The organism is Xanthomonas sp. D-99, assembly GCF_017746145.1.
Taxonomy (GTDB): domain Bacteria; phylum Pseudomonadota; class Gammaproteobacteria; order Xanthomonadales; family Xanthomonadaceae; genus Xanthomonas; species Xanthomonas cissicola.
Genome location: NZ_JAGHWU010000005.1, coordinates 200,122 through 257,792, shown reverse-complemented (window position 1 = coordinate 257,792; position 57,671 = coordinate 200,122). Strand labels below are relative to the sequence as shown.

Sequence of the window (57,671 nt, the reverse complement as noted above, 5' to 3'; positions counted from 1 at the left end):
GCGCGTGTGGTTGGGTTGCCAGCGCCGGGATCTGTCATCGCTGATCGATCGGAACGCCACCTGCGTCGTCGTCCAGCCATTCCACTTCAGGATCTTTCATGTCGCCTCTCCCGCGTGCCCCGCTGCGTTGTTGTTCGCCCTCCTCGCTGTCCCTCGCCATTGCGTTGTCGCTGCTTGCCTGCGGCGCCAACGCGCAGTCACAGGACGCATCGGCGGCAGCATCGGCGCAGATCTCCCAACTCGATGCCATCAAGGTCACTAGCTCCTACCAGAAGAGCCTGATCACCGCGATGGACAACAAGCGCGACGACGTGCGCATGACCGACGGCATCTCTGCGCAGGACATCGGCAAGTTTCCTGCCGAAAACATTGCAGAGGCGATCCAGCGCATTCCCGGTGTGCAGATTTCCACTATCAACGGGCGCGGTTCCACCATCAGCGTGCGTGGCCTGGGGCCGCAGTATTCGGCCACCACCATCAACGGCCAGGTGATCAAAAGCGCCGATTTCACCGATGGCTTCCGCTACGACATCATCCAGCCAGAAGTGGCCGCCGGCATCGAGGTGATCAAGTCGCTGTCGGCGGACATGGACGCCGGTGGCCTGTCGGGCACGGTCAACATCAACACCACCAAACCCCTGGACTACCAGCAGACCAAACTGTTGCTCTCAGCAAAAACGCAGTACTCCGAGTTTGCCGGCGGTTCGCCAACGCCCAAGGGCGTGCTGACCTATATCGACCAGTTCAAGTTCGGTGCGGGCGATCTTGGCGTGTTTCTCAGCGCCGGCTATCAGAAGCTCAAGGATCGTGCCGATTATCTGTGGATCGACCGTTGGTATACGCAGGCCACCGACGCCGGCACGTTGTATATCCCACGCCGTCCGCGCTATCGCTCGATCGAGCGCGAGACCACGCGCAAGATGTTTAATGGCGGGCTGCAATGCAAGCCTGGCGACCAGCTGGAGATGAACCTCACTGCGCTGTATTCGCAGGACAGGACCGCCAACGACATGAACCAGCTGGTGTACTCGTTTGAGCGCAGTCCGCTGACAGTGCTGCAGACCAACGGGCTGACCGCCACACAGGTGTCGGCGTCGGATTACTGGCTGGAAAATAATCATCAGATCGAACAGCACAATCTGTCCACTCAGTTGCTCACCTACGACTTCAAGTGGAAGGGCGATGCCTGGACGCTGAGTGGCGCGGCCAATTACACCCGGGGCAAGACCGACGAGAACGAGCGCGCCGCGATCCTGGGACGGATTCCCTCGGCAACGCTGCTGGATACCTCCAATCCCGACGCGATCTCGCTGACCACCGATGCCGATGCCACTGACGCCAGTGCGTGGAACAAGGCCAATCTGGTGCGCAGCGAATACCCCAACGGCTCCATCCAGTCGCTCAGCAACAAGGAATGGTCGCTGCAACTGGATGCCGAACGGTATCTTGAACTGGGCGCGTTGAACGCGGTGCGCTTCGGTGCCAAATACCGTCGCGAAACCTTCGATCGCGATGTGCGCCGGCGCGACTTCTTGTATCTGCTCAGGACCGGTGCGGTGTCCGGCTTCGACATGTTCCCGGAGCTGTCCGCAGCCAGCAGTACGGTCAGCAACTTCCTTGACGGACAACTCGCCTCGCAGGACAGCTGGGTCACCCCGGACGTGGCGGCTTATGCGCGCTCGCTGGCGGCCGCGGGCATCACCGTGCCGGTGCTGTTCGCACCGCAGAGCAGCTACAGCATCGAGAACGACATTTCTTCGGCGTATGCGATGGCGCGCATCGACACCGACATCGGCAGCATGCGTCTGCGCGGCAACGTCGGCGTGCGCTACGAAAATACCAAACGCACCACCGATACCTACCTGACTCAGACGCAAGCCGCGAGCGACGATGCCAATGTCGTGGTCGGCACCGATCGCGCGCCCTACGCGTATTCCAACTGGTTGCCCAGCCTGAATCTGGTGCTGGATATGCGCGAGGACTTGTTGCTGCGCTTTGCGGCCGCCAAGGTCCTGGTGCGACCGATTCTGGACAGCAACACCGCGATCGCTTCGACGATTTCCACCGGCACCAATACTGGCGGCACCACCACCTATGTCGTCGCCCAGGGCCAGACCGATCTGAAGGCATTGACCGCCGAGCAAGCCGACCTGAGCCTGGAGTGGTATTACGGCAACGGCGGCGCGCTGACCGTGGCCGGATTCTGGAAGAACATCAAGAACGGCACCTTCAATCGCATCGTTTGCCCGGCCGCCTTCAACGGCACCGCGCTGTCCAGCAATGCAGCCGGCGATTGTGTGAGTCGTAACGGCGACATCTACGAGATCACCGCCACCACCAATGACCCCAGCAAGGTAAAGATTCGCGGTTACGAGCTGGGCTGGACGCAATCGCTGGATGCCTGGTTGCCGATCGATGGTTTCGGGTTCACCACCAATTTCACCCGGGTGATTCCGCAGCGCGATACCGATTTCAAGATCCGCAACCTGTCCGAACAGACCTGGAACGCGACCGCGTACTGGGAAAGCGCACATTACTCGGCACGCGTGTCGCTCAATCATCGCAGCGAGTACGAACAGGACAGCAGCGACAGCTTCTTCGCGCGCGAAGGCCACATCATGAAGGCGCGCACGCAGCTGGATGCAGTGCTTGGCTACCAGGTCAACGACAAGCTGAGCTTCCAGCTGGGCGGCCTGAATCTCACCAACCGAAAGGAAGAAGCGTACAAGGACATCCCCAGCCACTGGCAGATGACGGGCGTCACCGGTCCAAGCTACTACCTGTCGATGCAGTGGGACATGCTTTGATGCTGAGGCAGCGCGCTTCGGGCCGCCGTGCACAGTTGCGTGCGGCGTCCAGCAGTGAGGGCAACAATGCTGTTTGGTTGGAAGCGTGCCATGCAGTAGCAGTGCAGGCACCATGTGACGTGCATGCACTGCAGTTGACCAGGCGCTGCCATGCGCAGGCGTGAGTTCCTAGCCGGCAGCGTCGGTGCCTCATCGCTGCTCAGCGTGCCTGTGCTGGTGTCTGGCGCGGCAGCCGCAGACACCACACGTGTCGGCACCCGCGCCAAGCCGCGTCCCAGGCCACAGGGCTCCGCGACAGATGCCGGAGGCCAATGGCTGGATCTGGACGAGGGATGGCGCTTCCATGCCGGCGATGTGCCATTTCCGCGCCTGCTGGGGCAGGACGAGACGTACGCCAATGGCAAGGCGGGCCGGGCCTGGGGCGCAGCGGCGCCGGAGTTCGACGATACCGGTTGGCGGCAGCTGCAAGTGCCGCACGATTTTGTACTGGAGCAAGCGGTGCGCGCCGACGCTAACATCGCGCAAGGCTATCGCCCGCGCGGTATCGCCTGGTACCGGCGCACGTTTCGGCTGGAAGAGGCAGTGCGCGGCCAAGCAATGGAACTGCGTCTGGACGGTGTCGCCAGCCATGCCACGGTGTGGGTCAACGGCATGCTGATGGCGCGCAGTTGGAGTGGCTACAACGGGCTGGCGATCGACATCACGCCCGTCGCACGCTATGGCAATGCATTGAACTGCATCGCCATCCGCGTCGATGCCGAGGCCATGGATGGGTGGTGGTACGAAGGCGGCGGCATCTACCGACACACCTGGCTGGTGTTGCGCGCGCCACTGCATATCGCCGGCGACGGCCTGGCAGCCGTACCGCGGGAAGGCCCAGGCGATGTTTGGCAGGTGCCGGTGCAGTTGGACCTTGTCAACAGCGGTGAACAGCCCGCTGATGCGTGGGTCGAGGTCGTCTTGCGCGACACGCATGGCGCGGTCGTGGCGCATGGCGAGACACAACGACGCGTCGCCGCATTCGGCACGGCACAGGCGGCGCTCAGCATCGCAGTGCCGCAGCCGCAGCGCTGGAGCGTGGACACACCCGTGCTGTATCGGCTGCAAGCCGAGGTGCGCAGCGCGGATGGCCGCAGCGACCGTGCCGCATGCGAGGTCGGTTTTCGTAGCCTGCGCTTCGACGCCGATCACGGGTTCTTTCTCAATGGGCGTGCGCTCAAGATCAAGGGCGTCTGCCTGCATCAGGACCATGCTGGCGTCGGCGTGGCGTTGCCCGATGCGCTGCATGTGTTTCGTCTGCGGCGGCTAAAATCGATTGGCTGCAATGCCATCCGTCTGCATCACGCCGTGGCGCCGGAACTGCTGCAGGCTTGCGACCGTCTCGGCATGCTGGTGATGGCCGAGAACCGCTTGTTCAATCCTGCGCCCGACTATGTGGCGTTGCTGCGCAACATGGTGCGGCGCCAGCGCAATCATCCGAGCGTGTTTCTGTGGTCGCTGCTCAACGAAGAGCCGCTGCAAGGCACCGCCACCGGTTACGCGATCATGGCGCGCGCCGCCAGCGCGGTGCGGGCGCTCGACGACACGCGCCCAATCACCGCCGGCATGAACGACGGCATGTTCGCCACCGGCGGCGCGGCCGACGTGGTGGACGTGCTCGGTTTCAACTATCGTCAGTACAACTACGACCGCGTGCACGCAGCGCGTCCGCGCACGCCGATGCTGTCCAGCGAAGACACCAGTGCGTTTCAGACGCGTGGTGCGTGGTTCACCGATCTGGACGCGCACGTGGTGGCCGAAGACGACAGCCTGGCCGCGGACTGGGGCAATACCCATCGCCGCGCCTGGCAGCTGATTGCCGAACGCCCGTTCGTCGCCGGCAGTTTCGTGTGGACCGGCTTCGATTATCGCGGCGAACCCACGCCGTTCGAATGGCCATCGGTGGGGTCGTTCTTCGGCATCATGGACCAATGCGGATTTGCCAAGGGCGCCTATTGGCTGCGTCGCGCCTTATGGATCGACGATGCACCGGTACTGCATCTGTTGCCGCACTGGAACTGGCCCGGCCGTCAAGGTCAGCCGATCAAGGTCATGGCGTTCTGCAATGCCGAGCAGGTGGAGTTGTGGCTCAACGGCCGCTCGCTCGGGAAACAAGCGGTGGATCGTGCGCAATCGAATCAATGGCAGGTGGACTACGCGCCGGGCGTGCTCGAAGCGGTGGCCTGGCGCGGGGGACACGAAGTGGCGCGCACGCGCGTGGAAACCACCGGCGCCCCGGTCGCGCTCAAACTCACCCCCGAGCGCAGCGAACTGCACGGCGATGGCCGCGATGCGCAACCGGTGACGTTGGAAGCGGTGGACGCGCAGGGGCGCCACGTGCCCGATTGCAATGCACTGCTGGCGCTGCAGATCAGCGGCGGCCGGCTATTGGGTGTCGGCAATGGCGATCCGAATTCGCATGCAGCCGATCACAGCACGCAGGTGGCGTTGTTCAACGGACTGGCGCAGGCAATCGTGCAAGCCGGGAGGGGTGCGGGCGTGTTGCGCCTGCAGGCAAGTAGCCCCGGATTGCGCGATGCAGCGCTTGACATCGGCCGCACGTCGGCGCCGCTGCCGGCATCGGTGCCGATCGCGGCGCCGGTGATGGTGGTCGAAAGCTGGCGCCACACCGCTGCATTCGCGCAGCCGCCCGCACCGGATCTCCCGCGCCGTCCTAACGACAACAACAGCTGGAGCAATACGTTGCCAGGTACCTTGGAGAGCGCTCCCGAACGTGCCGGCTATGTGTTGTATCGCAGTCAATTCACACCCTGGCAGGGCATGCAGATCCGCGGCGGCATACTCGACCTGGGCCGCCTCAGCGGGCCGGCGCAGGTATTTCTGGACGGCCGCGCGGTCGCCCAGGCAGCGGCCGGAACACTGATCACCGTGGCGCTTGCACCCGCGGCCGGCGAGCGCACGCTGGCAGTGATTCTGCAGGTCGCTGCCGATCAACCGTTTGGATTCCACGACGTCGTTACCGTGCATTATCGGAACTCGCCATGACCTGCTCACTGTTTTCCTCATCGTCGCCTGCGCGCCTGTTCGCCGTGGTGCTGGGTGCGTTGCTCGCCACTCCCGTCCCCGTGCTGGCGGCACCGCCCGCGCAGGCGGTCGTGCAGCGCCTGATCGGCGCGCGTGCCGCCCAGTTCGACATGACCGTCGCACCGCGTGGCGATGGTGCAGACTGGTATCGCATCGACGCTGGCGGCGATACGGTGCGCATTGCCGGCTCCTCGCAAGTGGCCTTGGCGCGTGGCGCCTATGCGTATCTCGGTCAAGCCGGTGCGGCCTCGATGAGTTGGGAGGGAGACCGCGTGGCACTGCCAGCGCAATGGCCGGCCTACAGCAGTGGTCAAGTGCGCACGCCCTTTGCCCACCGCGCCTATCTCAATACCTGCACCTACGGCTACACGACGCCGTTCTGGGATTGGCCGCGCTGGCAGCGCGAGATCGACTGGATGGCCTTGCATGGCATCGACATGCCGCTGGCGATGGAAGGCCAGGAAGCGATCTGGCAAGCGTTGTGGCGACAGTTCGATGTCAGCGATGACGCGCTGGCGGAGTATTTTTCCGGCCCGGCGTTCACGCCGTGGCAGCGCATGGGCAATATCGAAGGCTATCGCGCACCGCTGCCGCAACACTGGATCGATAGCAAACGCGTGCTGCAGAAGCAGATCCTGAAGCGCATGCGCGAGTTGGGCATGCAGCCGGTGCTGCCGGCATTTGCCGGCTACGTGCCCAGGGCGTTCGCGCAGGCGCATCCGCATGCGCGCATCTATCGCATGCGCGCCTGGGAAGGCTTTCACGAGACCTATTGGCTGGATCCGCGCGATCCGCTGTTTGCCAAGGTCGCGCGGCGGTTCCTTGAGCTGTACACCCAGACCTACGGCGCAGGCGAGTTCTACCTGGCCGATGCCTTCAACGAAATGCTGCCACCCGTGGCCGACGATGGCAGCGACGTGACTGCCGCCAAGTACGGCGACAGCATCGCCAACTCCGATGCTGCGCGGGCAAAAGCGGTACCGCCAGCGCAACGCGATGCACGCCTGGCCGAGTACGGGCAGGCGTTGTATCGCTCCATCGCGCAGGTGAATCCGAAGGCGACCTGGGTGATGCAGGGCTGGCTGTTCGGTGCCGACCGCGAGTTCTGGCAAGCGCAGGCGATCGCTGCGTTTCTCGGCAAGGTGCCCGACGCGCGCTTGATGGTGCTGGACATCGGCAACGACCGCTATCCCGGTACCTGGAAGGCATCGCAGGCCTTCGACAACAAACAGTGGATCTACGGCTACGTGCATAACTACGGCGCTAGCAATCCGTTGTACGGCGACTTCGCGTTTTATCGCCAAGATCTGCAAGCCTTGCTGGCCGATCCGGGCAAACGCAATCTGCGCGGCTTCGGCGTGTTTCCGGAAGGCCTGCACAGCAATTCGGTGATCTACGAGTATCTCTACGCGCTGGCCTGGGAAGGCCCGCAACAATCGTGGTCGCAGTGGCTCACGCACTATCTGCGCGCGCGCTACGGCCGCAGCGATGCTGCATTACTGGGCGCATGGGCTGATCTGGAAGCAGGCATCTACCAGACCCGCTACTGGTCGCCACGCTGGTGGAACAAGCGTGCCGGTGCCTACCTGCTGTTCAAGCGGCCGACTGCCGACATCGTCGATTTCGACGATCGTCCTGGCGACCCGCAACGCCTGCGCCGCGCCATCGATGCGTTGCTGCAGCAGGCCAACCGTTATGCCGACGCGCCGCTGTATCGCTACGATTTGATCGAAGACGCGCGCCACTACCTGAGCCTGCAGGCCGACCGTCAGTTGCAGGCAGTGGTGCAGGCCTACAATGCCGGCGATTTCGCGCGCGGCGATGCGCAGCTGGCGCGCACCACGCAACTGGTGCGGGGACTGGATGCGCTAGTTGGCGGGCAACACGACACCTTGGCCGACTGGACCGGCCAGGCCGCCGCTGCGGCCGGCCATGATGCCGGATTGCGGCGCGCCTATGTCGGCAATGCGCGGGCGCAGGTCAGTGTCTGGGGCGGCGACGGCAACCTTGCTGACTACGCATCCAAGGCGTGGCAGGGCATGTACGCAGACTTCTATCTGCAGCGTTGGACGCGCTTTCTCAGCGCGTATCGTGCTGCACGCAAGGCCGGCACGCCGTTCGATGCGGTGGCCGTGGATCACCAGCTTGCAGCATGGGAACGCCAATGGTCCGCGCAGGACGAGATGTTGAAGCGTCAGCCGCCACGTGAGCCATTGCGCTTGCTGCACACCTTGCTGGCACAGGTAGATGCGCACGATCCAAAGCAACGCGCTTCGCAGGATCACGGGCGAGACGCGCGGCAGGAAAGTGCATCCGGTGGCGTTCAAAGCACCACGCAAGGGGTCGCTCAATGAACGAATCCGTGTTGCGCACAGCGTTCATGCCGGAGCGCAGTTGCGTCGATGCAGGAGCCCAGACCACCAGGTATGCATGTCGCATCCACCTCCATGGCGTGGGCGAGGGCGTGCAATGAGCGCACGCACGCCCGCGGCTGCCACTCCCGCTGCAGCCGCATCGTCAAAGCGCGAACGCTTCCTCTCACTGGATGTGTTCCGCGGCCTGACCATCTTCCTGATGATTCTGGTCAACACCGCAGGACCGGGCGCGCAGGCGTACGCGCAGCTGACCCACGCGGCTTGGTTCGGCTTCACGCTGGCCGATCTGGTGTTTCCTTCGTTCCTGTTCGCGGTTGGGAGCGCGATGAGTTTCGCGCTGGCAACCAATACACCGCATCTGCAGTTCCTCGGCCGTGTGAGCAAGCGCGCTGCGCTGATCCTGCTGTGCGGTGTGCTGATGTACTGGTTTCCTTTTTTCCATCTGCAGCCAGATGGTGGATGGTCGTTCACGACGGTCGATCAACTTCGCCTGACCGGCGTATTGCAACGGATCGGCTTGTGCTACCTGGCGGCGGCATTGCTGGTGCGCTATCTGCCACCACGCGGCATCGCGCCTGTCTGCTTAGCACTGCTGTTGGGCTATTGGGCGTTGTTGTACGCCTTCGGCCAACCTGGCGCGGAATTGAGCAAGACCGGCAATGCCGGCACTCGCCTGGATCTGTGGCTGTATGGGCGTGATCACCTGTACCGCAAGGACGGCGGCTTCGATCCTGAGGGCCTGCTCGGCACGCTGTCGGCCACGGTCAATGTGCTGGCCGGTTATCTGTGCGGGCGCTTCCTGCAGCGACAAGGCAAGACCGTTGCCAGCACGCGCAGCTTGTTGTTGGCGGGCGCAGGTCTGGTGGTGCTGGCGCTGCTCTGGGCACCGGCCTGGCCGTTGTCGAAGAAGCTCTGGAGCGGCTCGTTCGTCGCCTGCACGGTTGGCCTGGATCTGCTGGCGCTGGGGGCATTGGTATACCTGCTGGAATTGCGCGGCTGGACCGGCGGCAGCGGATTCTTCACCGTCCTGGGGCGCAACCCGCTGGCGATCTACCTGTTCTCCGAATTGTTCGTGGTGGCGTTGCGGCTGATCCCTGCCGGAAGCTCCGGGCTGGACCTGTACGCCTGGGCCGGCATCGGCGTGTTCCAGACCATTGCGCCAGGACCACTCGGCTCGCTGCTGTGTGCGCTGAGCTACACGCTGATGTGCTGTGCGGTGGGTTGGTGGATGGATCGGCGGCGCTGGTACCTGCGGCTGTGATGGCATCGCCCATCCGGCGACGGGCCAGGGCGCAACGCACAGACCAGCTCCGCCCTGGCTGCACGATGCCCACCCGGGGCAGCGGTCAATGTGGCGCGGCGAGGCAAATCACGCGATTGCGGGCGTCGAGGTCGACCGCGGCCTGATGCGCGTCGGGCAAATTGGTACTATATTGGACCTAACGAATCCCCGTCGGTCCGGAGGACAGGCAGTGGTCAAACCGAAAACCAACGCCAGGACGGACGACGACCCCAGGATGGACGCGCTGGCACTGGACGCGTCCGCGCCGACCCCGCTGTATCTGCAACTGGCCGCCAAGCTCACCGACGCCATCCGTGGCGGGCAGTGGAAGGCCGGCGAGGCGCTGCCGGCCGAGCGCCAGCTGTGCGAGCGGCTGCAGATCTCGCGGGTGACCCTGCGCCAGGCGGTGGATGTGCTGGTCGAACAAGGCCTGGTCTCGCGCCGGCAGGGCGCCGGCACCTTCGTCACCACCCAGATCCAGCATCAGCTCAGCGGCCTGACCAGTTTCAGCGAGACGCTGCGCATCAAGGGCTATGAACCCGGGACGCGCTGGCTGGAACGGCGGCTGCGCCCGGCGCACGGCGAAGAGATCCTGCGCCTGGGCCTGTCGCCGGATGCGGCGGTGGCCTCGCTGACGCGTCTGCGCAGCGCCGACGACCGCGTGATGGCCTACGAGCACGCGGTGTTGCCGCAGCGCATCGTGGCCGACCCGCAGCAGATCGGCGATTCGCTCTACAGCTATCTCGATGCCCAGGGCACGCCGGTGGTGCGCGCGCTGCAGTACTTCCGCGCCATCAATCTGCCCGCACGGTTGGCCGAACACCTGCGCATGAAGACCGGCGAGGCGATTTTGCATGTGGTGCGCGTGGGCTATGCCCGCGATGGCAGCGCGATCGAATTGACCGACACCTATTGCCACAACGACTTCTACGATTTCGTCGCCGAACTGCGCCGCTGACGCCAACGGCATTCCCAACGACAACCTCAGAGCCAGCCGATCCATGACTACCGCCAGGCCCGCAAACCCCGTTGTCTCGATCGCCATCGTCGGCGTGCTGTTTTTCATCATCGGCTTTTTCACCTGGATCAACGGGCCGCTGATCACCTTCGTGCGGCTGGCGTTCGACCTCAACGAGGTCAACGCATTCCTGGTGCTGATGGTGTTCTACCTGTCGTACTTCTTTCTGGCCTTGCCCTCGTCGTGGATTCTCAAGCGCACCGGCATGAAGAAAGGCCTGGCGCTGAGCCTGGTGGTGATGGCCGTGGGCGCAGCAGGCTTCGGCCAGTTCGCCACCCAGCGCTGGTATCCGGGCGCACTGGGCGGCCTGTTCGTGATCGGCAGCGGCCTGGCCTTGCTGCAGACGGCGATCAACCCCTACATCAGCATTCTCGGGCCGATCGAAAGTGCCGCGCGGCGTATCGCCTTGATGGGCATCTGCAACAAGATTGCCGGCATCCTGGCGCCGATCCTGATCGGCTCGCTGGTGCTGCACGGCATCGGCGACCTGTCCGCGCAGGTGGCCAGCGCCGATGCGACGACCAAGGAAACCTTGCTCACCGCCTTCGCCGCTAAGATTCACGCGCCGTATCTGGTGATGTCTGGCGTCCTGCTGTTGCTGGCCATTGGCGTGCTGTTCTCGCCATTGCCCGAGCTCAAGCCCTCCGAGGCCAACGCCACGCCGGGCGCGACCGGCGGCGTGCAGAAATCCAGCATCTTCCAGTTCCCGCACCTGTGGCTGGGCGTGCTGTGCCTGTTCGTCTACGTGGGCGTGGAAGTGATGGCCGGCGATGCCATCGGCACCTACGGGCACGGCTTCAATCTCCCGTTGGACAGCACCAAGATCTTCACCTCCTACACGCTGGGCGCAATGTTGCTGGGCTACATCGCCGGCCTGGTACTGATTCCGCGCGTGATCTCGCAGGCGCGGTACCTGAGCGTGTCGGCGGTGCTGGGCGTGCTGTTCTCGCTCGGTGCCTTGTTCACCCACGGCTACGTGTCGGTGGGCTTCGTCGCCGCGCTCGGCTTTGCCAACGCGATGATGTGGCCGGCGATCTTTCCGCTGGCCATTCGCGGACTGGGCCGGTTCACCGAGATCGGCTCGGCATTGCTGGTGATGGGCATTGCTGGCGGCGCGATCATTCCGCAGCTGTTCGCCATCCTCAAACAGCATTACGACTTTCAGGTCGTGTTCGCTGCACTGATGGTGCCGTGCTATCTGTACATCCTGTTCTATTCGCTGCGCGGTCATCGCGTGGGCCTGCCGGCCCAGGCCAAGTGATCGCGGCGGCATGATGCGTTCCGACGGACAAGGTACATCCATGCGCAGGCCCACCATCAAAGATGTCGCCGAGCGCGCCAAGGTCTCGTTGAAGACCGTGTCGCGGGTGATCAACAACGAGCCATCGGTGATGCAGGCCACGCGTGCACGCGTGCTGCGCGCCATCGCCGATCTCGACTACGAACCCGATCCGTCCGCGCGCAATCTGCGCAGCGGCACGCCGTTCGTGATCGGCCTGGTGTACGACAACCCCAACCCGTACCACATCATCGGCATCCAGAATGGCGTGCTGGCCGCGTGCCGCGAAACCGGTTTCGGCTTGCAGATCCATCCCTGCGATTCCACCTCGCCGTTGCTGGCCGAAGAACTGGCCGAATGGGTGCAGCGCTCGCGCCTGGCCGGCGTGGTGTTGACCGCGCCGATGTCCGAGCGGCCGGAATTGCTGGCCGGCCTGGCCGCGCGCGGCATCAAGAGCGTGCGCATCATCGCCTCCACCGACGACCCCGGCGATGGCCCGTGCGTGTATATCGACGACCGCGATGCCGCGTATGAAATCACCGAGCACCTGATCCAGCTCGGCCATCAACGTATCGGCTTCCTGTGGGGCGGCCCGCAGCATCGCTCCAGCGGCGAACGTTACGCCGGCTACGAAGCGGCGTTGAAGGATTACGGCATCAGCCTGGACAAGCACCTGGTGATTCCCGGCGATTACACTTTCGACGATGGCTTCCGTGGCGCACGCCGGCTGTTGTCGTTGCGCGAGCCGCCTACCGCCATCTTCGGCAGCAACGACGAGATCGCCGCAGGCGTGCTGGCCGCAGCCAAGTCCACCGGCATGAACGTGCCGTATCAATTGTCGATCGCCGGGTTCGAAGACAGCCCGTTCTCGCGCCAGTCGTGGCCGGCATTGACCACTGCCAAGCAGGCCACCGACGACATCGCGCGGCATGCCGCACGCTTGTTGATCAGCCAGCTGCGCAGCGACGCCTACGACGACCAACCGGCGCAATTGCAGAGCCGCGGCTTCGTGCCGCAGTTGGTGGTGCGCGGCTCCACCGCGCCGGCGCCTGCGTCCACCGGCAAACCCCTTCCTCCTGAATCTGCCTGAGCCACGATGAGCCTTCCCTCCGACACCGAGACCTTGATGTTCCGCGAAGCGGCGCAGACCGCCGATGTGGTTGCTGCACAGTTCGCGCGTAATGCCGACACCATCGCCGCGCTTGCGCAATCGCTGCGCGAGACGCCGCCGCCGTTCGTGGTGACCTGCGCGCGCGGTAGCTCCGATCATGCGGCCACCTATGCCAAGTACCTGTTCGAAACCCAGCTCGGCATCGTCACCGCATCTGCGTCGCCGTCGGTGGGCTCGGTCTATGCAGCGCCGCTGCAACTGCGCGGCGCGCTGTACATCGTGATTTCGCAATCGGGCAAGAGCCCGGATCTGCTGCGTAATGCCGAAGCCGCCAAGGCTGCCGGCGCGCGCGTGGTCGCCCTGGTCAACGTGGAGGATTCGCCGCTGGCGCAACTGGCCGAGGTGGTGATTCCGCTGGGCGCAGGCCCGGAAAAAAGCGTGGCCGCCACCAAGAGTTATCTCGCTTCGCTGGCCGCTGTCCTGCATCTGGGCGCGGTGTGGAAAAACGACCCCGCCTTGCTTGCCGCGCTCGACGCATTGCCGCAGCAGTTGCGCAGCGCGTGGCAGGCCGATTGGTCCGCGCTCACCGCCGGCCTGGTGCCTGCGCACAACCTGTTCGTGCTCGGCCGCGGCCTGGGCCTGGGCGCAGCGCAGGAAGCGGCATTGAAGTTCAAGGAAACCTGCGGCCTGCATGCCGAAGCCTACAGCTCGGCCGAGGTTAAGCACGGGCCGATGGCCCTGGTGGGGCCGGGGTTCCCGGTGCTGGTATTCGCACAGCCCGACGAAACCGGTGCCGGTACACGCGCACTGGCCGAAGAATTCCGCGCGCGTGGCGCGCAGGTGTGGCTGGCCGCGCCCGGTGGCGATTTGCCGCTGGCAGAGGCCGCGCACCCGGCCTGTGCGCCGCTGCTGACCGTGCAGAGCTTCTATCGCGCGATCAACGCATTGGCATTGCAGCGTGGCAACAATCCCGATCTGCCGCCGCATCTGAACAAGGTCACGGAAACCGTCTGATCATGCACGCTCTCACGACTCAGGCACTGTGCAACGCACGTGTGCTCACCGACAACGGATTGCAGGACGGCCTGGTCGTGGTGCTGGCTGGCACGCAGATCCAGGCGATCGTGCCGGCCGACGATGCGCGCGTTACGCAGGCCGACTCGCGCGTGGATCTGGGTGGCGCCAGCCTGTTGCCGGGCTTTATCGACATCCAGGTCAACGGCGGCGGCGGCGTGTTGTTCAACAACGCACGCGACCCGCAGGCACTGGCCACGATCGCCGCCGCGCATCGTCGCTTCGGCACCACCGGCATGCTGCCGACCTTGATCAGCGACACTGCCGAGGTGATGGCCGAAGCGATCGATGCCACTCGCCAGGCCATCGCGCAAGGCGTACCCGGCGTACTCGGCATCCATCTGGAGGGCCCGTACCTGAGTCCTGCGCGCAAGGGCACGCACGACGCGGACAAGTTCCGCGTGCCGGACGCGCACGAGATTGCCGTCGATACCTCATTGGACAACGGCGTCACCCTGATCACGCTCGCACCCGAGCGCGTGCCGCTGGACGATATTGCTGCCTTCGTTGCCGGCGGCGCGCTCGTGTTCGCCGGCCACACTGCGGCCACCTACGAGCAGGCCCGCGATGGCATTGCCGCCGGCGTCAGTGGCTTCACTCACGTGTACAACGCGATGTCGCAGCTGGCTGGCCGCGAACCCAATGCGGTGGGCGCGGCACTGGAAGACCCGACGGTTTGGTGCGGCGTCATCGTCGACGGCGTGCACGTGCATCCGGCCAGCTTGCGTGTGGCGCTCGCGGCCAAACCACGCGGCAAGCTGCTGCTGGTCACCGACGCCATGCCGATGGTCGGCAGCGAAAGCGCCAGCTTCGACCTCTACGGCGAAACCATCACCGCCGTGGACGGCGTGGTGCGAAATGCCGATGGTGCACTGGCCGGCTCCGCATTGGACATGGCCACCGCCGTGCGCAACAGCGTGCGCTGGCTGGGCGTGGACCTGGCCGAAGCCGCGCGCATGGCTTCCACCTATCCCGCGCAATGCATTGGCCTGGGCGAACGCCTGGGGCGCATCGCACCCGGCTACCAAGCCGATCTGGTGCTGGTGGATGACGATGTGCAGGTGTTGAGTACGTGGGTGGCTGGTCAGCGCGACTAAGCGCCGCCGCCCACACGGCTGCGTCGCCGCAGCGGAACGCGGCCGGTGCTCGAAGCGGCATTACCACCGGTCCGCTGCCGCTTCCGTGCGCTGACCGTGCCCAAGCCACCGCTGCTTGCGACCTTTCTTGGCCGGCCGAGGCATCGGGGGCGCCGCATTGCGTGATGCGGCGCGTGCGTTGTGTTTGATCCTTGAAATGCAGGGGCATGCAGCGGCTGATGCATCGAGTCGTCGCATGTCGTAAGCTTCGCCTTCCCCCAACAAACGTGCTCGTTGCCGTCGGCACGTGATGTGTCAGCGTTGTGCCGGGCCGACTGGGCTGCGCCGGACGCTGGCGCCGTCCAGGCCCCGCGGCAGCGATGAAACCAGTCCTGCGGTGGTGAGGCTGTTGTCTGACCGGACACGCGCAGCTGGCGACCTGCTATCGGACGACAGCGCAGCGTTCCAACCTGCGCAAGTTGTATGCGCATCATCCACGCGCGCAGCGCAGCACACTTCGCGTGCGCAGGCGCTTTGCATCGCAACATTCGGGTGCGCCACCTTGTGCGAATGGGGCGTAGGGCGCAGTGGTCTGCATCGACGCCAAGGGCAGTGAGACAACGATCACGCCATCATCCCGATATCTGCAGGGAGGGCGTTGTTTAGCGCATAAAAATGGACGTATGCAGCAACAGGTTGACACTGCAAGCCACGGAAGGCACCTTCGCTGGTAACGTTCTCAGCGAAGAACATCTGCTCGACGTTCGAGAGGACGATAACCGGCCGTGGTTCCAGCGGTCCGGCTTTTACCCGCATGTCGTCATGCAATGCGGGTGGCTGTTCGTATCCGGCACAGGGGACGGATCACGGGCATGGCACGCGCGTCGCGCGCCGTCGTGCAACCAGACGGTTGCCATCCGACATCAGTGATGAGGTCCACGCAATGCTGTTTTCCCGTCTGTTCGCGTTGTCCCCTTGTGTTCCGGTATCTGCGTCCGTCAACCCACTGCGCCGCTCACCATTGAGTGCGGCTGTCAGGCGTCTGCTCCTAGGTGGCGCCAGTTTGGCCTGCGTCGCAAGCCTTCCCGCAGTTGCGCAGGAGCAGCCCGCACCCGCGCAGCAACAGACACCGCCACCAACCAATCCCTCGGTTTCCACCCTGGACGAAATCAAGGTGGTGGGTTACCAGGCCAGCCTGGGCAAGGCGCTCAACGTCAAGCGCAACGCCGATGCGATCGTCGATGCGATCAGCGCCGAAGACATCGGCAAGTTTCCCGATACCAATGTTGCCGAATCGCTGTCGCGCTTGTCCGGTATCACCGTGGACCGGCAGTTCGGCGAAGGCGAGAAAGTCAGCATCCTGGGCACCGATCCGGCGCTCAACCGTGTGTTGCTCAACGGCCAGACCATTGCATCGACCAGTTGGGGCGGCGACCCCAACGACCCGGACAGCCGCTCGTTCAACTACAGCACCCTGGCGCCGGAAGTGGTCGGCTTGATGGAGGTCTATAAGACGCCCGAAGCGCGCATCGACGAGGGTTCCATCGGCGGCACCGTGATCGTGCATACGCGCAAACCGCTGGATCTGGATCGCAATACGCTCACCGGGACCGTGAGCTATGGCTACAACGATCGCTCCGACGAAGGCAAGCCGAATGCCTCGGCGCTGTATAGCTGGAAGAATCAGGACCAAACCCTGGGCGTGCTTACCTCGGTGATGCATTCGCAGCGTGTCCTGCGCCGCGACGGGGTTGAAATTTTCGGCTACGACAATGTGCAGGGCGCCGGGTTTCCGCCGGGTGTGGTCGGCAACAACACCGGCGTGTTTCCAACGTCGATCAACACGGCGTTGTTCCAGCAAACACGCAAGCGCGACGGTGTCAGCGCGGCGCTGCAGTGGAAGCCGGACAGCGATTTCGAGCTCAATCTGACTGGCTTGTATGTCAAGGAAAGCTTCGATAACTACAACCAGAGCCGCTACGGTTACTGGGGCTCGACGCCGGGCGATGCGCAGGCCTTGGGCTTCGAGAACGGTGTCGCCACCTCGGGTACCTTCGGCGACCAGTCCAACACCTATCTCGACGGCTATCTGCGCAATAGCCAGGTCAGCACCGGCAGCATCCACCTGCGCACCGACTGGCATGGCGATGGGTGGAACGCCTCCAGCCAGGTGGGTTACACCAGTTCGCAAGGCGGCGCCGAGCGTATCTACGGCATCCAGTTCCGCAATCTGGCCGGCTACAGCTACGCCATCGACGGGCGCCGTACCGCGATGGACTACAGCACCGATCCCACCAATGCGGCAGCGATGCAGATCAACAACGCCTCGGCCAGTCACAGCCCGCAGTACGACAAGGAGCGCTATCTGCAGCTGGACTTCGATCATGCGGTGGAGTGGGGGCCGTTTACGCAGATCCTCACCGGCATCAAGCTCACCAATCACGCCACCGGGCAATCGTCCTACAGCCGTACCTGGACCCCGAACGATGGCAGCACGCTGGCGGCATTCTCGCCGGGCACCACGCCGTCGGGCTATCTGGATGGGCTGTCGACCAGCGCCGACATGCAACGCTGGTCGACCATCGACAGCGGTGCGATCAGCCGGTATATCAGCGGACTGGAAGGCGACGACGGTCTGCCGATCAGCTATGCCGGCAACTACAGCATCGAGGAGCAGAACCGTGCATGGTTCCTGCAAGGCAACTTCTCCGGCGAGCGGTATCGCGGCAACATCGGCGTGCGCTATGTGCATTCACGCGATTCAACGGATGGCTTCAGCTATGCGCCGGGCGGCGGTTACACGCCGGTCAACTTTCTCAGCAGCTACGGCAAATGGTTGCCTTCGTTCAATGTCGCCTACGACCTGCGCGACGACCTGATGCTGCGGTTTGCCGCCTCCAAAGTGATCGCGCGGCCGCGCTACACCAACATGACGCCGTACGTGGCCACCGACGACACCACGCTGACGGCGTCGACCGGCAACCCAGGACTGAGCCCGTACGAATCGACCAACCTCGGTGCATCGCTGGAGTGGTATTTCTCCGACAGCAGCCTGCTCAGTAGCGAATTCTTCTCGCGCGACATCTCCAACTACATCCTGACCACGGTGCAGGAGCGTGTCTTCTTCAATAACGCCACCGGCGGCTCGAGCACCTACCAGACATCGGTGCCTACCAACGCCGGCGATGCCAAGGTGCGCGGTGTCGCGCTCAATCTGCAGCACAATTTCGGCAATGGCTTCGGCGTGGTGGCCAACTACCCTATTCCGATTCCAAGACCGACGGCGATTACAGCCTTCCGTACAACTCGCGCAATGCCTACAACATCAGCCCGTACTACGAACAAGGCAAGTGGAGTGCGCGGGTGAATCTGGGTTGGCGCTCGGAATACTTCACCCAGATTGGCCGGCTCAACGGGCAGCAGATGACCGACGCGTTTACGCAAGTCGATGCGTCATTCGGCTACCAGGCCACCGAGCGACTGCGCGTGGCGCTGGAAGCCACCAATTTGCTGGACGAAACCTACTTCAGCTACATCGGCAACAAGAACCAGCCGTACTACATCTACAAGAACGGTCGCTCTTTCATGTTGAGCCTGAGTTTCAAGCTGTAATGCCTGGCCAGGGCGGCTGCGTTGTGCAGCCGCCTTCATCTCGTGGCGAGTTCCTGGCTTTGAATGGCAGGTTCCGGCAGCCGTGCGGTTCGCTGCAATGTCGCTCTTTCTAACGTTTCCGCATTCCGTTGCATGCAGAAAACGGTGCGCACGAGACGTCGCTATGCACCGATGTTTCGCGCTGCTGCAATCGCGGCAATACGCGCCTTCGTCAGTGCCTCGCCGATCTGCGGCCCTTGCAGACCCTCGGCCGCCAGATCCCGCGCATTGATCGCCAGTGCCGCGGCATGGAGCCGTTCGAGTGCTTCGCCCTGCGGGTACGCGGCCTCTTCACTGCCCAGACGGCCACGCTTGTCGGCTTCGCAGACCAGTGCCAGCTGCGCGATACGCTCCGGCCGGCGAAACGCATCGCAGCGCACCAGCAGCTCGTGCAGCGTGCGGTCGCGGAGCTCGGCCAGGCGATGGACATTCAAGTGCTCGCGGCAGGCGATGATGGCAAGTTGCCGAAAGTCCTGCGGCACCTTGAGCCGCTCGCACAGCGCCTGCAATGGCGCGACGCCGCGTTGCTCGTGCATGACATGGCGCGGCCATTGCTCTTGCGGCGTGAGCGCCTTACCCAGGTCGTGGGTCAGTGCAGCAAAGCCCACCAGCGCATCGCCGGGCGCGAGACGCGCGGCCATATCGCTGACCATTTCCTGGTGAATGCCGGTATCGACCTCCGGATGGAATTCGGCGCGCTGCGGCACGCCGTACAGCGCATCGACTTCCGGCAGGATAACGCGCAGCGCATCGGTGTCGTGCAGCGTGCGCAGGAACGCCGAGGGCTGCGCGCAGCTCAATGCGCGGCGCAGCTCCTGCCACACGCGCTCCGGTACCAGGCTGTCGAGTTCGCCACTGGCGGCCATGTCCCGCATCAGTGCCGCAGTTTCAGGCGCGAGAGTGAATCCCAGCGGTGCCAGCCGCGCCATGAAGCGCGCGGCACGCAACACGCGCACAGGATCTTCGATGAACGCCGGGCCGACGTGCCGTAATACGCGCGCCTGCAGGTCACGCGCACCGTTGTACGGGTCGAACAATTGGCCGGTGTCCTCATCGCGCGCGATTGCGTTGATGGTGAAGTCCCGGCGCAGCAGGTCTTCTTCCAGTGTCACCGATGGGTCGGCATCCACCACGAAGCCGCGATATCCACGGCCGGATTTGCGCTCGGTACGCGCCAGTGCGTATTCCTCGCCACTGCGCGGGTGCACAAACACGGGGAAATCCTTGCCGACCGGCTTGAACCCCTGCGCTTCCATCTGCGCCTGATCTGCGCCAACCACCACCCAGTCGCGGTCGCCAGCCGGCTGGTCAAGCAATGCATCGCGGACTGCGCCGCCAACGAGGTAGATCTTCATCAGCGCATGATGCCCGAGCCATCATGTACCTGTCTCTGCGGTGTCCTCGCCGCTTGCGGGACCATTGGCGGTGGCTGCCGCCAACGCGCTCATGGACGAGTTCACGGTAAATGCCGAGGTGGCAGGAGCACCTCACGCTCGAACCAGAAGAGTCACCGGCGCGCAGGTGCATCGCCGGCGATGTAGTAGTCGGCAGTACTGCGCGGTAAGGGCGCGCGACCGCGCATGCGGTCGGCGATTTTCTCGGCAATCATGATGGTGGTGGCGTTGAGGTTGCCAGTGATGATGCGCGGCATGATCGAGGCGTCGATCACGCGCAGACCCTCCATGCCGTGCACCCGGCCCTGGCCGTCGACAACTGCCATGTCGTCGGTGCCCATCGCGCAGGAGCAGGAGGGGTGATAGGCGGTTTCTGCGCGAGAGCGGACGAATGCGTCCAGCTCCGCATCGGTCTTGCAGTCCGCACTGGGGCTGATCTCGCGGCCGCGATACGCGTCGAGTGCGGGCTGGGCGATGATCTCGCGGGTGATGCGGATCGCATCGCGGAATTCCTGCCAGTCCTGGTCGGTGGATTGGTAGTTGAACAGGATCGAAGGATGCTGGCGCGGGTCGCGCGATCTGGCGTGCACCCGCCCGCGGCTGGGTGTGCGCATCGAGCCGACGTGCGCTTGAAAGCCGTGCTCCTTGACCGCATTGCTGCCGTTGTAATTGATGGCAACCGGAAGGAAGTGGTACTGGATGTTGGGCCAGTCGAATTCCTCGCGCGTGCGGATGAAGCCGCCGGCTTCGAACTGATTGCTGGCACCGGTGCCCGTACCGGCGAACAGCCATTGCGCACCGATGGCCGGTTGGTTCCACCACTGCAATGCCGGATACAAGGACACCGGCTTGGTGCATGCGTACTGGATATACACCTCCAGGTGGTCCTGCAGGTTCTGGCCGACACCGGGCAGGTCGTGCACCAGCTGCACATCGAGTGCGCGCAGCAGACCGGGTGCGCCCACGCCGGAGCGTTGCAACAGCTGCGGCGAGGCGATCGCACCCGCGCACACCAGCACTTCGCGGCGTGCATGCGCATCGATTCCTTCGCTTCTGTGACCCACCAGGTAATGCACGCCGATGGCGCGCTTGCCTGCAAACAAAATGCGATCGGTGGTGGCGTGGGTGACGATATGCAGGCCATCGCGCGGCTTGGCCATGTCCAGGTAGCCGCGCGCAGTGCTGGCGCGGCGCCCGCGTGGTGTCACCGTGCGGTCCATCGGTCCGAAGCCTTCCTGCTGGTAGCCGTTGAGATCGTCGGTGCGCGGATAGCCCGCCTGTACGCCTGCCTCGACCATGGCATGGAACAACACGTTATTGTCGTTCTTCGGCGTTGCCACGCTGACCGGGCCGTCGCCACCGTGATAGTCGTTGGCGCCGATATCACGCGTCTCTGCCTTGCGGAAGTACGGAAGGACATCGCGGTAGCTCCAGTCCTCCAGGCCGGGGCGCTTGGCCCAATGATCGAAGTCGAGCGCATTGCCGCGGATGTAGCACATGCCATTGATCAGCGATGAACCGCCCAGGCCCTTGCCGCGACCGCACTCCATGCGCCGGTTGTCCATGTAAGGTTCCGGCTCGGTTTCATAGGCCCAGTTGTAGCGGCGGCCCTGCAATGGAAAGGCCAATGCTGCCGGCATCTGCGTCCGGAAATCCAGCCGGTAATCCGGCCCGCCCGCTTCGAGCAGTAGCACGGTCACGCCGGGATCTTCGGTCAGGCGTGCCGCCAGCACGTTGCCTGCCGAGCCGGCGCCGATGATGATGTAGTCGTATTCGCGTTGCATGGTGTTCTCCTGATGCGGTAACGGTGCGGTGGCGATCGAGGTGGATGGCGCAGACGCAGGCGTGCGCGCGGGGGGCGATCGCGGCGCGTCGCTGCCGCCGCGCTTGCGTGCGCCGGCTCCCCGCCGTCAGAACACCGACGCGTAACGTTCCAGTTCGATCTGGACCGATTTGGTGCGCGTGTAGGCCTGCAAGGTCGCCAGGCCGTTTTCGCGCCCCACGCCGGACTGCTTGTAGCCGCCCACCGGCATCGGGGCCGGCGACTCGCCCCAGGTGTTGACCCAGCAGATACCCGCTTCCAGGCGATGGATCAGCCGGTGTGCACGCGCCAGATCCGGTGTGACCACGCCTGCAGCCAGCCCATACGTGGTGGCGTTGGCACGCGTCACTGCTTCGTCTTCGTCGTCGTAGGTGAGCAGGCTCAGGACCGGTCCGAAGATTTCCTCGCGCACGATGGTCATCACATCGGTGCAATCGCTGAAGATGGTCGGCGCCACGTAATAGCCTTGCGCCAGTGCGCCATCCTGCAGACGCTCGCCGCCGCACAGCAGACGTGCGCCTTCTGCCTTGCCCTGTTCGATATGCTCCAGCACGCGCTGCATATGCGCGGCGCTGACCAGCGGACCGAAGGTGGTGCGCTCGTCGAGCGGGTCGCCGATATGGATCCGTTGCACGCGGGCCAGCAGGCGCGCTTCGAATGCGTGACGCAAGGCGCGCGGCACGAACACGCGCGTGCCGTTGGTGCACACCTGCCCGGAGCTGTAGAAGTTGGCCATCATGGCGATGTCGGCCGCCAGGTCCAGATCGGCATCGGCGCAGACAATCAGCGGCGACTTGCCGCCCAGTTCCATGGTCACCTCCTTCAGCGACGAACTCGATGCGCTGGCCATCACCTTGCGGCCGGTGGCGGTGCCGCCGGTGAAACTGATCTTTTCGATCTGCGGATGCTCGGTGAGCGCAGTGCCCACGCTGGCGCCATCGCCGGGCAGCACGTTGAACACCCCATCGGGCAGGCCGGCCTCGGTAAAGATTTCGGCCAGTTTCAGCGCGGTGAGCGGGGTGACTTCGCTGGGTTTGAAGATCATCGCGTTACCGGCGGCCAAAGCGGGCGCGGCTTTCCATAGTGCGATCTGGATGGGGTAATTCCACGCGCCGATCGCACCCACCACGCCCAGCGGTTCGTGGCGCGTGTAGAAGAAACTGCCTTCGCGCAGGGGCACTTGCGCACCCTGCAGCGCCTGCGCCACGCCAGCGTAATACTCCAGTACGTCGGCGCCGGTGACCACATCGACGCTGCGTGTTTCGCTCAGCGGCTTGCCGGTGTTGAGCGTTTCCAATTCGGCCAGCGCATCGTTACGTTCGCGCAGCAACGCCACCGCACGCAGCAGAATGCGCGAGCGCTCCACCGTCGTAAGGGCTGCCCATCGTTGCTGGCCTGCCTTCGCGCTATCGACGGCGGCGTCCAGATCGTCGGCGCCGGCGTTGTGCACGTTGGCCAGCACCTCGCCGGTTGCGGGGTTGACCACTTCGAACGTGTGGCCGCCGCGGGCGGGAACATAACGGCCGCCGATATACAGCAACCGGTCGGGGAAACGTGGCATGACAAACCTCCTGTGGGACGGTCGCCGCAGCGACGCACCTTTAGCGGGTGAGATGCAGGAACTGCAGGTGACGTTCGTATTGATCGATGATGTCGTTGATGATCTGTTCGCGGCTGTAGCCCACCAGGTCGTAGTCCTGGCTGCCTTCGTACAGGTAGACCTCGGCGCGGTAGTAGCGCTGGTTGCGGAAGCGCTGCGCGGCAAACGACGGAGTGAGATACCCACGCATCACGATTTGATAGCGGAAACCCTGCTGTTCGCCGTGATCGACGCTGATTTCCATGTCGCCGTCGTCGATGCGGCTGCTTACCTTCCAACCTTCCTCTTGCAGCTGTGCGGTGACCGCTTCGATGGCCGGGCGCACCTGGTCGTGCATGAAGCGATACACCTCATCGCGCGCCGGGAAGTGCATCGCCTGGCCCAACCGCTGACGCCAGCCGCCGTGGTGGCGTGATTGCCCGATCAACGGGCTGGGGCTGTAAAGCTGCGCGCGTTTGCGCTGCGATTCTTCGCTGAGTGCGCGCGACAGGCCCCAGGCCATCAGCAGCAGCACTGCAGAGAATGGCAGCGAGGCCAGCACCACCGCCGATTTCAGTGCGTCCATGCTGCCGGCCAGCAACAAGCCTGCCGTGACCACGGCAGTGAGTACGCCCCAGAACACACGCAGCCAGCGCGGGCCATCGTCGTGCGGTTCGCCGCCGTGAGAGGAGAGCGTGGACAACACCACCGTGCCGGAATCGGCGGAGGTCACGAAGAACACGAAACTGATCGCCACCGTGACCGTGATGACCGTGCGGCTCCACGGGTAACTCTGCAGCAACGCATACAGCACGGTCTGCGGCGCGTCGATGGCCTGCTGCGCCCACGTTGCCTGGCCGTGATGCAGCAGCTGATCCAGCGCGCTGTTGCCGAAGATCGACAGCCATGCCAGCGTAAACCCGAGCGGGATCAGCAACACCCCCAGCACGAATTCGCGAATGGTCCGGCCGCGCGAGATGCGCGCGATGAACAGCCCGACGAAGGGCGCCCAACCGATCCACCAGGCCCAATAGAACACCGTCCAGTTGCCCAGCCAATCGGCGCGGCCACCATAGGCATATACGTCGAAACTCTTGTTCACCACGCTGCCCAGGTAGTCGCCCAGGTTTTGCATCAGCGCATTGAGCAGGTACTGCGTCGGGCCGGCGAACAGCATGAACAACAGCAGCGCCATGGCCAGGAGCATGTTGATGTCCGACATCCAGCGCACGCCTTTTTCGACGCCGGAGACCGCCACCACAATGGCCGCGCCCATCATCGCCACGATCAGCGCCACCTGCACCCAGTGCGTATGCGGCACGTCCATCAAGGTGGTCAGGCCGGCGTTGAGATGCAGCACGCCAAAGCCCATGTCCGCGCCCAGGCCGAACACGGTGGCCACGATGCCCAGCGCATCCACGGTGTAGCCGATCGGCCCGTTGATGCGTTTGCCGATCAGCGGATACAACGCCGAGCGCAGCGCCAGCGGCAGGTTGTGGCGGAAGGCGAAGTACGCCAGCGCCATGGCCGTCAGCGCGAACACGCCCCAACCATGCAGGCCCCAATGCAGGAACAGCACCTGCATCGCCTGGCGCGCGGACGCTTCGCCACTGCCGGTACCACCCTGGGGCGGTTGCAGATAATGCGTCAACGGCTCGGAGACGCAGAAGAAGAACAGCGTGATGCTGATGCCCGCGGCGAACAGCATGCCAGCCCAGGAGAGGTAACTGAATTCCGGCTCGTCGTGATCGGCGCCGAGTTTGATGTTGCCGTAGCTGGACAGGGCCGTGGCTAGCACGAACACCAGATACAGCGTCATCGCCAGCAGGTAGTACCAGCCGACATTGCGCGACGCCCAGGTCTGCGCATCCAGCAGCACACGTCCTGATTTCAGCGGGAACAACGACACCAGCAAGGCAAACGTGCACACGACAGTGGCTGCCAGCACGAACACCGGGCGCAGGGTGCGTACCGGCAAGGTGTGCGGCGCTGTCGCACTCATGGCGACACACTCATACGCTGCATATCACGTGCTGCGCTCCCAACGAAAAACCGCCTGCGTTATCGCACAGGCGGTGTCGAGGGGACGTCAGCGGTCGAGTTCGCCAATGCGAACCGGTCATCACTTTTCCGGTTGTTCAGAGCGGCCAACAACACGTAGTGAGCAGTCGTTAGGTAGGTGTGGGCGGTGCGCTCAGAACCGGAGTGGCCGAGTGGTACAAGCCGATTACAGCATCGGCCGCGCCCCGCCTGGCGGCTGCGCAGGAGTTCTGTTGGCCGCTCTTAACGCAGCAATTGCTTTGGTACGCGGATATCCATCCCCACTGCCAGATGATCTGAAAACGCGGCCGGAATCGCTTCGGTATGTTCGATCACCAGGCTGTCGCTGACCAGGATGTGGTCGATCGCCCGGTCCGGACGCCAACTGGGAAAGGTGTGCACGTCGCAGCTCGGCGGTTGCAGACGGGTATGGCGATAGAGCGACTGCATCTCCGGTCGATCGGCCATGCAATTGAAATCGCCCATCAACATCGCGTTGGGATGGTCGGACAACAGTTCGGCGATGAAGGCCAGCTGCGCCATGCGCGAATTGGCGCCCAGCGACAGGTGCGCCACCGCCACGGCCAGGCCATCGCGGCCCTCACCGAATTTCGCCAGCAGGATGCCGCGTCCGCCGATGCGGCCGGGCAGGGCATGGTCCTGTACTTCCACCGGTTCGAGCTTGCTCAGCAAACCGTTGGCGCTGGAGGCCACCCCACCCATGCGACGGTTGGGTTGGTGGCTCCAGTAATCGAAACCGGCGCGCTCGGCCAGATAGTGGGTCTGGTTGGTGAAACCCGAGCGCAGGCTGCCGGGGTCGGCCTCCTGCAGGCCGACGATGTCGCGTTCGCCCACCAGCTTAGCGATGCTGTCCAGGCTGGTGCGCTTGCTGCCCAGCGGCAACGCGTGCGACCAGCTACGCGTCACATAGTCGCTGTAACGGCGGGTGCTGGAGCCAGCCTGGATGTTGGCGGTCAGCACCCGCAGGGTGCGCGAGTCCGAAGCGTTCACGACGTTGCGTTCGCGCGACTCACTTGGCCAGCGTGGCGCGTTCGCGCGCGATCAGGTGATCGGCAATGCGCAGCATGTCCGGGAAGCTCTGGCCCTTGACCAGATACTTGCCGTTGACGATCAGCGACGGGGTGCCGGTGATCTTGCTACGGGTGGCGAACTGCTTGGCGCGGTTGGTCTTGGCCGAGACGCCGAAGCTGCTCATGGTGTCGACGAAGGTCTTCTGGTCCACGCCGTACTTGGCGTAGAACGCGGCGATGTCCTGCACCGAATCCTTGCCACGCTCGCCCTTGAGGGTCTGGTCGACGTGGATGGCCTTGTACAAGGCTTCATGGGTCTTTTCCTGCACGCCCAGCGTTTCGGCAGCATAGAAGGCGCGGCCGTAGTCATCCCACGGGCCACCGAACATGGCCGGCACATAGACGAAATGCACGTCCGACGGCAGACCCGCCTTCCATGGCCCGATCAGCGGCTGGAACGCGTTGCAGGCAGGGCAGACGTAGCCGAAGACTTCGGCCACTTCGATCTTGCCGGCGGCCTGCTGATAGGGCTGGCCACCGTCGATGTCCAGATAATCGGTGCCGGCGACCGGCTCGGGGCCATTGGGCGCGCGCGGGGCAGCGCTGGGCGCGGCAGGCGGCGGAGTGGTGGCGCTTTCGCCGACTGCAGGCGGAGCGGCGGGGTCTGCGGCCGGGGTAGCGGCAGCAGGGGCGGGCGCCGTTTCGGCAGCTGGGGTGGTGGCGGCAGGTGCGGTATCGGACGAACCGTCCTGTGCCTTGCAGGCGACCAGGATCGGCAACAGCGCCATCAGCGTCAGGGCGAAGCGGGTCTTCATCGGATTGGATCTCCAGCGTGGGGCGAGAAAAGGGCCGGACGGCCGCGGGGCGCATGATGCCACGCGCGGCCGTCGCTGGCGGTTATGCGGTTCAGCGCTTGGCCGGCGCGGCGTGCTCGCGGGCGATCAGGTAGTCGGCAATGCGCAGCATGTCCGGGTAATTGCGTGCGCCGATCAGGTAGCGGCCGTTGACGATGATGGCCGGAGTGCCGGGGATCTTGCTGCGCAGCGCGAACTCGCGCGCGGCCTTGAGCTTGGCATCCACCGCCTCGCTCTTGTAGGTCTCGATGAAACGCTGCTGCGGAATGCCGTAACTGGCGTAGAACGCGGCCAGTTCTTCCGGCGCCACGTTCTGGGTGGGCACGGTCTGCTTTTCATGGATGGCGTCGAACATGGCGCGGTGACTGCGCTTGGCTACGCCCAGGATGTCGGCGGCGAAGTAGGCGCGTGCAAACGCGTCCCAGAAGCCACCAAAGGCCGCCGGCACCGGGGTGAAGCGCACATACGCCGGCTGCTTGGCCACCCAGGCTTCCAGCACCGGTTCGAAATGCGCGCAGTGCGGACAGGTGTAGCCGAAGACTTCGGTCACTTCGACCTTGCCGGCCAGCGGGGCGTACGGCTGGCCGCCGTCGATCAGGGTGTAGTCCTCGCCTTCGACCGGCGGGGCTTTCTTGTCGGCGGCGCAGGCCACCAGCGGCAACAGCAACAACAACAGCAGGGGCAGACGGGAAAGCAATTTCATGCGGGCTCCGTGGGGGGGCGAGGGGCGAGCGGTAAACGACGACGCCGGTCGCGGGACCGGCGTCGTGAAGCGGTGTTACGACGGCAGGGATCAGCTCACGAACGTGCGGGCGCTCCTGCAGGCGGCTGCGCCGCTGCTGCGTCATCGGCACGATCATGCAGGCCTTGCAGGTAGCTGGCCAGCGCCTGGATCTCCTGCTCGGTCAGCGGATGCGCCACCTGCGCCATGATATTGAACAGCGCCGGATTGCGCTCCTGGGTGGTGCCGGCCTGGTACTCCTTCAGGCGTCGCGCCACGTACTCGGCGTGCTGTCCGCCCAGGCGCGGATAGGCCGGGCCCGGATTGCCGCCACCGGACGGCCCATGGCAGGCCATGCAGGCCGGCACGCCGCGGGCGATGTCGCCGCCGCGGTAGAGCTTTTCGCCGACCTCGTAGAACTTCATGCCCTGGTAGGGGCCCTCGGCGATCGCCGCGTCGTCGGCGACGCCGGCAGAGGCCTTCTGGGTGGCGAAATAGGCGCCCAGATCGCGCATGTCCTGTGCGGTGAGGTCCTTGACGAAGGGCACCATCACCGCCGACATGCCGGTGTTGCGCTCGCCGCTGGCAATCAGCGCCACCTGGTGCGCCACGTAGCGCTCGGTCTGCCCGGCAATGCGCGGGTACATCGCCACTGCCGGATTGCCGTCCGGCCCATGGCAGGCTGCGCAGGCAGCTGCCTTGGTCTGGCCGGCCTTGGCATCTCCCCAGGTGGTCTTGGCCAGGTCCACCTCCAGCGGCGCAACGCGCACCGGCGGCGGATCGGGAATCGGCGTGACTGCCGATTGCGCAAACGCCACGGCCGCAATGACCGGGACGGCGAGGGCGGCGAGGACGGCGAGGACTAGCACACGAGCATGGCGCATCAGCTAAAGCTCCGTATGGACCCGGCCCGCGCGCGTTGGGTACTGGCAGTGGCAGGCGTGCTTCGATTATCGACACGCCTTTGCGTCAGGGTCAACGAACAGTGCAGCAAAACTGCCAGGCCCGAACGTGCGATCCTAAGGGGATGTCGCTCCTCATCGAACAAGCCCGCTACCACCTGTCCGCCCACAACGCCCGGCAATTGCCCGACGATGGCGGCTACGAGGTGGCCTTTGCCGGCCGCTCCAACGCCGGAAAATCCAGCGCGCTCAATGCGCTGACCCGCCAGAACGCGCTGGCGCGCGTGTCCAAGACGCCCGGCCGGACCCAGCAGCTGGTGTTCTTCCAGATCCAGCCCGAACGCTACCTGGTGGACCTGCCCGGCTATGGCTATGCCAAGGTGCCGCAGGATCTGCAGGCGCACTGGCAGGCCTTCATCGACCGCTATTTCCGCACCCGCGAGGCCTTGCGCGGGCTGGTGGTCGTGATGGATATCCGCCACCCGCTGAAGGATTACGACCTGCAGATGCTCGGTTATGCCGCCGAACGCGGCTTGCCCGCACACGGGTTGCTGACCAAGGCCGACAAGCTCGGCCGTGGCCAGCAGATGCAGACCCTGCAGAAGGTCAAGAAGGAAGTGACCTCGCGTTTTGGCGACAGCGTGACCGTGCAGACCTACTCCGGCGAATCGCGCCAGGGCGTGGACGAACTGCGCGGAATCGTCGGTGGCTGGCTGGGCCTGGATGGTGCACCGCCTGCAGCGGAGGGGGAACCGGGTCAGGCGCCATGACGCCCGCCCCGGCAGGCAGTTCAGGACGGCGCGCCAGGGCTCGTCGTTTTCAGTTGCGGCATCGGTCGGCAAAGGGGCCGGGCGATGCCTGGCCGGGTTGCGCCTAGGGAGCTGGCCGCCGCGACTGGCTCGCCTTGCGACCGGTCGCCGGCCAGGTTCTCATGCGCTGAACCGGCTCCATCCTCGCCGGCGCGGTCTGCGACGGTTGTCGCAGCGCATCAGGCGGCGATGCGATCTGCGCTGGCGACCTCCTTTCAAGGCGTCGCCGGCACCGGGCCGAATTCGGTCGGCACCCAGGCGAACGCGTTGCCCTCGCGGCGCACATGACCCAGGCCGGGGAATGGCAGATGCGCGCCGGCCACCCACCAGCGTCCGTCGGCTGCCTGCACCAGCAGGCGACGGCGTGAGGCGATGGCCTGGGTGCGATCGCTGTCGGCCTCGAACGACGCGTCCGGCTGGGCGAACTGCACGGCGTGATAGTGCAGGACATCGCCCCACACCAGCAGTGTGTTGCCGGCGCCGCCGTCGAAGCGATAGGACACGTGGCCGGGCGTGTGGCCCCGGCTGTCCAAAGCCGTGATGCCGGCCGGCAAGGCGGTCTTGCCGGGCTGGAAACGGCGCAGCCGACCCTGGGCCAGATAAGGCGCCACCGCGGCACGCGCCAACGGGAAGGCGAACCGCACCATCGGCATGGCATCGGCCTCCGAAGCGGGATCCAGCCAATACGCGGCATCGGCGTCGGACAGCCACACCGTGGCGTTGGGAAACGCCGGTGCGCCGTGCGCATCGAGCAGGCCGCACAGGTGATCCGGATGCGCATGGGTCAGCAACACATCGTCGACCTGGGCAGGGTCGTAACCGGCAGCGCGCAAGTGACTCAGCACCTGACCCAGGCCGGGCCCCATGCACTGCGCGGTGCCGGTGTCGACCAGGCTGAGGTGGCTGCCGTCCTGGATCAGGTATGCGTTGACTGCAGTCTGCACGCCGTTCTCGTCTTCGGGTACGTAAGCGTGCGCGAGCAGACGGTCGCGCTCGGCCGGGTCCACATTCGTCAACTCTTGCCGCGTCAATGCCACGCGACCGTCGAACAAGGCGGCCACGCGTAGGCTGCCGATACGTTGCAGGTAAAAGCCGGGAACCTGTGCGTGGGGGGAGGTGGGCGCAGCGGCGTGCGCGAGGCTGGCGCTGACGGCGAGTAACAGCGGCGCCAGCCGACGCAGGGCGGAAACGGACATGAGCAACTCCAGAGCAGGCGGCAACCGCCGCGATGTCGCCATGTTGGCGCCAGCGAGCTGCGCGCTTCGCTCATTGCGCTGCGCGAAGCGCTCGCTCCGGCGATCTAGCGGCTATTGCCGATGCTGGCCGGATCCAGTCCGTAACGCTGCTGGAACCGCTGGCTGAAGCTGCGGGTAGAGCGATAGCCGGCACGCGCGGCCACGGTCTTGAGCGGCCAGCGCGTGCTGTAGAGCAGGCCCATCGCGTGCGCCAGTCGCGCGTCGGTGATCAGTTCGCGCAGCGAGCGTTGTTCGGCGGCCAGATGGCGGCGCAAGGTGGCGCCACTGATGCCCAGGCGGTCTTCGATATCGCGCGAGCGCCACCCCCGCTGCGGTTGCGCGGCGATCAGCGCGCGTACCTGCTCGGCGATGCCTGGTGCCGGCGGCAGCAGCAGGCCGCCGTGGCCGCGACGACACACGTTGATGACCAATGCGGCCAACGCCAGGTGTGCTTCGGTGTACAGACCGTGTTGCAGCGCATCGCGCCATTGCCGCAGCGCCAACTCGAAATCGATCGCCGGCAGCCGTGCAATGTCGGCGCCGGCCTCGGGCAGCGGCTCGGTCCATAACGCGCGCTCAGCGGCCAGTGCCTGTTCGCAGAGAGGGACCACCGCGCTCATGTAGAGCCCGGTCTGCGGGTCGGGCGTATTGATCATATCGATCCGGCAACGGCGCGTAGCCAGAAACAGATCGCCCGGCAGCAGCTGCAGCGATTGCGTCGCGCTGCTCACCTGCTGGCGGCCTTGCAGCAGAATCGCGAACTGCGGCTGGGCCAGATCCACCGAGCGGGCCCCATGTTCGCGCCGCGCGCTCACGCAGGCGAAGCCTTCTGCGCGCTCGCAGTGCATCAGGCTGGTCATCTGCGCGAGCAGGGTGTCGGTGGGTGTGGGTGCAGCGGTCATGGCTGGGCGATGCTACAGGATTGCGGGTGCGCGGCCGGGGCGAACCTGGTGCATCTCCTCCCGGTGCATGCCTGCGTGCTGCAGCCCGAGGCGACGCCCGACATCCGGCGGTGCGGTCGCGCCCGTGCCTGCTGCGGCGTCGGCGACCCTGTGCGCATGGATGGAAATCTCAGACTTGGCCGATGGCGGCAATTCTTTCCATGCCCTGCGGTTATAGTGCGGGCCTTGCGGTGGCAGGGGAGTATCCCCACATCGTCCGACCCCTTTCGTTTGCGAGCCTGCCCTTGTCGAGTCCTAGCCACGTTGCCGAAACGCCGATCACCGAACGTGCGGAGCTGGCCCAGGTGCTGGCTTCCGGCGAGAAGCCGAGTGCGGACTGGCGGATCGGCACCGAGCACGAGAAGTTCGGCTTCCAGTTGGATGACCTGCGTGCGCCCACCTTCGACGGTGCACGCGGCATCAAGGCCTTGCTGACCGGGCTGACCCGTTTCGGCTGGGAGCCGGTGCAGGAAAACGGCCGCACCATCGCGCTGCTGCGCGACGGCGCATCGGTCACGCTGGAGCCGGCCGGGCAGCTGGAGCTCTCCGGCGCGGCGGTGGAAACCCTGCACCATACGTGCGTGGAAACCGGCACCCATCTGGACGAAGTGGCGCAGGTCGCCGGCGAGTTGCAGCTGGGCTTTCTGGGCATGGGCTTCCAGCCCAAGTGGCGTCGCGACCAGATGCCGTGGATGCCCAAGGGCCGCTACCAGATCATGAAGAACTACATGCCCAAGGTCGGCTCGCTCGGCCTGGACATGATGACGCGCACCTGCACGGTGCAGGTCAACCTGGATTACGCCACCGAAGCGGACATGGTGAAGAAGTTCCGCGTGTCGCTGGCGTTGCAGCCGATCGCCACCGCGTTGTTCGCCGATTCGCCGTTCACCGACGGCAAGCCGAACGGCTATCTCAGCTACCGCTCGCACATCTGGACCGACACCGACGCCGATCGCACCGGCATGCTGGATTTCGTGTTCGAAGACGGCTTCGGCTACGACCGCTACGTCGATTACCTGCTCGATGTGCCGATGTACTTTTCCTACCGCGATGGCGTGTATCACGACGCCAGCGGGCAGAGCTTCCGCGATTTCATGCAAGGCAAGCTGCCCGCGCTGCCGGGCGCGTTGCCGACATTGCGCGATTGGTCCGACCACATGACCACCGCATTTCCGGAAGTGCGTTTGAAGAAGTATCTGGAAATGCGCGGTGCCGATGCCGGCCCCTGGGATCGGTTGTGCGCGTTGTCGGCGTTCTGGGTCGGCCTGCTGTACGACCAGACCGCGCTGGATGCGGCCTGGGACCTGGTCAGGGATTTCAGCCCGACCGAGCGGCATGCACTGCGCGACGGCGTGCCCAAGCATGCGCTGGGCCTGCCGTTCCGCACTGGCACCGTGCGCGATCTGGCAGTGGAGGCGGTCAACATCGCACGCGAAGGCCTGCGTCGCCGCGCACGCCTGAACCGCGACGGGCAGGACGAAACCGGCTTTCTGGATGTCATCGCCGAGATCGCCGAAAGCGGCGTCACCGCTGCCGAACGCAAGCTGGCGCTGTATCACGGCGCATGGAACGGCGATATCGACCGCGTGTTCCGCGAGTTCGCTTACTGAGCGCGCCTTTGCCGGTTGCCAGCGCGTGTTGGCGCTGGCAGTCGTCGGCCGTCGGTGATGGCTGGTGGCGCCGGTGTCGCCGCGTCAGCCGATGTAGCCAGACGCGCAAGGCCATTGCCGGAACAGCTGTGTCGGGTCGTATCGGCGCAGTTGCCGCTTGCGCGGCCCGGCCGCACTCCATCTCAGGTCAGCGTCGCTCGGGCATGCAGGGCAGTCGTACGGTCACGCGCAATCCGCCACGCGGCCGATTGTCCAGACGTAGGTCGCCGCCGTGCGCCAGCACGATGCTGTGCGCCACCGACAAGCCCAGCCCGATGCCGCCGGTGTCGCGATTGCGCGAGGACTCGCCACGCACGAACGGCAGCAACAATTGTTCGCGCTGGGTGGGATCGATGCCGGGGCCGTCGTCGTCGATCCACAACACGCCGTCCTCGCCGTCGCGCTGCAGTTGCAGACGGGCGCGCTTGCCGTATTTCAACGCGTTTTCGAGCAGATTCATGACGGCGCGGCGCAATGCCAGCGGGTCGCCGTCCAGGGTGATTTCCGGGCCGGGCAGCAGCTCGGCGTCGGCGCCGATGTCGGTGGCGTTGTCGACCACGCTCTCCACCAGCAAGCGCAGATCCAGCGGCGCGCGTTCGCCGCGATGACGGTCGTTCTGGATGAAGTCCAGCGCTGCGGAAATCATCGCCTTCATCTCGTTGATATCGGCCAGCGCCTTGTCGCGCAGCGGTGGTTGCAGGCCATCCAGACGAAACGACAGCCGCGCCAGCGGCGTGCGCAAGTCGTGCGCAATCGCTGCGACCATGTGCGTGCGTTCGTTGATCAGGCGGTTCAGGCGCGCCTGCATCGCGTTGAACGAATCGGCCGCGCGCACGATTTCCGGCGGGCCGCTGCGTTGCAGGGCCGCGGCATCGGGATTACGGCCCAGGCGGTCGGCAGCCTCGGCAAAGCGCTTGATCGGTGCCGACAGCGCGCGCGAAAACCACCATGCCAGTGGCACGTTGGCCAGCAGGCCGGCCAGGAACAGCAGCACGACATGGGTCTTGAACTCGCCCGAGAGGCGTCGACGCGGCGATTCCACCGTACGCCAACGGCCATCGGACTGTTGCAGGGCGGCGGTGAACCCGTCCAGCAGCGGTACGCCGGGGGTCAGGCGCTCGCTTTCCCAGGCGCCGGGTAACTCGTCCGGCCGCAGCCCGTCGCCGGGCAGCGCAGCGGGGTGGCTGTCGCGCGGCCAGTCGTCCGGAAACGGCGGCAGAGGCTGCGTGCCAAGGCGTTCGTGCGCCCCGCCACCGCCGTCGCCCGCGTGGTCCCGGTTGGACCATCGCTGCGGCGGCAGCATGCCTGGCTGCGGGCCTTCACGATCATTGGCGTTGCGATAGAACCGCACCTGGCGTTCGGGCACATCCAGCCAGTGCGCAAGCAGCATTTCAGCGAAGGGGTCGCGCACCTGGCCTGTCGGCGGCACCGGGGCTTGCGCCGATTCGTGCACTTTCAGGGTCTGGGTGCCGGCCGGCATGCGGGTGGAGAGCAGCGCCACCACTTCCGGCGGATGGACGGGAGGCTCGTAGACGGGGGTACGCATCACCAGCAGGGCGATGCCCACCGCCTGGGCGGTGAGCAGGGCCACCGCCAACAATACAAAGGTCCGCGCAAAGATCGACAGCCCGCGCCGTGCCGGTTTGCTCACAGGCGCGAGACGCTCGGCAGGAGCATGTAGCCTTCGTTGCGTACGGTGCGAATCAATTCGGTATGGACGCGCTCATTGATTTTGCGGCGCAGGCGGCTGATCTGGCTGTCGATGGCGCGGTCGTAGACGTCGGTGTCGCGGCCACGGGCGTAGTCCAGCAACTGGTCGCGGCTGAGCACGCGCTGCGGGTGTTCGACGAAGGTGCGCAGCAGCGCGAACTCGCCGTCGGACAGATTGATGAAGATGCCGGTGGGGTCGCGCAGGTCGCGGCGTACCACGTCCAGCCGCCAGCCGGCGAATTCGTAGACGTTTCCGCGCTGGTCGGCCTGTTCGTTGCTGGCCTGGCTGCGCCGCAGCAGGGCGCGCACACGCGCCAGCAATTCGCGCGGATTGCAGGGCTTGGCGAGGTAATCGTCGGCGCCGACTTCCAGGCCGATGATGCGGTCGGTGTCGTTACCCAGCGCGCTGAGCATGATGACCGCAGGTGAACCGCGCTCGCTGGCCAGGGCGCGCGCTGCACTCAGCCCATCTTCTCCCGGCATCATCACGTCGAGTACGATGAGGTCCGGGCGGCGCTGCGCCATGACAGAGCGCATCTCCGCCACGTTTTCGGCCATATCCACCTGGTAGCCGTGGGCGCTCAGAAATTCGCCGATCAGCTTGCGCAGGTCCGGGTCGTCGTCGACCACGAGAACGCAGGGTTGTTGCAGGTCCATAGGGATCATCGTCTGTGGCGCGGCGCTTGGCCCGCGCAAGGTGGTGGCTGCCGGATACATGGTGCTCGCAATTGCAGGGCTGGAGCACGCATCATAATGATCGAATTTGTCAACCATTGGCACACGTGTAACGCACCATGACAGACCAGGATATCGCGCAGGAAGCCACGGCATCGACACTATGCCGTTGTACTGGCGCGTGCGTGCATGACAAGGCATTTCCAATGATGCGGGTGATCAGTCGCGACAACGGCGTGGGGCTGACCCGCGACATGGTGCTGATGGCCAACACGCTGCGCGCTGGCGGCGTGCCGGTGCAGGAAGTGGGATTCACCAGTCAACGCCTGCACGACACTGGGAGCGAGGCGCGCCTGTGGGCCAGCCGCATGCTGTTCGGGCGGGTGCCGCTGCAGATCTTTTCCGAGCGCGTGTACAAGCGCTGCCTGCCGCTGGGGCAGATCAACCTGCTGGTGCCCAACCCGGAGTGGCTGCTGCCCAAGTGGCTGCCATTGCTGCCGCGCTTCGATGCGGTGCTGTGCTGTGCAAGACCCACCATGCCGAGCGAATCTTCCGCAGCCTCGGGTGTGCCACACGCTTCATTGGCTTCACCAGCCCGGATCGGTACGACGCACGCGTGTTTCGTCAGCGCGCTTTCTTCCACCTGGCCGGGCGCAGTACCGCCAAGGGCACGCGCGTATTGCTGGACACCTGGCAGCGGCATCCGGAGTGGCCGCTGCTGACGGTGGTGCAGAACCCGCGCACCGCCGGCAAGCCGGTCGTGGCCCCGAACATCGACCACCGCGTGGGGTATCTGGACGATGCCGAACTTCGCCGCATGCAGAACGCGCATCTGTTCCATATATGCCCCTCAGAGGCCGAAGGGTTCGGGCATTATCTGATGGAAGCGCTAAGCGTGGGCGCGGTGACGCTGGCGACCGACGGCGAACCGATGAACAAGTTGATCAGGCCCGAACATGGGGTGCTGATTCCGGTGGCCGAGGTGCGTCAGCGCCGTCTGGCATCGTATTACTACGTGGACGCGGCAGGCATCGCACAGGCAGTGGAAACAGCCCTGGCATTGCCACAGGCCCAACTGGACCAGTTGTCGGCCAACGCGCGCGCGTTCTACCAGGCCAACGATGCGGCATTTGCCGCGCGCTTTCGCGCTGCGGTGCTGGCCTCGCTACCGGAGCATGCAGTGGACGCGGCGGTCGCCGCGGCGCCGGCTGCCGTCGAGAACTGACAGCGACAGCACCCGCGTCGCCACGGTCGGACCAGCTGCATCTTCCAATGCGTCAGCCGAAGCATGCGTTGCACGCACGTTGCATTTGCGCTGCGCATGCCGACAAGCGCCAATCCTCGCCGGTGCGCGGCGCGCGGTGGCAAATGCGCAGCACAGTCAGCTGCAACGCTTCCCGGACGAGCGCGGCCCAGCCCGCGTCCGCCGTCTGCATGCCGTGCGCAGATGTGCCATCCAGCCAGGGAGATCACGATGGTCCACGCACCACCACGCCTTGTCGTTACCACTGCAATGCTCGCAGCGCTCAACCTGGCAGGTTGTGCGAATTTCTGCGGTGCTGCGCATCATGCGCCTGTTCCCTACGCGCATCGTGAGCCGCCACCGCCACCGCCGGGTACAAGAAACATCGATGCGTTACCGGCTTGTGCGCCGGAACACGATGTGGTCCCAACGCTGCCTGCCGACGTCGCGCGCCGCGCTGCGCCGGAGCGGCAAGATCGGGGAAGCGTCGACGGCTGCCTGGTGCACAGGGGTGTCGCACCGCCGCCGCCGCCGCCCTTCGATGGCGACGCATTCGACGCACCGGATGCAGCAGATGGACCGCCCGGCCTGCCGCCAGACGATTCGGAATTCGATGCAGCGTTGCAGGCATGCGCTACCGCCGAAGGCATCGCAGCGCCGTTCCCGCAGGCGCCTTCGCCGGACCTGCCGCCCGACCTGCTGGCGGAATGCCTGGATGCCGCAGGATTTGCTCCGCCGCCACCGTCACCGCCACCGCTACCGCTACCGCTACCGCTACCGCCACCGCCACCGCTACCGCTACCGCCACCGCTACCGCTACCGCTACCGCTACCGCCGTTCCAGCCCCTGCGCTGATGCGGGGACGCCACGTCGGCGGTCGGCAACGGTAGCGATGATCGAAGGTTCAGGTGTTGGGGTATGGCCCGCAGCCATCGTTGTGCCGGGTGTCTCGCGTCTGCGGCGTGCGAGGTGTCGCCACCTCTGCGCAATGTGCGTGCTGCACTGCGGCTACAGGTGGCCTCTTCACCCATGTGCTGCCAGCGGGCAACTCGCGCATCGCCCCAGATGCCAACGAGGGGCGGTGATCGCACTCAACAAGACGACCGTCAGCAGGCCGCCGGGCATAGCTTTTTTCGAAACAATCCATATACTGCCCCCCAGTATTTCGCTGGAGCCGCCATGCCGCATTCGCCGCACGAGAAAAAGCGAGCGCTGGCGCGTGTGCGCCGGTTGCGCGGGCAATGCGACGCGCTGGAGCGGGCGCTGCAGGCGGGCGCAGACTGCGCTCCGGTCTTGCAGCAGATCGCCGCGATTCGGGGTGCCGTGAACGGACTGATGTCGCAGGTGCTTGAAGCGCATATCCGCGAAGATTTCGGGCACGCCGCCGCATCCGATGCGCAACGCGCCGAACGGGTGCAGGACTTGCTGGGCCTGGTCCGGTCCTACCTCAAATAGAACTCCCACCGGGTCGGCGCTGGTCGCGCCCCCCGTCCTCGAACCTCATCGTCAGGAGCGTCATCCCATGAAATCCCGTGCAGCAGTCGCATTTGGGCCCGGCAAGCCGCTGGAAATCGTCGAAATCGACGTCGCGCCGCCGAAAGCCGGGGAAGTGCTGGTCCGCATCACCCACACCGGCGTGTGCCACACCGATGCCTTCACGCTGTCTGGCGACGACCCGGAAGGCATCTTCCCGTCGGTGCTCGGGCATGAAGGCGGCGGCATCGTCGAACAGGTCGGCGAAGGCGTGACCAGCGTCAAGGTTGGCGATCACGTGATCCCGCTCTACACGGCCGAATGCCGCAAGTGCAAATTCTGTCTGTCCGGCAAGACCAACCTGTGCCAGGCCGTGCGCGCCACCCAGGGCAAGGGCCTGATGCCCGACGGCACCACGCGCTTCTCCTACAACGGCGAGCCGATTTATCACTACATGGGCTGCAGCACCTTCAGCGAATACACCGTCGTGCCGGAAATTTCGCTGGCCGTGGTCAACCCGGAGGCACCGCTGGAGAAGGTCTGCCTGCTCGGCTGCGGCGTCACTACCGGTATCGGCGCAGTGCACAACACCGCCAAGGTCAAGCCCGGCGAGAGTGTTGCCGTTTTCGGCCTGGGCGGCATCGGTCTTGCGGTGATCCAGGGCGCGGTACAGGCCAAGGCCGGGCGCATCCTGGCCATCGACACCAATCCGGGCAAGTTCGATCTGGCGCGCAGCATGGGTGCCACCGACTGCATCAACCCCAAGGACTACGACAAGCCGATTCAGGAGGTCATCGTCGAGTTGACCGATGGCGGCGTGGACTTCAGCTTCGAATGCATCGGCAACGTCAATGTGATGCGTTCGGCGCTGGAGTGTTGCCACAAGGGCTGGGGCGAGAGCGTCATCATCGGCGTGGCTGGCGCCGGCCAGGAAATCAGCACGCGTCCCTTCCAGCTGGTGACTGGCCGCGTATGGCGCGGCAGCGCCTTCGGTGGCGTCAAGGGACGTACGCAATTGCCGGGCATGGTGGAGCAGTCGATGAAGGGCGAGATCGACCTGGACCCATTCATCACCCATACCATGCCGTTGGAAGAGATCAACGAGGCCTTCCACCTGATGCACGAGGGCAAGTCGATCCGTACCGTGATCCATTTCTGACCAGGCGGCCAGGAGCGGCGCGCGGCCGCTTCCGCGCACGTGGTACCCGACACTCCGGGAGGAGCGTGATGACTAACGTGTCGATTCATCCTTCGGTAGATGATGGTGTTGCGCGAGGCGGTGCAGAAAATTTTCAAGGCGGCACGCTTGAATGCCTCTGCGCCAACGACAAGGTGACCGTCGAGGTGTCTGCGCAGACCGCGCATAACCATGCTTGCGGTTGCAGTAAATGCTGGAAACCCGATGGCGCGAAGTTCTCGGTCGTGGCGGTGGTTCCGCGCGACAACGTCAAGGTCACCGCCCACCAGGAAAAGCTGAAGATCGTCGACGAAAGCGCGACGATCCAGCGCCATGCGTGCACCGGTTGCGGCGTACACCTGTATGGGCGGATCGAAAACAAGGACCATGCGTTCTACGGTCTGGATTTCGTGCACACCGAGTTGTCGAAACAACAGGGCTGGTCGGCACCGGGCTTTGCCGCGTTCGTCTCGTCGATCATCGAAACCGGCACGCCCCCGGAGCAGATGGATGGCGTACGCGCGCGCCTGACCGAACTGGGGTTGCCAGCCTACGACTGCCTTTCCCCAACGTTGATGGATGCCCTGTCGGCCCATGTGGCACGCAAGAAGGGTCTGTTGCATTGATGGTCCAACCCTGCAACCGGCGATCCGGCTGCAGGGTTTTCTCTTCGTAAGGAATCTCATGGAACGTATCGAACACCGCGCCTGCTTCGGCGGCTGGCAGGATGTCTATCGGCATCCGTCGCACACCTTGAACTGCAGCATGCAGGTGGGCGTTTACCTGCCGCCGCAAGCCGCCGACGGCCCGTTGCCGGTGCTGTACTGGTTGAGCGGTCTGACCTGCACCGAACAGAATTTCATCAGCAAGGCCGGCGCGCAGCGCTATGCGGCCGATCATGGCGTGATCCTGGTTGCGCCCGACACCAGCCCACGGGGCGAGGATGTGGCGGATGCGGACGGTTACGACATCGGCAAGGGCGCCGGCTTCTACGTCGATGCCACGCAGGCGCCGTGGGCGGCGCATTACCGCATGTACGATTACGTGGTGAACGAATTGCCGGCGTTGATCGAAGCGACCTTCGCCACCACCGGTGCGCGTGCGATCAGTGGCCATTCGATGGGTGGGCACGGCGCCTTGACCATCGCACTGAAGAACCCGGGCCGTTACCGCAGCGTGTCGGCGTTTTCGCCGATCGTGGCGCCCAGCCAGGTGCCGTGGGGCGAGAAAGCATTTGGCCAGTATCTGGGCAACGACCGTGCGACCTGGAAAGCCTACGATGCCACCGCATTGATTGCCGACGCTCAGGAGCGTTTGCCGCTGCTGATCGATCAGGGCGATGCGGACGAATTTCTGCAAAACCAGCTGAGAACCGCGCTATTCGAAGACGCTGCCAAGGCCGCCGGCTACCCGGTGACGGTGCGGTTGCAGCCCGGTTATGACCACAGTTACTACTTCATTTCCAGCTTCATCGGCGAGCACATTGCGCATCACGCTGCGGCGTTGCGTGGGTGAGTGCAGGCGCTTGCATGTATGGCCTGAAGACGCGCAGCGCAGCTGGGAGTTGCATGACATACACATCGGCTGCGCCTGTACGCTGCCGCACCCTGGCTATCTCATCGCCGCGCTTGCCGAACTGCTGGCTCCGGGTTTTGCTGCGATGATCACGCCGGGCATTGTGTTGCCGGTGCTGGCTGGCGAAACGACGCCTTACCAGTGGCTGCCGATCAAAAGCGTCGATCGCGCGCGCTGGGATGCCAGGAGTTTTTTGCAACGTGGATCTGTTTTGGAGCGGCTGCCAGAACCTTGCGAGTCGTCGTCACCTCCGCATGGGGCGCGTTTGGGCGACAGAATGTAAGCTTGATGCACGCCGCACCGAGTACCGGCCACAGCCGCCTGGCGGCGAGTGCAGTCGTTCTGCCAGTCCGCTGAGCGCGGCCCTTTGCAGCAGTCGCGTATTGATCGACAACGCAGTTTGATGGACAACGCAGTGTCGGTGCGAACCAGCCACCTGCGCGATGCCTGTGAACGTCCGCAGGCGGCGTTTCAACGCGGTCATCGTGCAGCCAGTTTGCCCAGCCGGCGCATTGCCGCTTCCAGGGTGTCACTCCACGGCTGGCCGCAGCTCAGGCGCAGGTGATCGGCGTAGTCGCCACGGCTGGAATACAAATGCCCGGGCGAGGTGCCGATGCGTTCGGCCAATGCGGCTTCGAACAACGCCTGGCCGCTGCCGCCTTCGGGCAATTGCAGCCAGAGCGACAATCCGCCAGCGGGGTCGCCGACACGCGTGCCTGTTGGCCAGTGCCGCACGATCGCATCGCGCAGGCGTTGCCCGTTGTCGGCCAGTGTGCGGCGCAGCTTGCGCAGGTGGCGTTCCAGATCGTGATGCGTCAGGTAATCGGCCAGCGCCAGTTGTGGCAGGCTGGCACTGCCAACCGTGGAAAAATACTTGGCGCGCACCAGTGCGTCGGTCCAGTCGCCCCCGAGCAACCAGCCCACGCGCAGGCCCGGGGCCAGCACCTTGGAGAACGAGCCGCAGGTGATCACGTTGGCATGTGTATCGAAGTGGCGCAGCGGACGTGGGCGCTGGCCCGACCAATCGAGCTCGCCGTAGATATCGTCTTCGATCATCACCGTGCCATGTCGCGCGCAGCTGTCGAGCAGGGCGCGCTTGGCGCTGTCGGGGGTAAGGCTTCCAATTGGATTATTGAAATTGGGTACCAGCACGGCAGCGCGCACCTTCGTGCGTTGCAGTAGCGACTCCAGGCGCGCGATATCGATCCCCTGGCCGCTGCGGTTGGGCACCTCCAGCACCTTGAGGCGCAATGCGGCCATCGCCTGCAAGATGCCGTGATACGTGGGAGTTTCCACCAAAACGACATCGCCGGGCATGGTGAGTGTGCGCAACGCCAAACTGATGGCTTCCATCGCGCCGGCGGTGATCACCACTTCGTCCGCAGTCACGCTGGTGGCGCAATGCGCGTAGCGTTGTGCGATTTGCCGCCGCAGCGCGGCATGACCTTGCGGTGGCGCGTAATCCAGTGCGGCAGTGCGCTGGCGCCGCAACTGACGCGACAATGCGGCGGCCAGGTGCGCGGCGGGTAACAGGGCAGGCGCAGGAGTGGCGGTGTGCAGCGGCAACAGGTCGGTGCGCGCCACGGTATCTAGCACGCGCTGCAATGCCGGATGATCGACCATGCCAGGCGTGCGTCGACGCGGCGCAGCTAGCGCGGCAGGCGATGCAACGGCCGTGGCGCGCACGAAGTAGCCCGCGCGCGGCCGCGCCTGTACGCGTCCTTCGCGCTCGAGTTGCAGACACGCCTGCACCGCCGTGGCCGCGCTGATGCCGTGATTGGCGGCCAACTGCCGGATCGAGGGCAGGCGCTCGCCGGCGCGCAACGTGCCACGCTCGATCTGCTCGCGCAGCCGCATGGCGAGCGATTCGTACAAGAGCATTGAAGGCGCCTCATCTGTACTGGTTGATTTGTAGCGTATCTGAATCTGTACTGGTCAGGGGCAGCGCTGCACACTGCTGCTGTGCCGGCCCGCGTGTTGGCGTTCCCGTTGTGTGCGAGGCCGGTCATGCCGCTTTCCGTGTTCGTCATCGATGCGTTCACCACGCTCCGCTTCAAGGGCAATCCGGCTGCGGTGGTGCCGCTGCAGGCCTGGTTGCCGGATCCGCTGATGCAGGCCATCGCCAGCGAAAACAACCTGTCGGAGACGGCATTCTTTGTACGCGATGCCGATGGCGTGTTCGCGATCCGCTGGTTCTCGCCGCTGAAGGAGGTCGGCTTCTGCGGTCACGCGACGCTGGCCAGCGCGTTCGTGATCGCCACCCAGCAACTCGCACCGTTCCCGCTGCGTTTGCGTGCGGCCGCGGTCGGCGAACTGGGTGTGGAACGGCTCGCCGACGGCAGCTTCGAGATGCGCTTTCCGAAGCAGGCGCCGGCCTTGGTGGCAGCGGTACCGCAGGCCCTGCTCGATGCCTTGTCGATCGCGCCGCAGACGGTCTACGCCAACCGGCAGGCGTACATCGCGGTGTACGCGGACGAGCGCCAGGTGCGCGCGGTGGTGCCGGATCTGACGCGCATGCTGGCGTTGGCGCCACGGGATGTTGCGGTGACCGCGCCCGGCAGCGGCCACGATTTCGTATCGCGTTATTTCTGGCCGGCCAATGGCGGCGCCGAAGATCCAGTGACCGGCTCCATCCATGCGGCATTGGCGCCGTTGTGGGCGCAGACCCTGGGCAAAGCGCAGCTGACCGCGCTGCAAGCTTCAACGCGTGGCGGCGAGCTTGGCTGCCGGGTCGAAGGGCCGCATGTCTATGTGCGCGGCAGCGCAGTGCAATACCTGCATGGGACGATCGCGTTGTGAGCGCGGCCGTCGCCGTGGCTACCAGCGCAGCGCGCCGTGCCGTCTGGCAATTGCTGGTGGCCGAAGTGCTGATCGGCTCGGTCGGTGTGTTCGTGCATGAAAGCCGCCAGGACCCAGTCACCGCCGTGTTCTATCGCTGCCTGTTCGGTGCGCTGTTTCTCACCGTGTGCGGTGTGTTCGGCGGCCAGTTGCGGGGTCTGTGGCAGGAGCGCGCATTGCTGCGCGATGCGACCATCAGCGGAGTATTGCTGGTGCTCAACTGGGTGGCATTGTTCGCCGGCATGGCGCGCTCGTCGATCGGCGTGGCGACGATGGTCTATCACGTGTTCCCGTTCGTCATGCTCATCCTGGCGGCGGTCTTACAGGGCGAGCGTACGTGGCGCGCGGATCTGGGCTGGACGCTGCTGGCATTCGTCGGGGTGGCGTGCTCCGCCGATCCGGCGCGGCTGTGGCAGGCGGTCGATCGCGGCTATCTGCTCGGCATCGCCCTGACCCTGCTGGCAGCCTTGCTGTGCGGCGCATCGCTGCTGATGTCGCGTCGCATCAGCCGCGAGCGCCCGCTGGCGGTCGTGACCGTGCAGTGCTGGGTCGGCACGCTGCTGTTGGCCGGCTTCTCCAGCAGTGCGGCGCTGCATCCAGGGCTGCATTGGGTCTGGCTGGTCGGGTTGGGCGTGATCCACAGCGGCGTGGTGTACGTGCTGTTCTATTCGTCGTATCGCCATCTGCACGTGGCCACGATCGCCGTGTTGGCGTTTGTGTACCCGTTGGTCACGCTGCTGCTGGATTACCTGCTCTACGGCCACGCCTTGGTGCCGCTGCAGTGGCTGGGCCTGACGCTGATCGTGGTCGGCACGCTGGCGGTGAATCTGAAATGGCGATGGCCACGCCGCGCAGGGACGACGGCGTAACCAGCCTGCCACGCAGGGCGCGTGGCGATGCAGCTTCAGCGAACGTCGCGCATTTGCCAGTGCGAGCCTGCCAGTGCCTGCATGCGCTGCTTGAAAAGCTCCCCCGGGAGACTGGTGGTGGCGACCAGGTCGATGTGCAGGTCGTGCTGCTTGCCGGTGACCGTGGCGGCCGGGTCGGTAATGCCAAGGCTGGGGTCCACCTCGTCCGGGTCAGCCTGCAGTTGGCGCCAACGATCGAACCAGGCCGGGTCGCGCAGCGCCGCCTGCAATTGCTCGGCAAAGGCTTCGGCGCCATTGGCGGTGAAGCTCACCGACGGCGCGCTGCCACGGGCGAGCTTGGGATCGGGCAGGCTGATCGAATAGCTGACAGGCATGTGCAAGGCTCAGATGGATGACGCCGGCACGGTAGTGCAGCGCAAGTGAGCATGCCGTCGACGCGCGAACGGGCGACTGCACAGGCGCAGGTGGACGGCGATAGCAGCCATCAGCTAACAGCCAAGCACCCGTCCGCTGACGTCGCAGAAAAAAAGGCGCCTTTCGGCGCCCTTTTTTCTCCTCCGACGACGACTTACTTCAACGCCTTGAAGCGCAGGCGCTTGGGGCCGGCGTCGTCGCCCATGCGGCGGCGCTTGTCTTCTTCATACTCGCGATAGTTGCCCTGGAAGAACTCCACGTGCGAATCGCCTTCGAAGGCGAGGATGTGGGTGGCGATGCGGTCCAGGAACCAGCGGTCATGCGAGATCACGAAGGTGTTGCCAGGGAATTCCAGCAACGCATCTTCCAGCGCACGCAGGGTTTCGATGTCCAGGTCGTTTGACGGTTCGTCGAGCAGCAGTACGTTGCCGCCCTGCAGCAGGGTCTTGGCCATGTGCAGACGACCGCGCTCACCACCGGACAGCGAACCGACCATCTTCTGCTGGTCCTGGCCCTTGAAGTTGAAGCGGCCGATGTAGGCGCGCGACTGGATCTCGATGCCGTTGATGTTGAGGATGTCCAGGCCGCCAGCGATTTCCTGGAATACATTGTGGTTGCCTTCCAGCGCGTCGCGGCTCTGGTCCACGTACGACAGCTGCACGGTCGGTCCGACCACGATCTCGCCGGAGTCCGGCTTTTCTTGGCCGGTAATCATCTTGAACAGGGTCGACTTGCCGGCACCGTTGGGGCCGATGATGCCGACGATGGCGCCCGGCGGCACGATCATCGACAGGTTGTCGATCAACAGGCGGTCGCCGAACTTCTTGGACACGTTCTTGAACTCCATCACCGCGTTGCCCAGGCGTTCGCCCGGCGGGATGAAGATCTCGTTGGTTTCGTTGCGCTTCTGGTAATCGACCGATTGCAGCTCTTCCAGGCGGGCCAGACGTGCCTTGCCCTTGGTGCGGCCGCCCTTGGCGTTCTGGCGCGACCATTCCAGTTCCTTCTGGATCGCCTTCTGGCGGGACTTCTCCTGGTTGTCTTCCTGCTTGAGGCGCTCGTCCTTCTGGGTCAGCCAGTCGGTGTAGTTGCCCTTCCACGGAATGCCGCGGCCGCGGTCCAGTTCCAGAATCCACTCGGCGGCGTTGTCCAGGAAGTAGCGATCATGCGTCACCGCCACCACGGTGCCGGTGTAGCGCGCCAGAAACTGCTCCAGCCATTCCACCGACTCGGCGTCCAGGTGGTTGGTGGGTTCGTCGAGCAGCAGCATGTCCGGCTTTTGCAGCAGCAGCCGGCACAGCGCCACGCGACGCTTTTCGCCACCGGAGAGCTTGCCGACGATGGCGTCCCACGGCGGCAGGCGCAGCGCATCGGCGGCCACGTCCAGCTGGTTTTCCAGGGTGTGCGCATCGCCGGCGGCCAGGATCGCTTCCAGGCGTTCCTGTTCCTTGGCCAGCGCGTCGAAATCGGCGCCTTCCTCGGCATAGGCCAGATACACCGCATCCAGCGCGGCCTGGGCCTGCAGCACGTCGCCCACGCCTTCTTCCACCGCCTCGCGCACGGTGTGCTCGGGATTGAGCTGCGGTTCTTGCGCCAGGTAGCCGACCTTGATGCCCGGCTGCGGGCGTGCCTCGCCTTCGAAGTCGGTGTCCACGCCGGCCATGATCTTCAGTACTGTGGACTTGCCCGCGCCGTTCAGGCCCAGCAGGCCGATCTTGGCGCCCGGGAAGAAGCTCAGCGAGATGTCCTTGATGATCTGCCGCTTGGGTGGGACCACCTTGCTGACGCGGTTCATGGTGTAGATGTATTGCGACATGGGGGCTCCGTGGACGCAGGCAGCCCGCCGGCCGAGGCCGGAGGCAGCGGAAAAGGGGTTGCGCCAATTATACGGGCAAGTGGCTTGGGTCGCGGCAGCGCCCCTGCAGTTAAACGGCACCTTACTTTCGACCTGAATAGGCTTTTTCGTAATCGATTCCAGCAAGAATGCGTTAAGGCGGTCCGCCCCTTAATGAAATTACGACACCGCGAACAGGAACTGTCATGAACCGCAAACGCATCGTTACCGTTGTGCTTTCCTCCATCCTGGCGCTGGGTGCCTTCGCACCTGCTGCGTTCGCCGGGGATTGGGACCGCGACCACGATCGCCGCGGCTTTGATCGCCACCATGGCCCCGACCATCGAAGGGACTGGCGCGACGCCCGCCGTGACGACCGTCGCGAGTGGCGCCAGGACCGCCCCTACTACAGCAATGGCTATCGCGAGGGCTACCGCGATGCCCGCTACCAGGACCGCCGCTACGACCGCAATCGTGTCTATGTCTACGACCGCCCCGCGTACTACCGCGCCGGCCCGCCGCCGCGTCCGTACTGGGCCCGTGGTCAGCGCTACCACGGTCCGGTCTATGTGGTGAACGATTACGACCGCTACGACCTGCGCCGCCCGCCGTACGGCTACCGCTGGCAGCGCGACGACCGCGGCAATCTGCTGTTGGTGGCTATCGCCACCGGCATCATTGCCGACCTGGTGCTCAACAACTAACTCGGCGCGGCCACCGGTTCATTCCCGGCCGCGACCGGCCGTCGGGGCAGTCATCACGCAAAGGCGCATCTTCGGGTGCGCCTTTGTCATGTGCGCGGTATGGGTGCACGGGCCGTGCTGGCGGCGCGGTTGGTCACCCGTGCGGCAGGGGCTTACAATCGGCGACCCTACTGGCCAACAGCTGCCCCGGAGCTTCGAATGTTCTCGCGCGATGTCCGACTGGAAACCTACGACCCCGAACTGGCCAAGGCCATCGCTGCTGAAGCCGGCCGCCAGGAGGATCACGTCGAGCTGATCGCCAGCGAAAACTACTGCAGCCCGCTGGTGATGGAAGCGCAGGGCAGCCAGCTGACCAACAAGTACGCCGAAGGCTATCCGGGCAAGCGCTACTACGGCGGCTGCGAGTTCGTGGACATTGCCGAACAACTGGCGATCGAGCGCATCAAGCAGGTATTTGGCGCCGATTACGCGAACGTCCAGCCGCACAGCGGTTCGCAGGCCAATCAGGCGGTGTATCTGGCACTGCTGCAGCCGGGCGACACCATCCTGGGCATGAGCCTGGCGCATGGCGGCCACCTGACCCACGGCGCAAAGGTCAACGTCTCCGGCAAGCTGTTCAACGCGGTGCAGTATGGCGTCAACGAGCAGGGCCTGATCGATTACGACGAGGTGCAGCGTCTTGCGACCGAGCACAAGCCGAAGATGGTGGTGGCCGGTTTCTCTGCCTATTCGCAGAAGATCGACTGGGCCCGCTTCCGCGCCATCGCCGACAGCGTCGGTGCCTACCTGTTCGTGGACATGGCTCACATCGCCGGCCTGGTCGCCGCCGGGGTGTATCCCAGCCCGATGGAACACGCGCACGTGGTCACCTCGACCACGCACAAGACGCTGCGTGGCCCGCGTGGCGGCATCATCGTGGCCAAGGGCGCCAGCGAAGAGCTGCAGAAAAAGCTGCAGTCGATCGTGTTCCCCGGCATCCAGGGCGGCCCGCTGATGCATGTCATCGCGGCCAAGGCGGTGGCGTTCAAGGAGGCGCTGGAACCGGCGTTCAAGACCTATCAGCAACAAGTGGTCAAGAACGCCCAGGCGATGGCCAATACGCTGATCGCGCGCGGCTACAAGATCGTCTCCGGCGGCACCGAGAACCATCTGATGCTGGTGGACATGATCGGTCGCGATGTCTCCGGCAAGGACGCCGAAGCTGCGCTTGGCAAGGCGCACATCACCGTCAACAAGAATTCAGTCCCCAACGACCCGCGCTCGCCGTTCGTCACCTCCGGTCTGCGCCTGGGCACCCCGGCGATCACCACGCGCGGTTACCAGGAACAGGACAGCATCGATCTGGCCAACTGGATCGCGGACGTGCTCGACGCGCCAACCGACGACGCCGTGCTGGCGAAGGTGCGTGATGCGGTGACTGCGCAGTGCAAGCGCTATCCGGTGTATGGCTAAGGTGCCGGGATTGGTGATTCGGGATTCGGGATGCGCTAACGGCGCGTCCTTGCTTGTGCTATTGCCAATCCCCAATCCCCAATCCCAAATCCCGGACGTCTGATGCATTGCCCCTTCTGCCAGCACAACGACACCCGCGTGATCGATTCGCGGGTGTCCGAAGACGGCACGACGATCCGTCGGCGTCGCGAGTGCGAGGCGTGCGGCGAGCGATTCAGTACGTTGGAAACGATCGAGCTCAAGCTGCCCACCGTGGTCAAGAGCGATGGTGGGCGCGAGGCGTTCGATGCACGCAAGCTGCGCACCAGCTTCGACCGCGCGCTGCAAAAGCGGCCGGTGGCCGAAGAGCAGATCGAAGCGGCGGTGCGTGCGGTGGTGCACCAGCTACGCATGTCCGGCGAGCGCGAAGTGGGTTCGCTGCGGGTAGGCGAATACGTGATGGTGGAGCTGCGCAAGCTCGATCATGTCGGCTATGTGCGCTTTGCCTCGGTGTATCGCAGTTTTCAGGACGTGGCCGACTTCCGCGAGGAAATCGAAAAGCTCGAACGCGAACTGCCGGTCGGCAGCGAACAACTGCCGCTGCTGGAAGCGGCATTGGAACGCGCCGGCAAACCCGGCAAGCGATGAGCGCGGTGCGCATCGCCTGCGTTGCGCAAACGCCGCAGTACCTGCCTGCGATTGCGCAGGCGCATCTACAGGCCTTTGGCGCGCTGTTGCCGGAGTGGAACATCGATGAGGCGCTGAGCGAGTTGCGCAGCCATGTGCGCGATGGGGTCATTCCGACGACCTGGGTGGCGCTGGATCAGACGCAGTGGCTGGGCTCGGTGAGCCTGCTCGAAAACGATGATGCACGCATTCGGCAATGGTCGCCTTGGTTGGCGTCGTTGTATGTGCAGCCGCAAGCGCGCGGGCAGGGCATCGGCGAGGCGTTGGTGGCGCACTGTGTGCAGGCCGCCGCGCAGCTGGGCGTGTCGCTGCTCTACCTGTATTGCCAGCCGGGATTGGCGCCGTTCTACCAGCGCCTGGGATGGCAGACACATACCGAGTTCCTGCTGGGCCCGATGCAGATCGTGGTGATGCGCATTGCGCCGGGAGTGGTGACGCAATGAGTAAGGCCGCAACGATCGGCAGTGCCGACGACCATCGCTGGATGGCGCAGGCGTTGCGTCTGGCCGAGCGCGGCGCCTACACCACCCGCCCCAATCCGATGGTGGGCTGCGTGATCGTGCGCGATGGCGTCTGCGTGGGCGAGGGCTTTCATCAACGTGCCGGCGGCCCGCATGCCGAAGTCTTCGCGCTGCGTGCAGCGGGTGAGTTGGCGCGCGGTGCCACCGCGTATGTAACGCTGGAGCCGTGCGCGCATTACGGACGCACGCCGCCGTGTGCGCTGGCCTTGATCGAGGCAGGCGTGATGCGTGTGGTCGCGGCGATGGCCGACCCGTTTCCGCAGGTCAATGGCGGCGGTTTCGCGTTGCTGCGCGAGGCCGGGATCGATGTGCTGAGCGGCGTGATGCAGGCGCAGGCGCGCACGCTCAACCGGGGATTTCTGTCGCGGGTGGAGCGCGGGCGGCCGTGGTTGCGGGTCAAACTTGGCGCCAGCCTGGACGGACGTACCGCGCTGGCCAGCGGCGAATCCAAATGGATCACCAGTGCCGATGCGCGTGCAGATGTGCAGCGCTGGCGCGCACGTGCGGGCGCGATCCTGACCGGTGCAGGTACGGTGATGGCCGACGACCCATCCATGACGGTGCGGATGGGCGAGGACTCGCCGGTCGTGCCGCCGTTGCGCGTGGTGCTCGATGCCGGGCTGCGGACGCTGGCGTGCAGGAACATTCGTCAGGGCGATGCGCCGACGCTGTATCTGCATGGCGAGGATGTGTCCGCACCTTCGCTGGACGATGCGCAGTTCCTTGCGATGCCGTTGCATGCTGGACGTTTCGATCTGGCCGCGGTGCTGGCGCTGCTGGCCGAGCGCGGCATCAACGAAGTCCACGTGGAAGGCGGCGCCACGCTGAGTGGTGCGCTGCTGCAGGCCGGGCTGGTGGACGAACTGCTGGTCTACATGGCCCCGGTGTTGCTGGGCGACAGCGCCAAGCCCTTGCTCGCTGGCCTTGGCATCGAAACGATGGCGCAGCGTGCGGCGCTGCAGCTGCTGGATGTGCGCCAGCTGGGTCAGGATCTGCGTCTGCGCTATGCGCCGGTTGTTGCCGGGTGAGCGCTGCATGGCGCGCGCTGCGCGGCCGTGCCGTTGCGCGCATGAAAAAAGGCCCCGCATGCGGGGCCTTTTTTCATGCGCGACGCCGATCAGAAGCTCGCGCGCACGCCGACCTTGTACTGGTTGGCGTTGTCGACGAACTGCGCTTCGGCGACCAGGCCCCAGGTGCGGGTGAAGTTGACCTGGCCACCCAGGGTGCCGACAAACTCACCCTTGTCCACGTCGCTACCGTCGATGTAGCCGGCCTTGATCCAGGCTTCGGTGCGCGGCGAAGGCTTGCCGCGCAGGCCCAGGTTGGCGAAGCCCAGGTTGCTCGAATCCGACGCATCGTCGACCGAACGGCCGCGCAGGCGCAGGTCGGATTCGACCTTGGCGCGCAACACGCTGATGTCGGCGGTGAACTCGACGCGCTCGGTCATTTCCTGGCGGTACCCGATACCCAGCGTGGCCTGCTGCAGCGTGCCCTCGAGCACGAAGCCGCCACCGAGGGTGTAATCCTTGTTGGCGCGCTCATAGCTGGCCAACAGGTAGACCGGCTGGGCAATCTGCCAGGAACCGCGGATGTAGCCGCCGTCGATATCGTCCGAATCGCCATTGACGCTGATTTCGGTACGGTTCCAGCCGCCTTCGACGTAGGTGTAGCTCAGGCCTTCCGCAGACGCGGCAAACGGTGCGGCAGCCAGCAGGGCAGCCAGGATCAGGGTATTACGCATTGGATGTCTCTCTCCGAATTGATGTCCGTGTCTCCACCCCGTTGCGAGGTGGAAAGAACGACGTCTCCCGTCGCGGCGCGTAAATTAACAGATCCTTCACAATCCTGGCTATGGGGGATTTCCCGACATGACGCAGTGTCCTGTCAGACGTCGCCCACACTCGGCCATCGCGCCGATGTGCCCTGTTAAACTTTGCGCGCCGGTTCGCCGGTACTCACGAACGTCTTCAGGGCGGGGTGCGATTCCCCACCGGCGGTAGGCATGCGCAAGCATGCGAGCCCGCGAGCGCTTGCACTCCAGGGTTGAGCGGACTAACGCCAAACTCCTGCTGCGCAAGGTCAGCAGATCCGGTCCGATGCCGGAGCCGACGGTATAGTCCGGATGAAAGAAGACGGCCACCGCGCAGCCTTGCGGCTGCGCGCGCGCCTGTTTGCTTTGCCTTGCGGCGTTTTTCGCTCAACTCCTGCGAGAAACGACTAATGTCCATGCACCACCTGCCGCGCTGCGCCGCGGCCTTCCAGCGCTCCACCACGGCAGCCTTGCTGCTGCAAGCGGGGGCACGCTGATGTTCACCGGCATCATCGAAGGCGTCGGCCAGCTGGCCGCGCGACAGCCGCAGGGCGGCGATGTGCGTTTCACCTTCGCCACCGGCACGCTGCCGTTCGACTCTGTCCAGTTGGGCGAAAGCATCGCGGTCAATGGCGTGTGCCTGACCGTGATCGCATTCGACGCGGCCAGTTTTCAGGCCGATGCCTCGACCGAGACGCTGTCGCTGACCACCCTGGGCGCGTTGCCGGAGGGCGCATTGCTCAATCTGGAACGCGCGATGCGACCCACCGATCGGCTTGGCGGGCACCTGGTCAGCGGGCATGTGGATGGCCTGGGCCAGGTGCAGTCGATCCATGACGATGCGCGTGCGCAGCGCTGGCGGTTTGCCGCGCCGGCGTCGGTGTTGCGCTATGTGGCCAAGAAGGGCTCGATTTGCGTGGACGGCGTGAGCCTCACCGTCAATGACGTAGACCAAGACGGCTTCGAGGTCGCGTTGATTCCGCACACCGTGGCCCACACCGCGTTTGCGCAGACTGCGGTCGGTGCGGCGGTGAACCTGGAAATCGATCTGGTGGCGCGCTATGTGGAACGCCTGCTCGGCACGCGGGGGGCAGCATGAATTTCGCACCCGTTCCGGAACTGATCGAAGAACTGCGCGCCGGACGCATGGTGGTCATCGTCGATGACGAAGACCGCGAAAACGAAGGCGATCTGATCATGGCCGCCGAGTTGGTGAAGCCGTCGGACATCAACTTCATGGTTACCCACGCGCGCGGGCTGGTGTGCCTGTCGCTGACCCGCGAGCGCTGCGCGCAGCTGGGTCTGGCGCCGATGGTGCGCAACAACACCGCGCAGTTCCAGACCAACTTCACTGTCAGCATCGAAGCGGCCGAAGGGGTGACCACCGGCATTTCGGCCTACGACCGCGCACACACCGTGCGCACCGCAGTCCGTCCGGATGCGCGGCCACAGGATTTGAGCCAGCCCGGGCATATCTTCCCGTTGATCTCCCAGCCCGGTGGCGTGCTGACCCGCGCCGGCCACACCGAAGCGGCCAGCGATCTGCCGATGCTGGCCGGGCTGGAACCGGCCGGTGTGCTGGTGGAAGTGCTCAACCCGGACGGCAGCATGGCGCGTCGCCCGCAGCTGGAAGTGTTCGCGCGCGAGCATGGGCTGAAGATGGGCTCGATCGCCGACCTGATCGCATATCGGCTTGCCAACGAGCACACCGTCGAGCGCGTGGACGAACGCGAGATCACCACCGAATTCGGTCCGTTCAAGCTGGTGACCTACCGCGACCGCATCGCGCACGACCTGCACTTTGCGCTGTTGCGCGGTCGCGCCGATCCGCAGACGCCGACGCTGGTGCGCGTACAGGTGGAAAACCCATTGGCCGACCTGCTGCACTGGCAACGCGATGACTTCGGCGTGGCAGCCACCGACGCCTTGCGCGCGATCGCCGCCGAGGGGCAGGGCGTGATGGTGGTGCTGTCGGCGCCACGCGACAGCGAATCGCTGCTGGCACGGCTGCGCCAGCAGCCCGAAGCCGCGGCCAATGCCAAGGACGTGAGTCAGTGGCGGCGCAACGGCGCCGGTGCGCAGATCCTGGCCGACCTCGGCCTGGGCAAGTTGCGCGTGCTGGGTACCCCCCGGCGCCAGGTGGGGTTGGCCGGATTCGGGCTGGAGGTGGTCGAGTATTTGGAGTGCCACGCCGGTGAAGGCGCGCGCGCGGTGCCGCCGTCTGCCGTTCCCTGAGATGGTTGCGAGCGGTTGCCGCAATCACTTGGCCGGTCGCGGTGGTCTCGACTGTTGCGTTGCTGACGGGGCGCAGCCGTCAGCAACGCGGTGCGTGTGCCGGCAACGCAGTGGCCTGGTGTCGGCTACCAATCGGGCCATGGCCTGCGCCGGCTGGCTGCGCAGGCGCAAGAGCCAGGTGGCGCTGGGCGATGTCCTCAATAACTTCGGCCAATGGCCATGGCCTGTGTTGTTGACGCGCATGGCCGGGTCTGCTTTGGCCGACCCGCCTCACACGCGTCGGCCAGGCCTGGGCCCGGCAGCTGTTAAACTTCCCGCCCCCTCGAGTTGCCGACCCGCATGACCCACTACGAAGGCGATCTTCGCCCCACCACCGCGCGCTTTGCGATCATCGCCAGCCGCTGGAATGCCCGTATCACCGACGTGCTGGTTGCCGGCGCGCGCCAGAGCCTGGCCGGCAACGGCATCGGCGAAGACGCCATCGACGTGATCCGCGTGCCGGGCGCCTGGGAGATCCCGATCGCCGCCAATCGCGTGGCGCAGTCCGGTCAGCACGGCGCGATCATCGCGCTGGGCTGCGTGATTCGTGGCGATACACGCCATTACGAGCACGTGGCCGACCTGTGTGCCGAAGGCCTGATGAGCGTGCAGCTGCAGACCGGCGTGCCGGTGCTCAATGGCGTGCTGGCGGTCGAGCGCGTGGAAGATGCCGAAGCCCGTGCTGGCGGTAGCCACGGCAATAAGGGCGAGGAATGCGCGCTTGCAGCGCTGGAACTGGTGAATTTGATGGAGTTGCTGCCATGAGCAAGCCCGGTGGGCATTCGCGCCACGGCCGTCGCGACGGTATCGACCCGGTGCTGCGCTCGCGCGCACGTCGGCGCGCCTTGCAGGCGGTCTATGCCTGGCAGATCTCCGGCGGCTTCGCCAAGCAGGTGATCGCCCAGTTCGCGCACGAGCAGGCGCACGAAGTGGCCGATCTGGCCTACTTCGAGAACCTGGTGGAGGGCGTGCTGAGCAACCGCGCCGAGCTGGATACCGCACTGACGCCGTACCTGGATCGCAGCGTGGAAGAGGTCGATGCGATCGAACGCGCCGTGCTGCGCCTGGCTGCCTACGAATTGCTGTACCGCCAGGATGTGCCGTACCGCGTGGTGATCAACGAAGCGATCGAAACCGCCAAGCGCTTCGGCTCCGAGCACGGCCACACCTATGTCAACGGGGTGCTGGACCGCGCCGCGGTGGAGTGGCGCAAGGTGGAGTCGGGCGCCTGAAGCGCCGAGATTGGGCATTCGTGATTCGGGATTTGCAGAGATTGACGGTCCTGCCGATGCGCGGTGCAACCGTCCGCACTTGAGCGACTCGACCGTTGGGTGAGCGGCCATGCCCGCGCTGCATATCGTTCGATGGTGCAGCTAGTCAGCCATCCTGCCGCATCTTGCAAAGCCCGCTGCTACGAATCCCGAATGCCCAATCCCCAATTCCAGCCCTTCAAATGCCCGAATTCGATCTAATTGCCCGTCTGCGTGCGCGCATTGCAGCGCGTGCCGACGTGCCGTTGGGCATTGGCGACGATGCAGCATTGCTGCAGCCGCCGGCCGGCGAGCAGTTGGCGATCACCGCCGATACGCTCAATGCCGGCGTGCATTTTCCGCACGAGACGCGCGCTGACGATCTGGGCTGGAAGACGCTGGCTGTCAATCTCTCCGATCTGGCGGCGATGGGCGCGCAACCGCGTTGGTGCACCTTGTCGTTGTCGTTGCCGCACGACGATGCGGCATGGGTGGATGGGTTTGCCGATGGCTTCTTCGCGCTGGCTGATGCGCACGAGATCGTGCTGGTCGGTGGCGACACCACGCGCGGGCCGTTGTCGTGCGCGGTGACTGCGATCGGCAGCCTGCCGCCGGGCGCAGCATTGCGGCGCGATGGTGCACGCGTTGGCGATGACGTGTGGGTGACCGGTACGCCGGGTGAAGCGGCCGCCGCGTTGGCGTTGTGGCAGGCCGGCCAGCTGGATGTGACCTGCGCGGCTACCGACCCATTGCACGAGCGCTGGCGCGGCCGCCTGCTGCGTCCGCAGCCCCGTGTACAGGCGGGGCTGCGCCTGCGCGGGCTTGCGCATGCGTGCGTTGACATTTCCGACGGGCTGCTGGCCGATCTGGGACATCTATGCGAACGCAGCGGCGTGGGTGCGCGCCTAGTGCTTGCGGCCTTACCGGCGATGCCGCGCAGTGCCGGAATCGACGTGGTGCAGTGCCTTGGTTGGCAACTCGGCGGTGGCGACGATTACGAGTTGTGTTTCACCGCCGCGCCGCAGCATCGCGATGCCGTGGCGCAGGCAATGGAATTTGCAAAGGTGGCGGCAACCCGCATCGGCCAGATTGTCGCCGCGCCGGGTGTGGTGGTGCACGACGCCGAAGGCAATCCCTGGCAACCACCGCAGCGCGGGTACCAGCATTTCGTCGGCTGAGGCGTGGGGTTGGAGCGTGCGGTGGATGTGGACGGTGCCGGTGCGCTGCGCTGAGACGATGCTGCTGCGCTGATCGCTGGGTGCCTTAGTGGAGGCGGCGGTGGCGCCTTCTGCGAAGTTGGGTGGAGCGCATTGGGGAACGACGGGTCCTGCCAGCGCCCTCATCCGCCCTTCGGGCACCTTCTCCCGCAAGCGGGAGAAGGTCGCGAGCCGGTTTGCCCAGCCGCTCCCGAGTGGGCGGACTCGCACACGCAATCCCGCATCCCGCATCCCG

General features: G+C 65.2%; 46 protein-coding genes, 1 other RNA gene, 3 pseudogenes and 1 riboswitch. Of the genes and pseudogenes, 32 read left to right on the top strand and 18 right to left on the bottom strand.

Annotated elements, in window-relative coordinates; all coding sequences use genetic code 11:
- The first annotated feature begins 98 nt into the window (after window positions 1-98).
- The 9 genes from J7360_RS03365 (at window position 99) to nagA (ending at window position 15,127) form a co-directional block, all read left to right on the top strand.
- Window positions 99-2,807 carry a TonB-dependent receptor gene (locus J7360_RS03365; protein WP_209033248.1) on the top strand — a complete coding sequence of 903 codons (2,709 nt, stop codon included), beginning with the start codon at window positions 99-101 and terminating at the stop codon, window positions 2,805-2,807.
- 150 nt (window positions 2,808-2,957) lie between these two features.
- Entirely contained in the window at window positions 2,958-5,852 is a 2,895-nt protein-coding gene (gene galA / locus J7360_RS03360) for a beta-galactosidase GalA (protein ID WP_209033246.1), read from the top strand.
- Complete coding sequence (locus J7360_RS03355; protein ID WP_209033244.1) at window positions 5,849-8,245, top strand: alpha-N-acetylglucosaminidase; 2,397 nt, start codon at window positions 5,849-5,851, stop codon at window positions 8,243-8,245. The genes galA and J7360_RS03355 overlap by 4 nt, the downstream gene beginning before the upstream one ends.
- Before the next feature lie 115 nt (window positions 8,246-8,360).
- Window positions 8,361-9,527, top strand: a complete 1,167-nt coding sequence (locus tag J7360_RS03350; RefSeq protein WP_057663174.1) for a heparan-alpha-glucosaminide N-acetyltransferase domain-containing protein — start codon at window positions 8,361-8,363, stop codon at window positions 9,525-9,527.
- 256 nt (window positions 9,528-9,783) lie between these two features.
- Window positions 9,784-10,506: a GntR family transcriptional regulator gene (locus tag J7360_RS03345; RefSeq protein ID WP_005925199.1), complete on the top strand. Its 723-nt coding sequence runs from the start codon at window positions 9,784-9,786 to the stop codon at window positions 10,504-10,506.
- 43 nt (window positions 10,507-10,549) lie between these two features.
- The gene (locus J7360_RS03340) at window positions 10,550-11,827 is read left to right on the top strand and encodes a sugar MFS transporter (RefSeq protein ID WP_003482635.1); all 1,278 of its coding nucleotides are present in this window, start codon (window positions 10,550-10,552) and stop codon (window positions 11,825-11,827) included.
- Between the two features lie 40 nt (window positions 11,828-11,867).
- Complete coding sequence (locus J7360_RS03335; protein WP_003482633.1) at window positions 11,868-12,935, top strand: LacI family DNA-binding transcriptional regulator; 1,068 nt, start codon at window positions 11,868-11,870, stop codon at window positions 12,933-12,935.
- A 6-nt stretch (window positions 12,936-12,941) separates the two neighbouring features.
- A complete protein-coding gene (locus tag J7360_RS03330) occupies window positions 12,942-13,970 on the top strand; it encodes an SIS domain-containing protein (RefSeq protein ID WP_057663179.1) in 1,029 nt (342 codons plus the stop codon).
- Window positions 13,971-13,972: 2 nt separating this feature from the next.
- Window positions 13,973-15,127, top strand: a complete 1,155-nt coding sequence (nagA, locus tag J7360_RS03325; RefSeq protein WP_007974066.1) for an N-acetylglucosamine-6-phosphate deacetylase — start codon at window positions 13,973-13,975, stop codon at window positions 15,125-15,127.
- Window positions 15,128-15,730: 603 nt separating this feature from the next.
- On the opposite strand, the gene J7360_RS03320 is transcribed toward nagA, so the two are convergent.
- Complete coding sequence (locus J7360_RS03320; RefSeq protein WP_033480895.1) at window positions 15,731-15,922, bottom strand: hypothetical protein; 192 nt, start codon at window positions 15,920-15,922, stop codon at window positions 15,731-15,733.
- Here J7360_RS03320 and J7360_RS03315 point away from each other — a divergent pair.
- Entirely contained in the window at window positions 15,921-18,473 is a 2,553-nt protein-coding gene (locus J7360_RS03315) for a TonB-dependent receptor (RefSeq protein ID WP_343237335.1), read from the top strand. The two genes, J7360_RS03320 and J7360_RS03315, sit on opposite strands and share 2 nt — an antisense overlap.
- Window positions 18,413-18,718, top strand: a pseudogene (locus tag J7360_RS21285) (TonB-dependent receptor); the annotation flags it as partial. The gene J7360_RS03315 and the pseudogene J7360_RS21285, both read left to right, overlap by 61 nt.
- Before the next feature lie 161 nt (window positions 18,719-18,879).
- On the opposite strand, the gene J7360_RS03310 reads toward J7360_RS21285, so the two are convergent.
- From J7360_RS03310 to J7360_RS03270, 9 genes are all read right to left on the bottom strand, one after another.
- Window positions 18,880-20,112 (bottom strand): multifunctional CCA addition/repair protein, encoded by a 1,233-nt coding sequence (locus tag J7360_RS03310; protein ID WP_007968611.1) that lies wholly within the window; start codon window positions 20,110-20,112, stop codon window positions 18,880-18,882.
- A 152-nt stretch (window positions 20,113-20,264) separates the two neighbouring features.
- Window positions 20,265-21,935: a choline dehydrogenase gene (gene betA, locus J7360_RS03305; RefSeq protein WP_057663181.1), complete on the bottom strand. Its 1,671-nt coding sequence runs from the start codon at window positions 21,933-21,935 to the stop codon at window positions 20,265-20,267.
- Between the two features lie 126 nt (window positions 21,936-22,061).
- Entirely contained in the window at window positions 22,062-23,534 is a 1,473-nt protein-coding gene (betB, locus tag J7360_RS03300; protein ID WP_022558267.1) for a betaine-aldehyde dehydrogenase, read from the bottom strand.
- Window positions 23,535-23,574: 40 nt separating this feature from the next.
- Window positions 23,575-25,554: a choline BCCT transporter BetT gene (betT, locus tag J7360_RS03295; RefSeq protein ID WP_057663184.1), complete on the bottom strand. Its 1,980-nt coding sequence runs from the start codon at window positions 25,552-25,554 to the stop codon at window positions 23,575-23,577.
- A gap of 143 nt (window positions 25,555-25,697) precedes the next feature.
- A non-coding RNA gene (locus tag J7360_RS03290) (sX9 sRNA) lies at window positions 25,698-25,774 on the bottom strand.
- Window positions 25,775-25,835: 61 nt separating this feature from the next.
- Window positions 25,836-26,573 (bottom strand): endonuclease/exonuclease/phosphatase family protein, encoded by a 738-nt coding sequence (locus J7360_RS03285; protein WP_005911045.1) that lies wholly within the window; start codon window positions 26,571-26,573, stop codon window positions 25,836-25,838.
- Window positions 26,574-26,622: 49 nt separating this feature from the next.
- Window positions 26,623-27,438, bottom strand: a complete 816-nt coding sequence (locus tag J7360_RS03280) for a thiol:disulfide interchange protein DsbA/DsbL (protein WP_007968619.1) — start codon at window positions 27,436-27,438, stop codon at window positions 26,623-26,625.
- A gap of 91 nt (window positions 27,439-27,529) precedes the next feature.
- Window positions 27,530-28,180: a thiol:disulfide interchange protein DsbA/DsbL gene (locus J7360_RS03275; RefSeq protein ID WP_022558271.1), complete on the bottom strand. Its 651-nt coding sequence runs from the start codon at window positions 28,178-28,180 to the stop codon at window positions 27,530-27,532.
- Between the two features lie 95 nt (window positions 28,181-28,275).
- The gene (locus J7360_RS03270) at window positions 28,276-29,082 is read right to left on the bottom strand and encodes a c-type cytochrome (RefSeq protein ID WP_209033242.1); all 807 of its coding nucleotides are present in this window, start codon (window positions 29,080-29,082) and stop codon (window positions 28,276-28,278) included.
- A gap of 143 nt (window positions 29,083-29,225) precedes the next feature.
- Here J7360_RS03270 and yihA point away from each other — a divergent pair, with 143 nt between their 5' ends.
- On the top strand, window positions 29,226-29,870 hold the full coding sequence (gene yihA, locus J7360_RS03265; protein WP_003482606.1) for a ribosome biogenesis GTP-binding protein YihA/YsxC: 645 nt from the start codon (window positions 29,226-29,228) through the stop codon (window positions 29,868-29,870).
- A 254-nt stretch (window positions 29,871-30,124) separates the two neighbouring features.
- Here the strand turns inward: yihA and J7360_RS03260 are convergent, their stop codons facing one another.
- Together J7360_RS03260 and J7360_RS03255 are read right to left on the bottom strand one after the other, a co-directional pair.
- The gene (locus tag J7360_RS03260; RefSeq protein WP_057663191.1) at window positions 30,125-31,105 is read right to left on the bottom strand and encodes an MBL fold metallo-hydrolase; all 981 of its coding nucleotides are present in this window, start codon (window positions 31,103-31,105) and stop codon (window positions 30,125-30,127) included.
- Between the two features lie 104 nt (window positions 31,106-31,209).
- Entirely contained in the window at window positions 31,210-32,046 is an 837-nt protein-coding gene (locus J7360_RS03255; protein WP_057663194.1) for a helix-turn-helix transcriptional regulator, read from the bottom strand.
- A gap of 284 nt (window positions 32,047-32,330) precedes the next feature.
- On the opposite strand from J7360_RS03255, the gene J7360_RS03250 reads away from it, so the two are divergent.
- Window positions 32,331-33,695: a glutamate--cysteine ligase gene (locus J7360_RS03250; RefSeq protein WP_081027955.1), complete on the top strand. Its 1,365-nt coding sequence runs from the start codon at window positions 32,331-32,333 to the stop codon at window positions 33,693-33,695.
- Window positions 33,696-33,882: 187 nt separating this feature from the next.
- Here J7360_RS03250 and J7360_RS03245 read toward each other — a convergent pair whose 3' ends face one another.
- Window positions 33,883-35,385, bottom strand: a complete 1,503-nt coding sequence (locus J7360_RS03245) for an ATP-binding protein (protein WP_057663198.1) — start codon at window positions 35,383-35,385, stop codon at window positions 33,883-33,885.
- The gene (locus J7360_RS03240; RefSeq protein WP_011050505.1) at window positions 35,382-36,101 is read right to left on the bottom strand and encodes a response regulator transcription factor; all 720 of its coding nucleotides are present in this window, start codon (window positions 36,099-36,101) and stop codon (window positions 35,382-35,384) included. Before J7360_RS03240 ends, J7360_RS03245 begins: the two co-directional genes overlap by 4 nt.
- 137 nt (window positions 36,102-36,238) lie before the next feature.
- Between J7360_RS03240 and J7360_RS03235 the strand changes: the two are divergent.
- The 7 genes and pseudogenes from J7360_RS03235 (at window position 36,239) to J7360_RS03205 (ending at window position 41,870) form a co-directional block, all read left to right on the top strand.
- Window positions 36,239-37,344, top strand: a pseudogene (locus tag J7360_RS03235) (glycosyltransferase).
- A gap of 438 nt (window positions 37,345-37,782) precedes the next feature.
- A pseudogene (locus J7360_RS03230) lies at window positions 37,783-38,118 on the top strand (hypothetical protein); the annotation flags it as partial.
- Between the two features lie 423 nt (window positions 38,119-38,541).
- Window positions 38,542-38,817, top strand: a complete 276-nt coding sequence (locus J7360_RS03225) for a metal/formaldehyde-sensitive transcriptional repressor (protein WP_005911021.1) — start codon at window positions 38,542-38,544, stop codon at window positions 38,815-38,817.
- A 67-nt stretch (window positions 38,818-38,884) separates the two neighbouring features.
- Window positions 38,885-39,994 carry an S-(hydroxymethyl)glutathione dehydrogenase/class III alcohol dehydrogenase gene (locus J7360_RS03220; protein WP_007974085.1) on the top strand — a complete coding sequence of 370 codons (1,110 nt, stop codon included), beginning with the start codon at window positions 38,885-38,887 and terminating at the stop codon, window positions 39,992-39,994.
- 68 nt (window positions 39,995-40,062) lie between these two features.
- A complete protein-coding gene (gene gfa, locus J7360_RS03215) occupies window positions 40,063-40,638 on the top strand; it encodes an S-(hydroxymethyl)glutathione synthase (RefSeq protein WP_057663226.1) in 576 nt (191 codons plus the stop codon).
- Window positions 40,639-40,696: 58 nt separating this feature from the next.
- Window positions 40,697-41,527 (top strand): S-formylglutathione hydrolase, encoded by an 831-nt coding sequence (fghA, locus tag J7360_RS03210; RefSeq protein ID WP_057663211.1) that lies wholly within the window; start codon window positions 40,697-40,699, stop codon window positions 41,525-41,527.
- Window positions 41,496-41,870 carry a hypothetical protein gene (locus J7360_RS03205; protein WP_244667743.1) on the top strand — a complete coding sequence of 125 codons (375 nt, stop codon included), beginning with the start codon at window positions 41,496-41,498 and terminating at the stop codon, window positions 41,868-41,870. Before fghA ends, J7360_RS03205 begins: the two co-directional genes overlap by 32 nt.
- A 197-nt stretch (window positions 41,871-42,067) precedes the next feature.
- Here J7360_RS03205 and J7360_RS03200 read toward each other — a convergent pair whose 3' ends face one another.
- Window positions 42,068-43,468, bottom strand: a complete 1,401-nt coding sequence (locus J7360_RS03200) for a PLP-dependent aminotransferase family protein (RefSeq protein ID WP_209033238.1) — start codon at window positions 43,466-43,468, stop codon at window positions 42,068-42,070.
- 126 nt (window positions 43,469-43,594) lie between these two features.
- On the opposite strand from J7360_RS03200, the gene J7360_RS03195 reads away from it, so the two are divergent.
- Both J7360_RS03195 and J7360_RS03190 read left to right on the top strand, forming a co-directional pair.
- Window positions 43,595-44,386, top strand: coding sequence for a PhzF family phenazine biosynthesis protein (locus tag J7360_RS03195; protein ID WP_057663163.1), 792 nt, complete (start codon window positions 43,595-43,597; stop codon window positions 44,384-44,386).
- Entirely contained in the window at window positions 44,383-45,294 is a 912-nt protein-coding gene (locus tag J7360_RS03190; protein WP_209033236.1) for an EamA family transporter, read from the top strand. Before J7360_RS03195 ends, J7360_RS03190 begins: the two co-directional genes overlap by 4 nt.
- Window positions 45,295-45,329: 35 nt before the next feature.
- Here the strand turns inward: J7360_RS03190 and J7360_RS03185 are convergent, their stop codons facing one another.
- Together J7360_RS03185 and ettA are read right to left on the bottom strand one after the other, a co-directional pair.
- Complete coding sequence (locus J7360_RS03185) at window positions 45,330-45,668, bottom strand: hypothetical protein (protein WP_007968646.1); 339 nt, start codon at window positions 45,666-45,668, stop codon at window positions 45,330-45,332.
- 194 nt (window positions 45,669-45,862) lie between these two features.
- The gene (gene ettA, locus J7360_RS03180) at window positions 45,863-47,524 is read right to left on the bottom strand and encodes an energy-dependent translational throttle protein EttA (protein WP_005910999.1); all 1,662 of its coding nucleotides are present in this window, start codon (window positions 47,522-47,524) and stop codon (window positions 45,863-45,865) included.
- A gap of 224 nt (window positions 47,525-47,748) precedes the next feature.
- On the opposite strand from ettA, the gene J7360_RS03175 reads away from it, so the two are divergent.
- The 5 genes from J7360_RS03175 to ribD all read left to right on the top strand — a co-directional run bounded on the left by J7360_RS03175 (window position 47,749) and on the right by ribD (window position 51,913).
- Window positions 47,749-48,246, top strand: a complete 498-nt coding sequence (locus J7360_RS03175) for an RcnB family protein (RefSeq protein WP_209033234.1) — start codon at window positions 47,749-47,751, stop codon at window positions 48,244-48,246.
- 198 nt (window positions 48,247-48,444) lie between these two features.
- On the top strand, window positions 48,445-49,698 hold the full coding sequence (gene glyA, locus J7360_RS03170) for a serine hydroxymethyltransferase (protein WP_007974096.1): 1,254 nt from the start codon (window positions 48,445-48,447) through the stop codon (window positions 49,696-49,698).
- 102 nt (window positions 49,699-49,800) lie between these two features.
- The gene (nrdR, locus tag J7360_RS03165; protein ID WP_003490311.1) at window positions 49,801-50,325 is read left to right on the top strand and encodes a transcriptional regulator NrdR; all 525 of its coding nucleotides are present in this window, start codon (window positions 49,801-49,803) and stop codon (window positions 50,323-50,325) included.
- Complete coding sequence (locus tag J7360_RS03160) at window positions 50,322-50,807, top strand: GNAT family N-acetyltransferase (RefSeq protein ID WP_209033232.1); 486 nt, start codon at window positions 50,322-50,324, stop codon at window positions 50,805-50,807. Before nrdR ends, J7360_RS03160 begins: the two co-directional genes overlap by 4 nt.
- On the top strand, window positions 50,804-51,913 hold the full coding sequence (ribD, locus tag J7360_RS03155; RefSeq protein WP_057663147.1) for a bifunctional diaminohydroxyphosphoribosylaminopyrimidine deaminase/5-amino-6-(5-phosphoribosylamino)uracil reductase RibD: 1,110 nt from the start codon (window positions 50,804-50,806) through the stop codon (window positions 51,911-51,913). Before J7360_RS03160 ends, ribD begins: the two co-directional genes overlap by 4 nt.
- A gap of 89 nt (window positions 51,914-52,002) precedes the next feature.
- Here ribD and J7360_RS03150 read toward each other — a convergent pair whose 3' ends face one another.
- Complete coding sequence (locus J7360_RS03150; RefSeq protein ID WP_007974101.1) at window positions 52,003-52,626, bottom strand: hypothetical protein; 624 nt, start codon at window positions 52,624-52,626, stop codon at window positions 52,003-52,005.
- 218 nt (window positions 52,627-52,844) lie between these two features.
- Window positions 52,845-53,023, top strand: a riboswitch (FMN riboswitch).
- 168 nt (window positions 53,024-53,191) lie between these two features.
- Here J7360_RS03150 and J7360_RS03145 point away from each other — a divergent pair.
- From J7360_RS03145 to thiL, 5 genes are all read left to right on the top strand, one after another.
- On the top strand, window positions 53,192-53,794 hold the full coding sequence (locus J7360_RS03145; RefSeq protein ID WP_007968659.1) for a riboflavin synthase: 603 nt from the start codon (window positions 53,192-53,194) through the stop codon (window positions 53,792-53,794).
- Window positions 53,791-54,930, top strand: coding sequence for a 3,4-dihydroxy-2-butanone-4-phosphate synthase (gene ribB / locus J7360_RS03140; protein WP_022558288.1), 1,140 nt, complete (start codon window positions 53,791-53,793; stop codon window positions 54,928-54,930). Before J7360_RS03145 ends, ribB begins: the two co-directional genes overlap by 4 nt.
- 339 nt (window positions 54,931-55,269) lie before the next feature.
- Window positions 55,270-55,734, top strand: a complete 465-nt coding sequence (gene ribH, locus J7360_RS03135) for a 6,7-dimethyl-8-ribityllumazine synthase (RefSeq protein WP_003490334.1) — start codon at window positions 55,270-55,272, stop codon at window positions 55,732-55,734.
- On the top strand, window positions 55,731-56,201 hold the full coding sequence (nusB, locus tag J7360_RS03130) for a transcription antitermination factor NusB (RefSeq protein ID WP_007968663.1): 471 nt from the start codon (window positions 55,731-55,733) through the stop codon (window positions 56,199-56,201). Before ribH ends, nusB begins: the two co-directional genes overlap by 4 nt.
- A 221-nt stretch (window positions 56,202-56,422) precedes the next feature.
- A complete protein-coding gene (gene thiL / locus J7360_RS03125) occupies window positions 56,423-57,397 on the top strand; it encodes a thiamine-phosphate kinase (protein ID WP_057663144.1) in 975 nt (324 codons plus the stop codon).
- Window positions 57,398-57,671 lie beyond the last annotated feature (274 nt).

Bases quoted from the DNA above. Each gene is read 5' to 3' on its own strand.
- J7360_RS03365 (WP_209033248.1), top strand. From the start codon at position 99: ATGTCGCCTCTCCCGCGTGCCCCGCTGCGTTGTTGTTCGCCCTCCTCG.
- ribH (WP_003490334.1), top strand. From the start codon at position 55,270: ATGACCCACTACGAAGGCGATCTTCGCCCCACCACCGCGCGCTTTGCG.
- J7360_RS03275 (WP_022558271.1), bottom strand. From the start codon at position 28,180: ATGAAATTGCTTTCCCGTCTGCCCCTGCTGTTGTTGTTGCTGTTGCCG.
- nagA (WP_007974066.1), top strand. From the start codon at position 13,973: ATGCACGCTCTCACGACTCAGGCACTGTGCAACGCACGTGTGCTCACC.
- J7360_RS03340 (WP_003482635.1), top strand. From the start codon at position 10,550: ATGACTACCGCCAGGCCCGCAAACCCCGTTGTCTCGATCGCCATCGTC.
- nusB (WP_007968663.1), top strand. From the start codon at position 55,731: ATGAGCAAGCCCGGTGGGCATTCGCGCCACGGCCGTCGCGACGGTATC.
- J7360_RS03280 (WP_007968619.1), bottom strand. From the start codon at position 27,438: ATGAAGACCCGCTTCGCCCTGACGCTGATGGCGCTGTTGCCGATCCTG.
- J7360_RS03200 (WP_209033238.1), bottom strand. From the start codon at position 43,468: ATGCTCTTGTACGAATCGCTCGCCATGCGGCTGCGCGAGCAGATCGAG.
- betT (WP_057663184.1), bottom strand. From the start codon at position 25,554: ATGAGTGCGACAGCGCCGCACACCTTGCCGGTACGCACCCTGCGCCCG.
- J7360_RS03315 (WP_343237335.1), top strand. From the start codon at position 15,921: ATGTCGTCATGCAATGCGGGTGGCTGTTCGTATCCGGCACAGGGGACG.
- J7360_RS03145 (WP_007968659.1), top strand. From the start codon at position 53,192: ATGTTCACCGGCATCATCGAAGGCGTCGGCCAGCTGGCCGCGCGACAG.
- J7360_RS03160 (WP_209033232.1), top strand. From the start codon at position 50,322: ATGAGCGCGGTGCGCATCGCCTGCGTTGCGCAAACGCCGCAGTACCTG.
- J7360_RS03355 (WP_209033244.1), top strand. From the start codon at position 5,849: ATGACCTGCTCACTGTTTTCCTCATCGTCGCCTGCGCGCCTGTTCGCC.
- nrdR (WP_003490311.1), top strand. From the start codon at position 49,801: ATGCATTGCCCCTTCTGCCAGCACAACGACACCCGCGTGATCGATTCG.
- J7360_RS03225 (WP_005911021.1), top strand. From the start codon at position 38,542: ATGCCGCATTCGCCGCACGAGAAAAAGCGAGCGCTGGCGCGTGTGCGC.
- J7360_RS03320 (WP_033480895.1), bottom strand. From the start codon at position 15,922: ATGCGGGTAAAAGCCGGACCGCTGGAACCACGGCCGGTTATCGTCCTC.
- fghA (WP_057663211.1), top strand. From the start codon at position 40,697: ATGGAACGTATCGAACACCGCGCCTGCTTCGGCGGCTGGCAGGATGTC.
- J7360_RS03350 (WP_057663174.1), top strand. From the start codon at position 8,361: ATGAGCGCACGCACGCCCGCGGCTGCCACTCCCGCTGCAGCCGCATCG.
- ribD (WP_057663147.1), top strand. From the start codon at position 50,804: ATGAGTAAGGCCGCAACGATCGGCAGTGCCGACGACCATCGCTGGATG.
- J7360_RS03345 (WP_005925199.1), top strand. From the start codon at position 9,784: ATGGACGCGCTGGCACTGGACGCGTCCGCGCCGACCCCGCTGTATCTG.
- galA (WP_209033246.1), top strand. From the start codon at position 2,958: ATGCGCAGGCGTGAGTTCCTAGCCGGCAGCGTCGGTGCCTCATCGCTG.
- gfa (WP_057663226.1), top strand. From the start codon at position 40,063: ATGACTAACGTGTCGATTCATCCTTCGGTAGATGATGGTGTTGCGCGA.
- J7360_RS03260 (WP_057663191.1), bottom strand. From the start codon at position 31,105: ATGTCCGTTTCCGCCCTGCGTCGGCTGGCGCCGCTGTTACTCGCCGTC.
- J7360_RS03335 (WP_003482633.1), top strand. From the start codon at position 11,868: ATGCGCAGGCCCACCATCAAAGATGTCGCCGAGCGCGCCAAGGTCTCG.
- betA (WP_057663181.1), bottom strand. From the start codon at position 21,935: ATGCAACGCGAATACGACTACATCATCATCGGCGCCGGCTCGGCAGGC.
- glyA (WP_007974096.1), top strand. From the start codon at position 48,445: ATGTTCTCGCGCGATGTCCGACTGGAAACCTACGACCCCGAACTGGCC.
- betB (WP_022558267.1), bottom strand. From the start codon at position 23,534: ATGCCACGTTTCCCCGACCGGTTGCTGTATATCGGCGGCCGTTATGTT.
- J7360_RS03185 (WP_007968646.1), bottom strand. From the start codon at position 45,668: ATGCCTGTCAGCTATTCGATCAGCCTGCCCGATCCCAAGCTCGCCCGT.
- ribB (WP_022558288.1), top strand. From the start codon at position 53,791: ATGAATTTCGCACCCGTTCCGGAACTGATCGAAGAACTGCGCGCCGGA.
- J7360_RS03150 (WP_007974101.1), bottom strand. From the start codon at position 52,626: ATGCGTAATACCCTGATCCTGGCTGCCCTGCTGGCTGCCGCACCGTTT.
- J7360_RS03270 (WP_209033242.1), bottom strand. From the start codon at position 29,082: ATGCGCCATGCTCGTGTGCTAGTCCTCGCCGTCCTCGCCGCCCTCGCC.
- ettA (WP_005910999.1), bottom strand. From the start codon at position 47,524: ATGTCGCAATACATCTACACCATGAACCGCGTCAGCAAGGTGGTCCCA.
- J7360_RS03220 (WP_007974085.1), top strand. From the start codon at position 38,885: ATGAAATCCCGTGCAGCAGTCGCATTTGGGCCCGGCAAGCCGCTGGAA.
- J7360_RS03240 (WP_011050505.1), bottom strand. From the start codon at position 36,101: ATGGACCTGCAACAACCCTGCGTTCTCGTGGTCGACGACGACCCGGAC.
- thiL (WP_057663144.1), top strand. From the start codon at position 56,423: ATGCCCGAATTCGATCTAATTGCCCGTCTGCGTGCGCGCATTGCAGCG.
- J7360_RS03195 (WP_057663163.1), top strand. From the start codon at position 43,595: ATGCCGCTTTCCGTGTTCGTCATCGATGCGTTCACCACGCTCCGCTTC.
- yihA (WP_003482606.1), top strand. From the start codon at position 29,226: ATGTCGCTCCTCATCGAACAAGCCCGCTACCACCTGTCCGCCCACAAC.
- J7360_RS03175 (WP_209033234.1), top strand. From the start codon at position 47,749: ATGAACCGCAAACGCATCGTTACCGTTGTGCTTTCCTCCATCCTGGCG.
- J7360_RS03310 (WP_007968611.1), bottom strand. From the start codon at position 20,112: ATGAAGATCTACCTCGTTGGCGGCGCAGTCCGCGATGCATTGCTTGAC.
- J7360_RS03330 (WP_057663179.1), top strand. From the start codon at position 12,942: ATGAGCCTTCCCTCCGACACCGAGACCTTGATGTTCCGCGAAGCGGCG.
- J7360_RS03255 (WP_057663194.1), bottom strand. From the start codon at position 32,046: ATGACCGCTGCACCCACACCCACCGACACCCTGCTCGCGCAGATGACC.